Annotated in this window: 44 protein-coding genes (2 of these 44 only partly in view); 26 read left to right on the plus strand and 18 right to left on the minus strand. The window is 62.6% G+C overall.

The genetic code is table 11. From position 1 onward, the window contains the following. The 4 genes from ACZ6WW_RS11225 to ACZ6WW_RS11240 all read left to right on the plus strand — a co-directional run. Positions 1-1466: the 3' portion of a S9 family peptidase gene (locus ACZ6WW_RS11225; protein WP_465274252.1), read on the plus strand. It extends 970 nt beyond the left edge of the window; only the last 1466 of its 2436 coding nucleotides appear in the window; its start codon lies off the left edge, out of view; the stop codon is at positions 1464-1466. A 151-nt stretch (positions 1467-1617) separates the two neighbouring features. Beyond that, positions 1618-2991, plus strand: coding sequence for a serine hydrolase domain-containing protein (locus tag ACZ6WW_RS11230; RefSeq protein WP_465274253.1), 1374 nt, complete (start codon positions 1618-1620; stop codon positions 2989-2991). A 59-nt stretch (positions 2992-3050) separates the two neighbouring features. After that, a complete protein-coding gene (locus ACZ6WW_RS11235; RefSeq protein WP_465274254.1) occupies positions 3051-4259 on the plus strand; it encodes a sensor histidine kinase in 1209 nt (402 codons plus the stop codon). Further along, complete coding sequence (locus ACZ6WW_RS11240) at positions 4256-5017, plus strand: LytR/AlgR family response regulator transcription factor (RefSeq protein WP_465274255.1); 762 nt, start codon at positions 4256-4258, stop codon at positions 5015-5017. The genes ACZ6WW_RS11235 and ACZ6WW_RS11240 overlap by 4 nt, the downstream gene beginning before the upstream one ends. A gap of 21 nt (positions 5018-5038) precedes the next feature. Here the strand turns inward: ACZ6WW_RS11240 and ACZ6WW_RS11245 are convergent, their stop codons facing one another. From ACZ6WW_RS11245 to ACZ6WW_RS11260, 4 genes are all read right to left on the minus strand, one after another. After that, positions 5039-5587, minus strand: a complete 549-nt coding sequence (locus ACZ6WW_RS11245) for a relaxation protein (RefSeq protein WP_465274256.1) — start codon at positions 5585-5587, stop codon at positions 5039-5041. 21 nt (positions 5588-5608) lie between these two features. Further along, positions 5609-7822 carry a hypothetical protein gene (locus tag ACZ6WW_RS11250; protein WP_465274257.1) on the minus strand — a complete coding sequence of 738 codons (2214 nt, stop codon included), beginning with the start codon at positions 7820-7822 and terminating at the stop codon, positions 5609-5611. A gap of 34 nt (positions 7823-7856) precedes the next feature. Continuing rightward, complete coding sequence (locus ACZ6WW_RS11255) at positions 7857-8237, minus strand: hypothetical protein (protein WP_465274258.1); 381 nt, start codon at positions 8235-8237, stop codon at positions 7857-7859. 414 nt (positions 8238-8651) lie between these two features. Then, positions 8652-9455, minus strand: coding sequence for an AraC family transcriptional regulator (locus ACZ6WW_RS11260; protein WP_465274259.1), 804 nt, complete (start codon positions 9453-9455; stop codon positions 8652-8654). A gap of 192 nt (positions 9456-9647) precedes the next feature. Between ACZ6WW_RS11260 and ACZ6WW_RS11265 the strand changes: the two genes are divergently transcribed. The 5 genes from ACZ6WW_RS11265 (at position 9648) to ACZ6WW_RS11285 (ending at position 14757) form a co-directional block, all read left to right on the plus strand. Next, complete coding sequence (locus ACZ6WW_RS11265) at positions 9648-9920, plus strand: hypothetical protein (protein ID WP_281851097.1); 273 nt, start codon at positions 9648-9650, stop codon at positions 9918-9920. Between the two features lie 74 nt (positions 9921-9994). Further along, positions 9995-10471, plus strand: coding sequence for a MarR family winged helix-turn-helix transcriptional regulator (locus ACZ6WW_RS11270; RefSeq protein ID WP_465274260.1), 477 nt, complete (start codon positions 9995-9997; stop codon positions 10469-10471). Between the two features lie 24 nt (positions 10472-10495). After that, positions 10496-11956: an efflux transporter outer membrane subunit gene (locus ACZ6WW_RS11275; protein WP_465274261.1), complete on the plus strand. Its 1461-nt coding sequence runs from the start codon at positions 10496-10498 to the stop codon at positions 11954-11956. An 11-nt stretch (positions 11957-11967) separates the two neighbouring features. Beyond that, positions 11968-13179, plus strand: coding sequence for an EmrA/EmrK family multidrug efflux transporter periplasmic adaptor subunit (locus tag ACZ6WW_RS11280; protein ID WP_465274262.1), 1212 nt, complete (start codon positions 11968-11970; stop codon positions 13177-13179). A 57-nt stretch (positions 13180-13236) separates the two neighbouring features. Next, entirely contained in the window at positions 13237-14757 is a 1521-nt protein-coding gene (locus ACZ6WW_RS11285; RefSeq protein WP_465274263.1) for a DHA2 family efflux MFS transporter permease subunit, read from the plus strand. Between the two features lie 72 nt (positions 14758-14829). Here ACZ6WW_RS11285 and ACZ6WW_RS11290 read toward each other — a convergent pair whose 3' ends face one another. Next, positions 14830-15354, minus strand: a complete 525-nt coding sequence (locus ACZ6WW_RS11290; RefSeq protein ID WP_465274264.1) for an acyloxyacyl hydrolase — start codon at positions 15352-15354, stop codon at positions 14830-14832. Between the two features lie 185 nt (positions 15355-15539). On the opposite strand from ACZ6WW_RS11290, the gene ACZ6WW_RS11295 reads away from it, so the two are divergent. The 3 genes from ACZ6WW_RS11295 (at position 15540) to ACZ6WW_RS11305 (ending at position 18412) form a co-directional block, all read left to right on the plus strand. Next, positions 15540-16112, plus strand: a complete 573-nt coding sequence (locus ACZ6WW_RS11295) for a DUF2239 family protein (protein WP_465274265.1) — start codon at positions 15540-15542, stop codon at positions 16110-16112. Between the two features lie 49 nt (positions 16113-16161). After that, on the plus strand, positions 16162-17604 hold the full coding sequence (locus tag ACZ6WW_RS11300; protein WP_465274266.1) for an MATE family efflux transporter: 1443 nt from the start codon (positions 16162-16164) through the stop codon (positions 17602-17604). 133 nt (positions 17605-17737) lie between these two features. Beyond that, positions 17738-18412 (plus strand): class I SAM-dependent methyltransferase, encoded by a 675-nt coding sequence (locus tag ACZ6WW_RS11305; RefSeq protein ID WP_465274267.1) that lies wholly within the window; start codon positions 17738-17740, stop codon positions 18410-18412. A gap of 144 nt (positions 18413-18556) precedes the next feature. Here the strand turns inward: ACZ6WW_RS11305 and ACZ6WW_RS11310 are convergent, their stop codons facing one another. After that, positions 18557-21715: an efflux RND transporter permease subunit gene (locus tag ACZ6WW_RS11310; RefSeq protein ID WP_465274268.1), complete on the minus strand. Its 3159-nt coding sequence runs from the start codon at positions 21713-21715 to the stop codon at positions 18557-18559. Between the two features lie 244 nt (positions 21716-21959). Beyond that, complete coding sequence (locus ACZ6WW_RS11315) at positions 21960-25121, minus strand: efflux RND transporter permease subunit (protein WP_465274269.1); 3162 nt, start codon at positions 25119-25121, stop codon at positions 21960-21962. Between the two features lie 492 nt (positions 25122-25613). Between ACZ6WW_RS11315 and ACZ6WW_RS11320 the strand changes: the two genes are divergently transcribed. Beyond that, positions 25614-28613: a TonB-dependent receptor gene (locus ACZ6WW_RS11320; RefSeq protein ID WP_465274270.1), complete on the plus strand. Its 3000-nt coding sequence runs from the start codon at positions 25614-25616 to the stop codon at positions 28611-28613. Between the two features lie 375 nt (positions 28614-28988). Continuing rightward, the gene (locus ACZ6WW_RS11325) at positions 28989-29615 is read left to right on the plus strand and encodes a hypothetical protein (RefSeq protein WP_465274271.1); all 627 of its coding nucleotides are present in this window, start codon (positions 28989-28991) and stop codon (positions 29613-29615) included. 106 nt (positions 29616-29721) lie between these two features. Here the strand turns inward: ACZ6WW_RS11325 and ACZ6WW_RS11330 are convergent, their stop codons facing one another. Beyond that, complete coding sequence (locus ACZ6WW_RS11330) at positions 29722-30474, minus strand: GntR family transcriptional regulator (protein WP_281851083.1); 753 nt, start codon at positions 30472-30474, stop codon at positions 29722-29724. A 216-nt stretch (positions 30475-30690) separates the two neighbouring features. Here ACZ6WW_RS11330 and zwf point away from each other — a divergent pair, with 216 nt between their 5' ends. From zwf to eda, 4 genes are all read left to right on the plus strand, one after another. Continuing rightward, complete coding sequence (gene zwf / locus ACZ6WW_RS11335) at positions 30691-32166, plus strand: glucose-6-phosphate dehydrogenase (RefSeq protein WP_465274499.1); 1476 nt, start codon at positions 30691-30693, stop codon at positions 32164-32166. 138 nt (positions 32167-32304) lie between these two features. Next, the gene (gene pgl / locus ACZ6WW_RS11340; RefSeq protein WP_465274272.1) at positions 32305-33018 is read left to right on the plus strand and encodes a 6-phosphogluconolactonase; all 714 of its coding nucleotides are present in this window, start codon (positions 32305-32307) and stop codon (positions 33016-33018) included. 94 nt (positions 33019-33112) lie between these two features. Then, positions 33113-34933: a phosphogluconate dehydratase gene (gene edd, locus ACZ6WW_RS11345; protein ID WP_465274273.1), complete on the plus strand. Its 1821-nt coding sequence runs from the start codon at positions 33113-33115 to the stop codon at positions 34931-34933. Between the two features lie 18 nt (positions 34934-34951). Further along, a complete protein-coding gene (gene eda, locus ACZ6WW_RS11350) occupies positions 34952-35605 on the plus strand; it encodes a bifunctional 4-hydroxy-2-oxoglutarate aldolase/2-dehydro-3-deoxy-phosphogluconate aldolase (protein ID WP_465274274.1) in 654 nt (217 codons plus the stop codon). 222 nt (positions 35606-35827) lie between these two features. On the opposite strand, the gene ACZ6WW_RS11355 is transcribed toward eda, so the two are convergent. Beyond that, positions 35828-36043, minus strand: coding sequence for a DUF3820 family protein (locus tag ACZ6WW_RS11355; protein ID WP_465274275.1), 216 nt, complete (start codon positions 36041-36043; stop codon positions 35828-35830). Positions 36044-36122: 79 nt separating this feature from the next. Between ACZ6WW_RS11355 and ACZ6WW_RS11360 the strand changes: the two genes are divergently transcribed. Further along, entirely contained in the window at positions 36123-37718 is a 1596-nt protein-coding gene (locus ACZ6WW_RS11360; protein ID WP_465274276.1) for an MFS transporter, read from the plus strand. Positions 37719-37933: 215 nt separating this feature from the next. On the opposite strand, the gene ACZ6WW_RS11365 is transcribed toward ACZ6WW_RS11360, so the two are convergent. The 3 genes from ACZ6WW_RS11365 to ACZ6WW_RS11375 are packed head-to-tail and all read right to left on the minus strand — an operon-like array spanning position 37934 to position 39123. After that, positions 37934-38236 (minus strand): DUF1272 domain-containing protein, encoded by a 303-nt coding sequence (locus tag ACZ6WW_RS11365; RefSeq protein ID WP_465274277.1) that lies wholly within the window; start codon positions 38234-38236, stop codon positions 37934-37936. 27 nt (positions 38237-38263) lie between these two features. Next, positions 38264-38728 (minus strand): GNAT family N-acetyltransferase, encoded by a 465-nt coding sequence (locus tag ACZ6WW_RS11370; RefSeq protein WP_465274278.1) that lies wholly within the window; start codon positions 38726-38728, stop codon positions 38264-38266. Further along, a complete protein-coding gene (locus ACZ6WW_RS11375) occupies positions 38725-39123 on the minus strand; it encodes a rhodanese-like domain-containing protein (RefSeq protein WP_281851075.1) in 399 nt (132 codons plus the stop codon). The genes ACZ6WW_RS11370 and ACZ6WW_RS11375 overlap by 4 nt, the downstream gene beginning before the upstream one ends. 78 nt (positions 39124-39201) lie before the next feature. Here ACZ6WW_RS11375 and ftrA point away from each other — a divergent pair, with 78 nt between their 5' ends. The 4 genes from ftrA to ACZ6WW_RS11395 all read left to right on the plus strand — a co-directional run bounded on the left by ftrA (position 39202) and on the right by ACZ6WW_RS11395 (position 43348). Then, on the plus strand, positions 39202-40185 hold the full coding sequence (gene ftrA / locus ACZ6WW_RS11380; protein ID WP_465274279.1) for a transcriptional regulator FtrA: 984 nt from the start codon (positions 39202-39204) through the stop codon (positions 40183-40185). 42 nt (positions 40186-40227) lie between these two features. Then, the gene (locus ACZ6WW_RS11385; protein WP_465274280.1) at positions 40228-41091 is read left to right on the plus strand and encodes an EamA family transporter; all 864 of its coding nucleotides are present in this window, start codon (positions 40228-40230) and stop codon (positions 41089-41091) included. Positions 41092-41165: 74 nt separating this feature from the next. Then, positions 41166-42776, plus strand: coding sequence for a S10 family peptidase (locus ACZ6WW_RS11390; protein WP_465274281.1), 1611 nt, complete (start codon positions 41166-41168; stop codon positions 42774-42776). A 200-nt stretch (positions 42777-42976) separates the two neighbouring features. Further along, positions 42977-43348 (plus strand): nuclear transport factor 2 family protein, encoded by a 372-nt coding sequence (locus ACZ6WW_RS11395; protein ID WP_281851071.1) that lies wholly within the window; start codon positions 42977-42979, stop codon positions 43346-43348. Here the strand turns inward: ACZ6WW_RS11395 and ACZ6WW_RS11400 are convergent. Beyond that, positions 43336-47661, minus strand: coding sequence for a DEAD/DEAH box helicase (locus ACZ6WW_RS11400; protein WP_465274282.1), 4326 nt, complete (start codon positions 47659-47661; stop codon positions 43336-43338). The two genes, ACZ6WW_RS11395 and ACZ6WW_RS11400, sit on opposite strands and share 13 nt — an antisense overlap. Positions 47662-47849: 188 nt before the next feature. On the opposite strand from ACZ6WW_RS11400, the gene ACZ6WW_RS11405 reads away from it, so the two are divergent. Beyond that, positions 47850-50090, plus strand: coding sequence for a TonB-dependent receptor (locus ACZ6WW_RS11405; RefSeq protein WP_465274283.1), 2241 nt, complete (start codon positions 47850-47852; stop codon positions 50088-50090). A gap of 150 nt (positions 50091-50240) precedes the next feature. After that, positions 50241-51044, plus strand: a complete 804-nt coding sequence (locus ACZ6WW_RS11410) for an alpha/beta hydrolase (protein WP_465274500.1) — start codon at positions 50241-50243, stop codon at positions 51042-51044. Between the two features lie 187 nt (positions 51045-51231). Here ACZ6WW_RS11410 and ACZ6WW_RS11415 read toward each other — a convergent pair whose 3' ends face one another. Continuing rightward, positions 51232-52695 (minus strand): HD domain-containing phosphohydrolase, encoded by a 1464-nt coding sequence (locus tag ACZ6WW_RS11415; protein WP_465274284.1) that lies wholly within the window; start codon positions 52693-52695, stop codon positions 51232-51234. A gap of 115 nt (positions 52696-52810) precedes the next feature. Here ACZ6WW_RS11415 and ACZ6WW_RS11420 point away from each other — a divergent pair, with 115 nt between their 5' ends. After that, on the plus strand, positions 52811-53587 hold the full coding sequence (locus ACZ6WW_RS11420) for an alpha/beta fold hydrolase (protein WP_465274285.1): 777 nt from the start codon (positions 52811-52813) through the stop codon (positions 53585-53587). Positions 53588-53640: 53 nt separating this feature from the next. Here the strand turns inward: ACZ6WW_RS11420 and pdxR are convergent, their stop codons facing one another. The 4 genes from pdxR to ACZ6WW_RS11440 all read right to left on the minus strand — a co-directional run. Then, entirely contained in the window at positions 53641-55089 is a 1449-nt protein-coding gene (pdxR, locus tag ACZ6WW_RS11425) for a MocR-like pyridoxine biosynthesis transcription factor PdxR (protein WP_465274286.1), read from the minus strand. A gap of 275 nt (positions 55090-55364) precedes the next feature. After that, positions 55365-56669: a dicarboxylate/amino acid:cation symporter gene (locus tag ACZ6WW_RS11430; RefSeq protein WP_465274287.1), complete on the minus strand. Its 1305-nt coding sequence runs from the start codon at positions 56667-56669 to the stop codon at positions 55365-55367. A gap of 23 nt (positions 56670-56692) precedes the next feature. Continuing rightward, on the minus strand, positions 56693-57562 hold the full coding sequence (locus tag ACZ6WW_RS11435; RefSeq protein WP_465274288.1) for an amidohydrolase family protein: 870 nt from the start codon (positions 57560-57562) through the stop codon (positions 56693-56695). A gap of 7 nt (positions 57563-57569) precedes the next feature. Continuing rightward, a protein-coding gene (locus ACZ6WW_RS11440; RefSeq protein ID WP_465274289.1) for a 4-carboxy-4-hydroxy-2-oxoadipate aldolase/oxaloacetate decarboxylase crosses the window boundary here: on the minus strand, positions 57570-57671 show its end. The gene runs 606 nt beyond the window's last position; the window shows 102 of its 708 coding nt (coding positions 607-708); its start codon lies off the right edge, out of view; it ends in the stop codon at positions 57570-57572.

Here is a 57671-nt window from a genome sequence, read left to right on the forward strand (position 1 = left end):
TCGCGGAGCTGGAGAAGAACGGCAAGAAAGACCAGGCCAAGGCACTCAAGGCGCCGGACGAGCGCGCCCTGCGCATCGTTGCCGATGCGGACGACGGCGGTGGTGGCGGCATCGTGTGGAGCGACGACGGTCATAACCTCGCCATCCAGCTACGCGCGATCGACAACAAGGATCGCTGGATCGCCAGCGTCGACTTCGCCAAGCATGCGCTGGTCAACCAGCATCGCCTGCACGACGACGCCTGGATCAACTGGAACTTCAACGATTTCGGTTGGCTCAAGGACAACCGCACGCTGTGGTACATGAGCGAGGAAACCGGCTACTCGCAGCTCTACACCAAGACGCTTGACGGCAAGGCGCGTGCGCTTACCCAGGGCAAGTTCGAAGTCAGCCATCCGCAGCTGTCCGACGATGGCCAGTGGTTCTACGTGCGCAGCAACAAGGTCGCTCCGTATAGCTACGACGTCTATCGCGTGCCCAGCAACGGCGGCGAGCTGACGCGTCTGACCCAGTATCAGGGCATGGACGATTTTCTGTTGTCGCCGGATGGCAAGCAGCTGGCCGTGCTGCATTCGTCGCCCTATGTGCTGGCGCAGCTTGCCGTGCAGGATGCCGCCGGCGGTACGCCGCGCGAATTGACCAACACCATGAAGCCGGCGTTTACCGCGCATGCATGGATCGCACCGCAGATCGTCGAAGTGGCGTCCTCGCACGGCGCCGGCTCGATCTGGGCCAAGTATTACGGCCCGGCCGATCCGGCCGCGGCCGCCGGCCGGCCCGCGGTGATCTTCGTGCATGGCGCGGGTTATCTGCAGAACGTCACCTTGTCCTGGTCGAACTACTTCCGCGAACAGATGTTCCACAATCTGCTGGTGCAGCAAGGTTATGTCGTGCTCGACATGGACTACCGCGCTTCGGAGGGCTACGGCCGCGCGTGGCGTACCGCGATCTATCGTCAGATGGGTCATCCGGAGCTGGAAGACCTGCTCGACGGCAAGGCGTGGCTGGTCAAGCAGCACGGTATCGACGGCAAGCGCATCGGCATCTATGGCGGCAGCTACGGCGGCTTCATGACCGAGATGGCCTTGCTGCGTGCACCGGGCGAATTCGCCGCGGGCGCGGCCCTGCGTCCGGTCAGCGACTGGCGCCTGTACAACCACGAGTACACCGGGGACATTCTCAACGACCCGCAGCTCGATCCGGAAAGCTATCGCATCAGCTCGCCGATCGAGTTCGCCGACAAGCTGCAGGATCCGCTCTTGATCCAGCACGGCATCATTGACGACAACGTGCTGGCGGAAGATTCGATCCGCCTGTATCAGCGTTTCATCGAGCTGCACAAGAAGAACTTCTGGATTTCGCTGTATCCGATGGAGCGGCACGGTTTCGTGCACCCTGATTCGTGGCATGACGAATATCGGCGGATCGATGAGTTGTTCGAGACGTATGTGAAGCCTGCGAAGTAGTAGAAATGAGCCTTCACGGCGGCGGACGCATCCAGGATTCGTCCGCCGCATGACGGTTTTGTCGCGATGACAGCCGGCTTCGTCGCATGCTCCGGCGGGACATCGGTTGATCGGCCACGCTGCCGGCACCTTCCCAATCCGGTGACCTCAGATGAAACACGTACGGAAAATCCTGTTCGGTGCCTGCGTGGCGTATGCGGGCGCGGCAACCGCGATGACCGACGACCAGGTGCAGCATGTGCTCGAACAGCGCTTTTCGGGCGATCGCACGGGTGTGTGCGTGGAAGCGGCGGTGATCGACCACGATCATGTCGCACGCGGCGCGGTCTGCGCCGATCCCTCGCAACGTGACCGCATCGGCGCCCGCAGCGCCTTTGAGATCGGCTCGGTCAGCAAGACCATGACCGCGGCCTTGCTGGCCGGGCTGATCCTGCAGCACAAGGCATCGCTCGACGATCCGTTGTCCGCGTGGTTGCCGGCAGGCAGCAAGGTGCCCGATTTCGACGGCCAGCCGATCCTCTTGCGGCATGTGGTGACGCATACCTCGGGCTTGCCGGGCCTGCCCTCGCGCATGCATCCGGCCGACCCGGCCAATCCCTATGCCGATCTGGACGACGCGACGCTGCTCGCCTCGCTGGGCGACGTAAAGCTGCAGCAGGCGCCGGGCACGCAGTTCGCTTACTCCAACTACGCGATGATGTTGCTCTCCTCCGCGCTGGCCCGGCGTACCGGTACCGACCTGGAGAGCCTGCTGCGGGAACGCCTGTTCGGCCCACTCGGCATGAAGCATGCCTACATCGCCAAGGCGCCCGAGGGCGTCGTTCCAGCGACGGGGCACTACCCGAACGGCACGGTTGCGCCCGCATGGACGTTCTCGACCAACCTGGCGGGTGTCGGCGGAGTGCGTGCGACCCTGGACGACATGATCCGCTACGTGCAGGGCGAACTGGGCCAGGGCAAGATCGATGCTGCCACGCTGGCGGCGTTGCGACTGACGCAGCAGCCGATAAAGACGGCCTCGGGCCGACCGATGGCCATGAACTGGATGCTGCCCAAGCTTGGTCAGGCCACTATGGTGATGCATGAAGGTGGTACGGGCGGGTTTTCCTCGCTCGTGGCCTTCGACCCGGTCAGCCAACGCGGCGTGGTGCTGTTCGCCGACACGTCGCTTACCAACACGGGCGGTCTGGGCGACGTGGCCCTCCCGCTGCTCGATCCGACCGTGCCATTGCATCATCCACGCCGCAGCGTCCCCGCGCCGCCTGCGTTGCTCGACGCGTTGACCGGCGACTATCGTTTGCAAAACGGCATGATCATGACGCTGCGGCACAAAGGCGATGCGCTGACGGTGCAGGTGCCGGGCCAGCCGGAATTCACCATGGGCTACGACAGCGTTGGCGATTTCTATCCGCTGAAGCTCGATGCCCTGCTGCATCCGGACGGCCATGACGGCTTTCTCTGGAAGCAAGGCGGTGGCGCGATGTCCGCCGAGCGCGTGGCGGTGCCAGCCACGAAGACGCCGTGACGCCTATGCCGCGCAGGCCGCCGCACTCGTCGGCCGAGCGACGCGGTAGGCTTCATGACATGCCGATCCGTCCATCGCTCGACCAGCCCTTGCCGCCTGCCATGCTCGCAAGCGGTAATGGCTGGTGGGTCCGCTATCGCCACTACCCGGTCTTCAGCCGCCGCTGGTGGCTGGGCCGTTGCGTGCGCTTCGGTGCGGTCTGTGCGGTATGGGCATTGATGAGCGCGCTGGGCGTATGGTTCGTTTCGCGCAATATGCAAGCCGGTCTGCAAGGCGCGCTCCCGCTCTTTGTGGCGTGCATCACCATCACCTGTCTTGGGCCGACCCTCGCCACCGTCGTCCGTCATCAAGCGTGGCCGGACGTTTGGGAACGCGTTGCGCTGGTTCTGGCGATCCTTGTCGGCGTCGCCGCCAGCCTTGCCGTCAATCGATGGGCGTCGTGGTCCATCATGGAAGCCTTCCGGTCCGCGCATATGGCGCCGCCTACCCGGCCTTCTGCGGCCGGTACCGGATCGGCCGCACTGGTCGGGGTATTCACGCTGCTCAATGCGGCTATCTACGGCATGCTGGGGGGAGGCATGGCGCTGTATGCCTATCTGGAAGAGCAACGGCGCTGGGATAACTCGGCGCGCGACAGCGAACTCAAAGCAGCGCACGAGCAACGCCAGCAGGCCGAATGGCAGCTCGGACTGCTGCAGGCGCAGGTCGAGCCGCATTTCCTGTTCAACACCTTCGCCTCGATCCGCGCGCTGATCCGCAGTGAACCCGATCGCGCCGAACACGCCATCGACACCTTGGTGGATTACCTGCGCGCCACCATTCCGCGCCTGCGTGAACAGGACGGCAGCATCGCCAGCAGCCTGGGCGAGCAACTGGATCTGTGCGCGGACTATCTCGAATTGATGCACGTGCGTAGCGGTGGACGGCTCGGTTACCAAGTGAACATCGATACTGCGTTGCGCAGCCGTTGCTTTCCGCCACTGTTGCTATTGACGCTGGTGGAGAACGCGATCAAGCACGGTATCGAAGGCCGTCCGGGGCCGGGCATGGTGAGTCTGGATGCGCAACGCACGGAGCATGGCTTGCGTGTCAGCGTTGCCGATGATGGGCTCGGCTTGCGCCTTGGCCCCGGCCAGGGTGTGGGCCTGCATAACCTGCGCAAGCAACTGGTGGCCCGTTATGCGGGCCATGCGACGTTCGAGTTGCGCAATCGCGAAGGCGGCGGCGCGGTGGCGATTCTCGATGTCCCGGATGAGGGCGAGGCATGACCCCTACAGTACGCGGCATGGTGGCCGAGGACGAGGCGCCGCAGCGCCAGGCGTTGTGTGCGCAACTGAAGGCGCACTGGCCGGCGCTGGACTTGCTGGCCATCTGCGAGGACGGCGATACCGCCAGGGTCGCGGTTGCGCAACATCATCCGCAGGTGGCTTTTCTCGATATCCGCATGCCTGGCACCAGCGGACTGGATGTCGCGCTCGATGTCGTCGCGCACGGTGGCCTGGCGGTTTTCATCACCGCCTACGAGGACTACGCGATCCGTGCCTTCGAGGCCGGCGCCATCGACTACCTGCTCAAGCCGATCCAGGATGCGCGGCTGCAACAGACGATATTGCGCGTGCAGGAGCGCCTGAGCCGGCCCGTTGACGGGTTGGCCGCGCAGCTCGAAGCGGTCGTGCGTCGCCTGCAGCCTGCCAGGCCCGCGCCGATGCGCTGGATCACCGCCAGCGTCGGCGACAGCGTGCGCATGTTCGATATCGACGAAGTGCTCTACTTTCAGGCGCAGGACAAATATGTGCGGGTGGTGACCGCGGGCGACGAGGCAATCATCCGTACGCCGCTGAAGGAACTGCTCGACATGCTCGATGAAGACACCTTCTGGCAGATCCATCGCGGCACCATCGTGCGCGTGTCCGCGATCGCGCGCTTGCGCAAGAGCGAACTGGGGCGTGCGGAGCTTGTGCTCAAGCAGCGCGCGGAGGTGCTGGCCGTCGGCGCCAGTTACCTGCATCGTTTTCGGGGAATGTAGTGCGCTAGCGCGGCGTGCCTACTACCGCGCCTTGACGCTCAGATACTCGCCATGCTCGCCGTATCGCTTACCTTTCGGATCGACGTTCGCACAAAGATGGCCGTCGCAAATCGTCACATCGGCATGGTTGTACACGCTTACCAGATCTGCCGACATCTGGTTCTGCTTGATCACGTCGGCATAATGCATCGCCAGCCACGCCCCGCCGCCCAGTAGCAAAAGCAGGCACACGGCCGATACGCCGATCACTTTCCAGATCAGCATGCGATGCAGCTGCTCCATGCGTTTGAGCTGTTGCGCCAATGCGCTCGCTTCCGCGCCGACTTCGCTGCCGGCGGTGCGCAGGCGTTGCTGATAATCCTGTACAGGGCGCTCCAGGCCGTCCCGCACCTGGCCCATGACCTGGTTCGGCAGACTTTGCAACGAACCGTCCGCCGACTGCTTGATGATCGCCGGCAGCTGCTGCCCGAGACTGTGCAGATGCCGTTCGATGTGTTCGCAACGGCGTTCGAACTGCTCCATCAATACCGCGGCATGGCCGATCAGCACTTCCAACTCTTGCTGCTGCATGGTCCCTCGCTCCCCTTTGGGTCAGCCCATCCGTTGCGGGCCGCGGGTGGGGTTGTCCTGTTGCGGCGGTTGCTGCGCTTGCTGCTGTGTGGCGGCATGCTCCTGCTGATTCACGGTCGCTTTTGCGTTGGCCAGCAGCTGCTGTGCAGGCTGCGTCTGAGCCAGTGCCTGCGTGTCGTTGCGTAGCCCCGCCCAGTCGCCGTTTTGGGCCGCGCTCGCCATGCGCTGAAGGCGTTCGGCGAATTCGTTATGGCCGCCGGGCTGGGCTTGCGCGTGTCCCTGACTGCCCCGCGCATCGGCATGCGGCCCGGACTGCGTCCGTGCGTCTTGCAGATGCTTGTACGTGGCATTCAATTCATCCTTGACGTTGCCTTCGGCGGCGAAGTGATGACCGAGAAAGCCGCGACCGGTCCAGTTGCCGTCGTTGCCGCGCGTATAGGTGTAGCCGTCCGATCCCTTCAACATATTTTGTGCCGTAGCCACCGCCTCCGGTTCCCCGCCCAGCTTCGACCAGCCAAATTGCTGGTAAGCCTGGTGATAGCGGTTGGCGATCGCCGGCATGGATTGTTCGCTGTTCTTGGCGATCGTCGCTTCGGCCTGGCGATCCAGCTCCGCTGCACGCTGCGGATTGGCCCTCTCCGTGTGCGACACGAGCATGCCGTGTTCGATGTAGTGATCGGCCACATCGCGCGACCAGGTATGCGTCGTCGGATCGCGCACCCAGTTACGGGTCGCGATGCTGTGTGTATCGGTATTCGCGGCTTTGAGGCTGTAAGGGTCCTGCGGCGTTGGCGCGCCGGCCAAAGCCAGTTCCACGGCTGCACCGCTCGCCTTGTAGTTGAGTTGGTTGGACAACGCGGCATCGGCCGTATGCGTCGTCATCTTCATTCCCATCGACATGCCGTCGTAGCTGGGTGCGGTCGGATCGACCTGCATTTCGTAGCGCTGCCAGCCCGCGGCCGGCTTGTCGGGATCCAGATGCCAGCGATTGCCGTCGCTGTCTTTTTGCGTGTAGACGCGATAGCGGTCGACGGCATCGGCCAGCTTGTTGCCGCCGATAGCGCCGATGATTCCGCCTGCGGCGCCGGTAAGCAGTGCGCCTGGTCCCGTTTCGATGCCGGCCGCCGCGCCCAGCTCCGTGCCGAGCGCCGCGCCGCCGAGCATCGACAGGTTGCGCGCGCCGAAGTGGATGACCTGGGATTGCGCGCCCAGGCTGTTTTTCTGGCCGAGCAATTCGGTGGTGCGATTGGCGGTCTGCGTGGCATCGACAGCCACCGCGACAGCACCCGCGGCACCGACAACCTTGCCCACCTTCGGGCTGATGCCTTCGGGTGTAACGACTTTCTTTGGCGCCAAGCCCTCGCCGGTAACCACCGTTTCGGGTGTGCCTACCTTGGGCGCGGTTTCATGGGGTCGGGGATTTGCGTTTGCCGGCTTGCCCGCCGGAACGCCCGTGGCGACGGCAACATGTGGCGCGGTGTATCCCGTATTCACGCGCGCCAGACCGTAGCCTTCCAACTCGGCGGCCGTGGCGAAGCCCTTCGAGTCGACACCAAGGCGGTGCACGAATTCCTTGGACAAGGTCACGCCCTTGCCCGATGGCGCATTGAAAACGGGTTCCGCCGTCGCGCGAACAAAAGGCTCCTGCACCTTGGCCAGTACCGCTTCGGTGCCGCCGTTGGCCTGGAGATGCCGCAAGTTCGCCACGGACTCGCCGCCCAGCGACCGTACATTGGGGTTGTTCAGTACGGTGGGGACTTCGACTTGACCGAATACCCGCTTGGGACTCGCGGCAGAAGCGACCACATCGATATCGCCACGCAGAGATTGAGCGAACTCCTCGGATGCGCGGCCCCAGACGCAGTTTTTCAGCGAGGTGGGGTTGTTCAGCGGAACATCCGCATTGCCATAGAGAAAGTCATTGGCGAATTTTCCCGCTTCCGCCGGGGCAACGCCTTCGGAGACAGCGATCGACCTGACGCGGTTCTTGATGCTCGCGTCAACGTTCGGGTCGCTCAGGAATTTGGCCCGAGGGGTATTGTCGATAATGTTGAGATGCGCGTTCTCGGAGAGCTCCAGAACGATGTCGTGCGACGTGGTCGCGCCGACTTTTCCGCTATACAGTGCGCCACCTTCGCCGTTCGCGGTGGCAGGGAATTCGCGGGCGATTCGCTGGATATCTTCCAGCGATTTCGCCTTGCTGATCTCTTCAAGCTGCTTCGAATAATCATCCATGGCGCACCTCTTTTAAGTAGACGCGTGAAGGCGATCAGCCTTTGAGAATCCAGCCATCACGGAAATGGATGGTTCCAAGAAAATGTGAGCCTTCCACTTCGTACAGCGGGCTCGGACGATTTTCGTTTTCCAGGGTGTAGATCTTTTCGACCAGCTTGACGGTGGCGGCCATGACCATCTCGATAGCGCGCTCGTCAAACAGCGCCCTTCCCTCGAGGTTCCCCACGTTTTCCCTGGACTCGTAGCCGAAGGACGTCACTTCGAGATTGAAATCATGCTTGTTTTCGGCATAGACCTGCGTGATCTCGCCATACCACGGGGTTTCGGCAATCTCGACCGCAAAGGTTTCATGGCCGAGTTCATCCCATCCACGGATGCCGCCCGAAAATTGTGCTCGTGTCGGTCCAACATCCATCCAGTCAAATCTATTCATTGAATTTCCCTTCAAATGAAACGATCGGGTCGTACATCGGGCATCTCGACGCGGGAGTATGCCCGAGCGACGACGATTTTCCATGCGCATAGCGCACGGTATGGGCATCTTCGCGACTTTTACCAGGAGCGAGAAACAGGCGGGCAACCCATGGCATGCCGTTTGCTCCCACTCGTGGATACGGCTTTACCTATTTTGTAGGAGCGACTTCAGGGATTCTCGAATGCCCTTCCTACTCGTCATTCCGGCGCAGGCCGGAACCCAGTGGGCTTGTGATGGGTTGTCGCGAGAGCATGCAACAGTTCGCCTCATCGCGAAAACTGAAAACCGAGGCCACTGGGTCCCGGCCTGCGCCGGGATGACGAGCAGGAAAAACAGGGGTTATTTGAGACCCCCTCAAGTCGCCTGCGCCGCAAAGTAGCGCCCCGGCGGCAACCCATAGCTGCGGCGGAACATGGCCACGAAGGCGCTGACGCTGGCGTAGCCCAGGGCATCGGCGACATTGGCCACCGGTTCACCCTCGGCCAGCCGTTCCAGTGCGCGCGACAGACGCGCCTGTTGTCGCCACTGCGCAAAACTGCAGCCGGTTTCGCTGCGAAACAATCGGCTGATCGTGCGCGGCGAGACGCCCGCCCAGGTGGCCCATTCTTCCAGGCTGCGCGAGTCGTGCGGGCGTTCGAGCACGGCGTGCGCGATGCGGTTCAAGCGGCGGTCGGTGGGAATGCTCAGGTGCAGGGGTTCGATCGGCGCGCGGCGCATTTCGTCCATGAGCACGGCAAGTACGCGTTCCTGTTCGGGCTTGAGCGTGTCTTCCAGGGTCCAGCCGCTCGCGCGGTAGACCAGGGCGCGCAAGAGTTCGTTGGCGCTCAGTACGCAGGTTTCCTTCGGCATGCCATGAGCGGCATGCGGGGCGACGAACACGCCCCAGCCGCGCATCGCACCGGAGATGCGGATCGTGTGCATTTCGCCCGGTGGCATCCAGCCGACGCGTTGCGGCGGCAGGGTCCAGGAGCCGCTGCGCGTGCGCACGCTGAGCAGGCCGCTTTCGACGTAGAAGAACTGGCCGCGCAGATGGCTGTGCCAGTCCTGTTCCTGCGCATGCATGGGGTCGTGCTTGTCGACCACGTAGGCAATGAGGTCCGGGCCGTCGGCGCATTCGATACGGTGGAAGATTTCTTCGTGAGTGAAGGCGAGCGTCATGGCTGGATCGCGATAGTTTGTGGCTTGTTAACGATATCAGGCCACGGCGATTCGCGCTTAAACTTGCGCTGTCGCCTCGCGTCCGTCCCCACAGCGACCCGTTCGCCAGCCGTTGTCACGGCCCAGCCCATTCGGGCGTCTTTAGTAAATAAGACCACCGGACGCTTCAAGAACATAAGAAAGGAGATCGGCATGTTGATTTCCGACTCACCCTGCGTGCCCACGGATGCCGCCGAAGCGCTGATCCGCTTTGTCGCCCATGCCCAGCTGATGCTCGATCCGGCCACGCCGGAAGCACTGCGCCGCAGCATAGAGCCGCAACTATTGGCTGTGCTCCCGACCCTGCGGGCGCTCGGTTTCTTCGACCTGGTCGAGATCAGGGATCCGGCGATGCGTGCCCTCATCGCCGACGAAATGGCTTTGCGGCGCGGTTTGCCGCGGGCGAAGGAGTTAGCTGAAGTCTGAACAATAGCTACGGCAAAGAGTGCCTAAAATATATTTGCCTTGACAAATATTCTTTTGGCAATATTATGCCTGGCATGGAAAAGAAGAACCCCCAAAGCCTTGCCGCCTCCAACGAGAAGGTCTCCAACGAAAACCTGGGCGTCCTGCTCGGGCTGGTTCGTGGAGAGCTCGTCCGCGATATCGAAGCGGAGATGGCCGAGCTGGGGATGGACCTTCGTTTCAACCAGTTCCTGATCATCAAGCGTCTCGCGCTTATCGGTCCGATGTCGGCGACCGAGCTGGCGCGGGCCGTGGAGCTGGATGGCGGCGCGATGACCCGCCAACTGGACCAGCTCGAAAAGAAGGGATATCTGCGTCGTTGCCCGCACGAACAAGACCGCAGGGCATTGCGCATCGAGTTGACGGAGGCCGGGACGGCCGTCTGGAACCAATTGTCCGACTGCAACGATCGCGTGCTGGCTGCGGCCCAGCGGTCGTTGAACGAGGTCGAGAAGAACCAGCTACACGAATACCTGGCGCGCGTACTGCGTGCGCTCCGCGACAAGACCTGAAATCGACTATTCCGGGATATTCCCATGCGTCTGCACTTACTTGCGGCTGCAACCGCTATCTCTTTGGCCCTCGCCGGCTGCGCGAGCAGCGGCGGCCTGCATCCGGATGGCAGCCTGACCGATCCGGCCACGCTCAAGGCCGATCGCAGCCTGACCCGGCTCGAACTGTCGCCGGCGCAATGGCCGCAACAGGATTGGTGGACCGGCCTGGGCGATGCCCAGCTCAGTGCGCTGATCGAAGAGGCCCTGAAGGACAACCCGAATCTGGCCATGACCGATGCGCGCCTGCGCGAAGCCCAGGCCGAAGCCGGCATCGCCGACGCTGCACGTGGCCCGACGGTCAATGCCGGTGCGTCGGTTGCCGGCGCACGCCTGCCGACCACGATCGAACCGTTCGGCAACGGCCACTTCGCCGCCGCCAAGTACGCCTACGGCAGCTTCAAGTGGGATGCCGACCTGTGGGGCGGCAAGAAGGCAGCGTGGGAAGCGGCCGTCGGTAGCGCCCGTGCCGCCGAGATCGAAACGCGCGCGGTGCGCATCGAGCTTTCGACCAATGTCGCACGCGCCTATGTACAGCTGTCGTACGCCTATGCGCAGCAGGATGTCGCCAAGGCCGAACTCGATCGTGCCAATCACTCGTATCAGTTGACCTCGCAGCGCGTCAGCGCCGGCATCGACAACCAGATGCAGTTGAAGCAGATCGAATCGGAAGTGGCGAGCGCGCAACAGCAGATCGCGGTAACCGATCGCGCGATCGACTCGGCGCGTTCGGCGCTGTCGGTACTGCTCGGCAAGGGTCCGGACCGCGGCCTGGACATCGTGCGTCCGCAAACCTTGCAGCCGAGCGCGCTGGCCGTGCCGGACAATCTGTCGATCGACCTGGTCGGCCATCGCGCCGATCTGGTCGCCGCACGCTGGCGTGTCGAGGCAGCCGATCAGGGCATCAAGGAAGCCAAGACGCGCTTCCTGCCGGACCTGAGCATCAGCGCAATGGCCGGCATTGTTGGCCTCGGCGGCGGCAACATCTTCCAGATGCCGGCGCGTTTCTACGAAGGCGGCCCGGCGATCAGCCTGCCGATCTTCGACGGCGGCCGCCTGCGCAACAATCTCGCCGGAAAGGACGCGCAGTACGACGAGGCCGTCGCGCAGTACAACCAGACCCTGGTCAGCGCGGTGAACGACGTGGCCGACGATCTATCCGGCCTGAAGTCGCTGGGCGACCAGATCACCGCGCAACAGCGCGCGCTCGATGCCGCCAACGATGCATGGAAGCTGGCCGACCAGCGCTACAAGGCCGGTATCGGCAGCTATCTGGAGGCACTGAGCGTGCGCCAGGAGCTACTGGTGGCCGATCAGCGCATGGCCTCGCTGCGTGCGCAGCAGGTCGATCTGTCGGTGCAACTCATTCAGGCGCTCGGCGGCGGTTTCCGTCCGCAGGCCGACGACGCCAATCTCGTTTCCCGTTCTAATCCTTCTCGTTCCTGAGGCTGATTGTCATGTCTAGCCAGAATCCTGTCGCAGCCGAAGCCTCGGCTGTCCCCCCGCAGAAAAGCCGTCGCGGTTTTCTGCTTCGCCTGCTGGCGGTCGTGCTCGTCGTGCTCGCGATCGCCTGGGGCCTTTGGTATTACTTCGATGGCCGCTGGTACGAAGGTACCGACGACGCCTATGTCAACGGCAACGTCGTGCAGATCACGCCGCAGGTGCCGGGCACGGTGGTGACGATCGGCGCCGATGACGGCGACCTGGTTCATGCCGGCGACGTGCTGGTCAAGCTCGATGCGGCCAACACCGAAGTGGCGCTGGCCGAAGCGAAGGCCAACCTCGCCAGCACGGTGCGCAAGGTGCGCGGCCTGTATAGCAACGTGTCGGGTGCGCAGGCCGATGTGGCCGTACGCAAGGTGGCGGTCGACAAGGCACGCGCCGACTACAACCGTCGCCGCGACCTGGCCAAGTCCGGTGCGATCTCCAGCGAAGAACTGTCGCACGCGCTGGATGCCCTGACCTCCGCACAGAGTGCGTTGACCACCGCTGAGCAGCAGTTGCAGACCAACCGGGTGCTGGTCGACGACACCGTCGTCGCATCGCATCCGGACGTGCAGGCCGCTTCGGCGCGTCTGCGCCAGGCGTATCTGGACAATCTGCGCACAACGATCATTGCGCCGGTCGACGGCTACGTCGCCAAGCGCTCGGTGCAGCTGGGCCAGCGTATCGCCGTCGGCGCACCGCTGATGGCGGTGGTGCCGCTGCATCAGGTGTGGATCGATGCCAACTTCAAGGAAACCCAGCTGACCCATATGCGTATCGGCCAGCCGGTGGAAGTCACGGCCGACGTGTATGGCAGCAGCGTGAAGTACAAGGCCACGGTGCAGAGCCTGGGCGTGGGCACGGGTAGCGCGTTCTCGCTGCTGCCGGCGCAGAACGCCACCGGCAACTGGATCAAGATCGTGCAGCGCGTGCCGGTGCGTATCTTCTTCACCGACGCCAAGCAGCTCGACGAGCATCCGCTGCGCATCGGCCTGTCGATGGACGTGTCGGTCGGCCTGCATGACCAGACGGGTGCGATGCTGGCGCAGAAAGCACCGACCGCACCAGCCTTCAACACCGACGTGTACGGCAAGCAGCTGGCCCAGGCCAACAGCGTGATCGACGAGATCATCCACGCCAACATGGCCAGCGCCAGCGCGCAGGCCGACGCGGCGAAGAAGTAAGAACCCTTTGCCCCTCGCCAGCCTGGCGAGGGGCCTCAAGCTTTCGCAAAGAACGCTATGAACACACCATTTCGTCCACCGAGCATCGGGCTGTCCACGATCGGCCTGTCGCTGGCAACCTTCATGCAGGTGCTGGACACGACGATCGCCAACGTGTCGCTGCCCACGATCGCCGGCAACCTGGGCGTGAGCGTCAACCAGAGCACCTGGGTGATTACCTCGTTCGCGGTGAGCATGGCGATCGCGCTGCCGCTCACCGGTTTTCTCACCCGTCGCTTCGGCGAGGTGAAGCTGTTCATCTGGTCGACGCTGCTGTTCTCGCTCGCGTCTTTCCTATGCGGCATTTCGCAAAGCATGGGCATGCTGATCTTTTTTCGCGCGATCCAGGGTGCCGTGGCCGGACCGATGTATCCGATCACGCAGAGCTTGATGATCTCGATCTACCCGCCGGCGAAGCGAAGCATGGCGCTGGCGTTGCTGGCGATGGTGACGGTGGTCGCCCCGATCGCAGGCCCGATCCTGGGCGGCTGGATCACCGACGACTATTCATGGCCGTGGATCTTCTTCATCAACGTGCCGATCGGCATCTTCGCCAGCATGGTGGTGGCCAATCAGATGAAGGGTCGCAACGACGTGCTCTCGCGGCCGAAGATGGACTATGTCGGCCTGATCACGCTGATCGTCGGTGTCGGCGCCTTGCAGATCGTGCTCGACAAGGGCAATGACGAAGACTGGTTCAACTCGACCTTCATTGTGGTCACGGCGCTCATTTCGGCCATCTCGCTGATCGTGTTCCTGATCTGGGAACTGACCGACAAGGAGCCGATCGTCGACCTGAAGCTGTTGCGTCACCACAACTTCCGCATGGGCACGATCGCCCTGGTGCTGGCCTACGCGTCGTTCTTCGCGATTGGCTTGCTGGTGCCGCAGTGGTTACAGCGCAACCTGGGCTACACGGCGACGTGGGCAGGCTTTGCGACCGCGCCGCTGGGCATCCTGCCGGTACTGTTGACCTTCATCGTCGGCAAGTACGCCACGCGCTTCGATCTGCGCCTGCTTACCTCCTGCGCGTTCCTGATCATGGGTACCACCTGTCTGCTGCGTTCGCAGTTCTATCTCGATATCGACTTCTATCATGTCGCGATGGTGCAGTTGCTGCAGGGCCTGGGCGTGGCGCTGTTCTTCATGCCGGTGACGACGATCCTGCTGTCGGATCTGCAGCCGCACGAGATCGCTGCCGGCGGCGGCCTGGCCACCTTCCTGCGCACCGTGGGTGCGAGTTTCGCGGCGTCGTTGACGACCTTCATGTGGGACCGTCGCGCGATCGTGCATCACTCGCAACTGACCGAGCACATCACGCCGTACGACCAGAGCACGCAAGCGACGTTGTCGCAGTTGGGCGACAGCCAGCACACGATGGGCGTGATCGAGCAAATGATCACCCAGCAGGGCTATCAGATTTCCTTCAACGAAGTCTTCCGCGCGCTGGGCTGGATCTTCTTCGCGCTGATCATCGTGATCTGGATGGCGCGTCCGCCGTTCTCGGCAAAGGCGGGTGCGGGCGCGGGCGGGCACTGATGGAACGACTGCTCTGAGGCATAAAAAAAACGGCCCATCAGGGCCGTTTTTTTTGCGCCAGCGGAGCGATGCTTACAGATTGAACGCCAGACCCACCAACGCCATGGTCTCGCCACGGTTCGGATCGTGGATGCCGCCATTGGAAATATGACGCACCTGCAGGCTCCAATGCTTGAACTGGTAACCCACCGTGTTGACGAACTCGCCGGTGCTGCTCAGAGCCACCGTCTTGCCGCTCAAGACCGCAACCTGGGGCGCCCAGAAAAAGCCGTGGTACCAATCGTCGTCGTCACCGTACTGGAAGCGCACGCCGCCGGCCGCCAGCTTCACGTCGTCGGTGGTACCGAACTTCGTGTAGCGGTAGCGGGCGATGTCGCGGCCATTGATATAGCCGAGCGAAAAATCGCCGGCCCAGGTGAAATTGCTGTGGCCGAGCTGGCGGTCGTTGAGGACCAGTTCGGCAAAGCCGACGTTTGTGCCGTAACTGTCCATGTAACTGCGACCGCCCTGAATTTCCAGGCGCGCGGCGGCGGCCGGAACGGCCATGCCAAGGAGAGCGAGCGCAACAGCACTGCGGACAAAAGTCGAGGAACGCATTTTAAAAATCCTTCGCTTGAAGAGCTTTTTGTGTACTTAATAGTTTATTAAAACGGGTTGACGTTAAGTGAAGCTTTCGGCGCTGAATTCAAGGACTCTGTGTTGCATTTCTCGAACGCTCTCCCGGCATTGACTTGCCAAATTACCCGGGTATTATTCGTCAATAATTTTGACCGGGTAAAACGATGGGCGTCCCTGCTACCTGCACCGCGTTCGTCGGTTCTCGACGGATTGCTTCAGGCTCCCTGGCCGAGGTCGTTCTGGCCACCAAGCGCGTCGTCGATGCGCGATCGAACGAGCCCGTGCTGATTTTCGATGACGTCAGCGCACACCAGGTCGAGATCGATTTTCGCGGCAGCACGGACGATGTGCTGGCGCGCCTCGACGAGGGCAAGGCAAACCGTGGCCCGGGGCGCCCCAAGCTCGGCGTTACCGCGCGCGAAGTCACCTTGCTACCGCGTCATTGGGACTGGTTGGCCGAGCAGCCGGGCGGTGCTTCTGCCGTATTGCGACGCCTGGTCGAAGACGCGATGCGTCATGGTGGCGCGAAGCTGCGCGCGCGGCAAGCGGGCGAAGCGGCAGACCGTTTCATGCGCACCATGGCCGGCAATTTTGCCGGGTACGAAGAGGCCTCGCGTGCGTTCTGGCGTGGTGAGATCGAGCGGTTCGATACACTCATTGCCCCATGGCCGGTCGATGTGCGCGATCATCTGCGCAAGCTGGCTGCGATCGCCTGGGACGAAAGCGCCACTTCGTAAGTTCGACGCAAGCCTTATCCATCTTTTCCTTTAGAGCGAAACTGCATTCATGTCGTCCCCTCACGCGCGCCGGCCCTTGCTGACCGAAGGTCCGATCGCCAAGACCCTGCTGCTGTTTGCCTTGCCGATTCTCGGCAGCACGGTGCTGCAATCGCTCAACGCATCGGTCAATGCGATGTGGATCGGCCACTACCTGGGCGAGTCCGCCCTGACCGCCACCAGCAATGCCACGCTGATCCTGTTCCTGCTGCTCAGCGCCGTATTTGGCGTCAGCATGGCCTGCACCATCCTGGTTGGGCAGAGCCTGGGTGCGCGCAATGTGCGCGAAGCCAAGCGCGTGGTCGGTACCAGCGCGGGGTTCTTCCTGGTCATCTCGGTCGTCATCGCCGCATTGAGCTATGTGTTCACGCCGGGCTTGCTGCGCGCGATGGGTACGCCAGCGGATGCCTTGCCCTACGCGGTGCCGTATCTGCGCATTATTTTTCTTGCGCTGCCGTCGATGTATTTCTACAACTTCATGATGATGACGCTGCGCGGCGCCGGTGATTCGCGCACGCCGTTCCTGTTCATGGGTTTGTCGGTGGTGCTCGACGTGGTGTTGAACCCGGTGCTGATCTTCGGCGTGGGTCCGTTTCCGAAGATGGGTATCGCCGGCTCCGCTACCGCGACGCTGATTGCGCAGACGGTGGCGCTGTTTGCCCTGCTCGGCACCTTGTACGCGCGCAAGTATTTTCTGCGCATTACCCGGGCGGAGCTGGGTTTCCTGAAACCCGATCTGACGATTCTGCGCGCCTTGATCTTCAAGGGCCTGCCGATGGGCCTGCAGATGATCGTGATTTCCTCGTCGGCGATCTTGATGATGCGCCTGGTCAACGGCTTCGGCTCGCAGACCACCGCGGCCTACGGTGCCGCCACCCAGCTATGGAACTACGCGCAGATGCCGGCCATGGCGATCGGTGCGGCGGTGTCCTCGATGGCAGCACAGAACGTCGGTGCACGCCTGTGGGATCGTGTCAGCCGCATCGCCATCACCGGCGTGATCTACAACTTTCTGCTCGGCGGGACACTGGTCGGTATCATCTACCTGTTCAACGAGCCGGCCTTGAATCTGTTCCTGCCCGGCGACAGCGTTGCCCTGGGGCTGGCCGAGCATCTCAATGCGATCGTGGTGTGGTCGTTCCTGTTCTTTGGCGTGACCTTCGTGCTGTTCGGCGTGGTGCGCTCGACCGGCGCGGTATGGCCGCCGCTGATCATCCTGACTATCACGATGTGGATGGTGCGTCCGCCATTTGCATTGAGCTTGATGGCGAGCATAGGCGCGGATGCAATCTGGTGGAGTTTTCCGCTCGGCTCGTTGCTGTCGATGCTGCTGGCGATCGGCTACTACCGCTGGGGCGGTTGGCGCCATGCGCATATGCTGGTGGGCCCCGCTAAGCCTGGCAGCTTGCCGCCCGTGCCGACCCAACCCGCACCGGCTCAGATGACCGAATAGACTTGACGTTACAGACAGTAAAAAAGGGCGCCGTTAGCGCCCTTTTTTGTGCGCGCATCCAGGCTTCGCGCATAGGCAATCTGCGAAGATATACGTTCGAACGACTCGTCTTTCTGCTGGATCCCCTCTCCCCATGTCTGCTCCTAATGCACTCGATCCTCAAGCCGGCGCTGCCGTCTATTCCCCATTAGTACTGAAACTCTACGACGCCTGGGTACTGGGCATCTCCAACAGCTACGCCTGGCAGTGCCCTACCCGCCGTGTCCTGTTGCCGTTCTATCGCCAGCATGCCGGCCAGCGCCACCTGGATGTCGGCGTGGGTACCGGGTATTACCTCGCAAACGCCGGTTTCGACGCCGGGCGGCAGATCACCTTGCTCGATCTGAACCCGAACAGCCTGCATGCCGCGGCACGGCGCCTGGGTCGTGCGGATACCAAAGTTGTCGTACAGGACGTACTGCAACCCACGGTCGGTCTAGGCGACAACAAGTACGATTCGATCGCACTGTTCTACCTACTGCATTGCTTGCCCGGCACGATGGTCGAGAAATCACGCGTTTTCGAAAATTTGAAGGTGCACCTGCCCGACGATGGTGTGCTCTACGGTGCGACAATTCTTGGAGATACCGCTGGGCACAACGGCTTGGGTCGCAAGCTGATGGATGTCTATAACAAGAAAGGCATCTTCGGAAATCGTGGGGATACGCTCGAGGCGTTGCGCGATGGTTTGCAAAAGCACTTTGACGATGTGCGGCTCAGCCAGCACGGAAAGGTAGCGTTGTTCGCTGCGCGTGCGCCCAAGCACTAGCTGCTCTGCCGAATTCGTGGGTCGCAACTGAAGTCGCTCCTACAAGATAGCGACGTTTTTCTAGTTTGTGGGAGCGACTTCTGTCGCGACAAGCCGTGACATAACGGATGTCGCTATCGAAGCCGCTCCAGCAAAGCCTCAGGATCAGGCGTTCTGGTTGCTCAGTTTCAATGCCCGCCTGGCGGCACGCCGCTCGCGCCGTGCCTGTTTGCGTTGCTTGCGATCGTAGTTCCAAAGATAAATGGCCGGGGTACTGAGCAGGGTCAACAGCTGCGACACCAGCAAGCCACCGACGATCGCAATACCCAGCGGTTGGCGCATCTCCGAACCGACGCCGAAGCCGATCGCCAACGGAAGCGCGGCGCCCATCGCCACCAACGTAGTCATGGTGATCGGTCGGAAGCGTACGAGGGCCGCCTCGCGGATCGCGTCGGGCGCGGGCAGGCCACGTTCGCGTTGCGCCACCAGAGCAAAGTCCACCATCAGGATGGCGTTCTTCTTGACGATACCGATCAGCATCAGAATGGCGATGATCGCCATGACCGATAGCTGTGTCTGCGTGACCAGCATGGCGAGGAACGCACCGGCGCCAGCCGCCGGTAGCGTGGAAAGAATCGTCAGCGGATGGCCGAGGCTTTCGTAGAGAATGCCGAGCACGATATACATCGCCACGATCGATGCGCCGAGCAGGATCCAGCCGCTGTTTTGTGCTTGCTGCAGGCGTTCGTTCTGGCCGGTGAACTCCACATGGACGCCCACCGGCAGGTTGGCCGCGATCGCCGCCTGGTTCACCAGCGCGATGCCGCGATCCTGCGAGACGCCGGGCGCCAGGTTATACGTGATGGTCGAGGCTTCCAGCTGATTGTGATGGCGGATACCCATCGGGCTGATGTCGGGCGCGATCCTGGCGATGGCTGAGAACGGGATCATCTGCCCGGCCGCATTGCGCACGCGCAAGTTGAGCAGCGTATCGGGGCTGAGCGACTCGGCGTTCGACGAGGTCAGCACCACCCAGTACTGGTTGATGTCCGAATAGATGATCGACACCTGGCGTTGGCCGAACGAGTCGTACAGCGCGGAGTCGAGCATGCCCATGCCCACCTGCAACCGGCCAGCGGCTTCGCGGTCCACCTGGATCATCTGCTGCTTGCCGACCTGATCGAAGTTGCTGCCCACGTCGCGCATGTCCTTGAGCGTGCGCATATAACGCACCATCTTCAGCGTCCACGGTTGCAGATCGTCGCCATTGGTACTGATCAGCTGGAACTCGTACGAGCCGCCGCGATCGCCGCTGCCGCCGCCGCCGAGGAACTGCACCGGGCTCAGCGATACGCGAACGTTGGGCATCCGGTCGTACTGCTTGGACAGGCGGTCCATCACTACCTTGGCGCTGTCCTTGCGGTCGTTCGGACCTTTGCCTAGCGGTTTCAAGTCCACGAACATGGTGCCGGAGTTGCCGACCGCGCTGGTGCCGTCGTTACCGCCGAGACTGGTCAGCACATCGAGCACGGCGGGGTCCTTGCGCATGATCTCGGCCACGGCCTGGGCGCGCTGCGACATCAATGCCGGCGAGATATTGGTGTCGGCACGAATATCGCCCTGCAACATGCCGATGTCTTCCTCGGGCATGAACGTGCCGCCGGCGGTCTTGACCACCGCGACGCCAAGCACGACGGTCAACACCAGCAGCAGTGCCGGCTGCCAACGCATGATGCGCCGGTGACGCATCGCCCAGTCCAGCGCAGTTTCATAGGCACGATGCAGGCCGCGATCGAAGCGCTCCAGCGCTCGCTCGATACGTCCGGGCGGCTTGGCGCGATCCTGTTCGAGCTTCAGGAAGTAACCGCAGAACGCCGGGGTCAAGGTCAGCGACACCAGCGCGGAAATCACCACCGCCGCGGTCAACGTGACCGAGAACTCGCGCAGCAACATGACGATCATATTGTTGCCGAACAGCATCGGCGCGAATACGGCGATCAGCGACAGGGTGATCGAGATCACCGTGAAGCCGATTTCCCGTACGCCGGTCAAGGCGGCCACCAGCGGTGGCTGGCCGTTCTCCATATGGCGCACGATGTTCTCGATCACCACGATGGCATCGTCGACCACGAAGCCGATACACAGCACCAGCGCCACCAGCGACAAGGTGTTGAGCGTGTAGCCCAGAATCCACATTACGACGAAGGCGCCGGCCAGCGACAGCGGTACGCTGATCATGGCGATCATCGTCGGGCGCATCTGGCGCAGGAACACGAACATCACCAGCGCCACCATGCCGATGGAAATCATCAGCGCCGTCTGCACCTCGTGCAGCGCCGACTTGGTGGTCTGGGTCAGGTCGAAGATCGGGGTGACCACGACATCGGCGGGCATCCATTGCTTGAATCCCGGCAGCTTGGCGCGAATTTCTTCCACCGTGGCCACGGCATTGGCCTCCGGACGCTTGCTGATCTGCATGGCCACCGTGCGGCCGTCGTTGAACCATGCGGCCTGGTAGATATCCTGCTGGCCGCTGCTGATCCGCGCGACGTCCGACAGGCGTACCGGTATGTTCTTCTTGGTCGCAATGACGATCTGCGCAAAATCTTCGGGCGAGTGGATCGAGTCGTTGGCCACCAGCGTGGTCTGCGTGCGCCCGTCGGTCAGCGTGCCTTGCGGCGACGTGACGTTGGCGGCGCTCAACGCGTTGGCGACGTCGTTAGCGGTCAGGCCCTTGTTGGCCAGCGCGTTGACGTCGAGCTCGACGCGCACCGCATGCGGCGTACCGCCGAATACCTGCACCTGTGCCACACCGTTGATCTGCGCCACCGCGGGCTTGAGCAGTGTGTCGGTCAGGTCGTAAAGCTTGTCGGGCGGCAAGGACGTGGAGCGCAGCGCCACCAGCAGGATCGGAATCTGCGAGGTATCGAATTTGAAGTACTGCGGAGGACTGGGCATGCCCGAGGGCAGGTCGGCGGCGGCGGCGTTGATCGCCGCCTGCACGTCACGCGCTGCCTTGTCGGCGCTGCGACCCATGGTAAAGCGCACCTGGACGGTGGCCGAGCCTTCCGAGGCGTTGCCGTACATATCCTCGATGCCGGGGATGCGTCCAAGATGGCGTTCGAGCGGTGCAAGCACGGTCGAGGCCATCGTTTGCGCGCTTGCGCCCGGCATTTGCGCCACCACGAACACGCCAGGGAATTCCAGCGTGGGCAATGCGGCCACACCCAGCAAGCGATAGGCCCAGATGCCGGCCAGCAGCAGGCCGATCGCCAGCAGCGAAGTACCAACCGGTCGGCGTATCAGTGGCGCAAAGATATTCAAACGGATCCCCCGCGATGTGTAGATAAAGTGCGTTCCAGCACTTCTCGGTGCACGTGGCGTCGCAACGCCCCACGCTTTGAACGGCCCGATGATGATCGGTTCAATCGTGAATAGAGAAATGTGCCTTAAGTCCGGCCGTGCCGAAAGGCAGGGGCAGGCTGTTGGGAAGGGGATCGGTCAATTTGGCGCAAGTATATGGGCCGTCGACATAGGTGACAGGTGTTCGGGGACATGGGTTACAGGTTCAGGAATGGGCAGCGCCCAGCCCCCCGGCCTTCAGCCGCCGCCGCGCTTCCCGCCGCTGCCTGCGCGCCGTCTTGCGCAGCTTCCGATCGTGATTCCACAGATAAATCGCCGGCGTACTCAACAACGTCAGCAATTGCGACACCAGCAGGCCGCCGACAATCGCGATACCCAGCGGCTGGCGCATCTCAGACCCCACGCCGAAACCGATCGCCAGGGGCAGAGCGGCGCCCATGGCCACCAGTGTTGTCATGGTGATTGGGCGAAAACGCACCAGCGCCGCCTCGCGGATCGCATCGGGTGCGGACAGCCCGCGTTCGCGTTGCGCCACCAGCGCAAAGTCCACCATCAGGATCGCGTTCTTCTTCACCACGCCGATCAACATCAGCAAGGCGATGATCGCCATCAGCGACAACGGTGTACCGGTGACCAGCATGGCCAGAAAGGCGCCGGCGCCGGCGGCGGGCAGGGTGGAAATGATCGTCAATGGGTGCCCGAGGCTCTCATAAAGAATGCCCAGCACGATGTACATGGCCAGGATGGCGCCGATCAGCAGCACCCAGCCGTTCGAACGCGTCTCTTGCAGGTTCTGGGCATCGCCGGTGTAGCCGATCTGTATACCCGCCGGAAGCTGCGCGTTCGCCACCACGCTTTCGATCAGCCGCATGACCTTGTCCTGGGCGAGGCCAGGCGCGGTGTTGTAGTAGACCTGTGCCGCCTCCAGCTGGTTCGTATGGATCACGAACGAGGGCGTGATATTCGGCTCGATATGCGCCACCGCCGAGAGCGGGAACATCTGCCCGGCCGCGTTGCGCACATAGGTATTGAGCAGGGTGTCGGGGCTGAGCGAACGCTCCGCTGCCGACGTCAGCACCACCCAGTACTGGTTGATGTCCGAGTAGATGATCGATACCTGGTTCTGGCCGAACGCGTTGTACAGCGCCGAATCGACCATGCCCATGCCCAGCTGCAGGCGCCCGGCGGCGGCGCGGTCGACCTTGAGCATCTGCTGTTTGTCGATGCTGTCGTAGTCCGTCGTGACATCACGGAACTCCTTCATCGTACGCAACTGCTTGGCTACCTTCAGCACCCACGGTTGCAGGTCGACGTTATTGCTGCTGATCAGCTGGAAACTCTGGCTGCCGCGATTGCTGTCGCCGCCATTGTTGAAAAAACCGATCGAATTGAGCGATACGCGCAGTTCCGGCAGGGCGTCGTATTGCTTGGAAAGGCGAGTCATCACCTCCTTGATCGACTCGCGCCGCTGGCCCGGCTTGCTGCCGCGTGGCTTGAGGTCGATGAACATCGTCGCTTCGTTGCCCACCGCGCCGCCGGCATTGTCGCTACCGAGAAAGGTGGTGACGTCCTGCACGGCCGGATCGGCCTGCATGATGGCGGCGGCACGTTGCGCGCGTTCGGCCATCAGTGTGGGCGAGATATTCGCGTCGGCGCGGATATCGCCCTGGATCATGCCGATGTCTTCCTCGGGCATGAAATTGAAGCCGTAGAGCGTGACGATGCCAAACCCCATGCCCAGCGTCAGCACCAGCAGGATCGCCGGCTGCCAGCGCATCAGGCGGCGGTGGCGCATGGCCCAGTCCAGCGCACGCGCGTAGACGTCGTGCATGCCGCGGTCGAAACGTTCGAAGGCGTGGTCGAGCCGGCCATGCCGCACATCCGCGGCTTCGTGCTTGAGCAAGCGGCCGCACAGTGCCGGTGTCAGGGTCAACGAGACAATCGCGGAAATCACCACCGCCGCGGTCAGCGTGACCGAGAACTCGCGCATCAATTGGGTCAGCTGGTTATTACCGAACAACAGCGGCGCGAAGATCGCGATCAGCGACAGGGTGATCGAAATCACCGTAAAGCCGATCTCGCGGACGCCGTTCAAGGCGGCCGTCAAGGGCGGCTGGCCGTTTTCCAGGTGGCGCACGATGTTCTCGATCACCACGATGGCGTCGTCGACCACGAAACCGATGCATAGCACCAGGGCGATCAGCGAAAGCGTGTTGAGCGTATAGCCCAATGCCCACATCACCGTGAAGGCGCCGGCCAGCGACAGCGGCACGCTGATCATCGCGATCAGGGTGGGGCGCATGCGGCGCAGGAACACCAGCATCACCAGCGCCACCATCGCCACGCTGATCAGCAGCGCCACCTGCACTTCGTGCAGTGCGGACTTGGTGGTCTGGGTGAGATCGAAGATCGGCGTGATGACCAGATCGGCCGGCAGCCAGGAGCGAAACTCCGGCAGCTTGGCGCGGATCGCGTCGGCGGTGGCCACGGCATTGGCTTCCGGGCGTTTGGTAATGCGTACGCTGACCGAGCGATGGCCGTTGAACCAGGCGGCCTGATATTCGTCCTGCTGACCGCTGGTGACCTTGGCCACGTCCGACAGACGTACCGGCCGGCCGTTGCGGGTGGCAACCAGGATATTGGCGAAATCGGCGGGCTCCTTCAGTGCATCGTTCGCGGACAAGGTGAGCTGGGTGCGTCCGTCGGTCAGCGTGCCCTGCGGCGAGATGACATTGGCGGCCATCAAGGCATTGCGCACATCGAGCGACGTCAGGCTCATCGATGCCAGGGCGTTGTTGTCCAGCTCGACGCGCACGGCCTTGGGCCGGCCACCGATCACGCGTACCTGGGCCACGCCGGGAATCTGCGCAATGGCGGGCGTGATCAGGCTGTCGGTCATGTCATAGAGCTTGTCCGGCGGCATGCTGTTGGAGGTCAGCGACAGCAACAGCACCGGGATGTTGGCGGTATCGAATTTGAAATAACGCGGGGGAATCGTGAGGCTCGAGGGCAGATCCGGCGCGGCGGCGTTGATCGCCGCCTGTACATCGCGGGCGAGTACATCGGTGGAGCGGCCGTAGTTGAAAATCAGCCGGACCGAGGTGGAGCCGTCGTTGCTCTCCGAATGCATCTCCTTGATCCCGGGGATGCGGCCCAGGTGGCGCTCCAGCGGGGCGGCCACGGTCGAGGCCATGGTCTGCGCATTGGCGCCGGGCACCTCGGCGTAAACCGACATGCCCGGGAATTCCATCGAGGGCAATGCCGCGACACCCAGTAAGAGATACGCCCAGATGCCAGCGAGCGTCAGCCCGAGGGCAAGCAGGGACGTGCCGACCGGGCGGCGGATAAAGGGCGCAAAGAGATTCATGGGCGCGACTGTATGGCCGCGCGTGATCGAACGAATGTGCTGCTAGTAGGGGGCCGGCACGCCATTCGCTCCCTCATCTGGCCGCTCAGGCTCTCCCTGCGACACGCAGACATTTTTCGCGGCTGTGTGATCGGCGAGGCAGTTTCTGATGAAAGTATTCGGCATTAAATTACGTTAAGGCGGCTATTTCAGCAGGTACTTGCCGTTGCGCGTCTCGCACATAAATATTTGAAATAAAACAAATTATAAGAAAGTGCGTGGCGCGATTGTCGCTTAAAAGTGCGAAATTCATAAAATTTATGTTGACGCCTGCAAGTTCTTGCCCCTATGTTCGGCAAGCAAATCGCGAAAGCTTGCGAACGGGTGTTGGCATGGGGATGTCTCTCCACAGCGATGTGGGCCGCTCGCATACGGGAACAACTCGAAGTCCAGCGATGAGCTCTTGGGCATGTCTGTGCCCGCATCTGAACCGTTTTTGGGGAGAGCACTTGAATGAGTAAGAACCGAATTTTCGGGCGGACGTCTCTGTGGCGTCAGACCGCTTTAGCGGCCGCCCTGACGATGAGCCTGTCCGGCATCGTCCATGCGCAGTCCAATGCTTCTGGCGTGATCTTCGGCCATGCCGATTCCGCTCCGGGCGGCACGGTGCATCTGGAAAACATCGACACCGGTCTGGTCCGCGATATTTCTGTCGACCAGAGTGGCCGTTACCGCGCCTCGTCGCTGCCGATCGGCCGCTACAAGGTCAGCCTGATCAAGGACGGCGCGACCATCGAGTCGCGTAACGACGTGCAGGTCCAGGTCGGTACCGGTACCGATGTGAGCTTCGCCGCCGCCAGCGCGGCTGGTGCGCAGAACCTCGAAGGCATCCAGGTCGTTGCCAACGCCTTGCCGGCCATCGACGTGTCGTCGGTCGACTCGCGTACCGTGCTGACATCCGAAGTGCTGCAGAAGGTGCCGGTGGCTCGTAACGTCACGGCCGCCGCATTGCTGGCGCCGGGTACGGTGCTGGGCGACTCGCGTTACGGCAACGTCGCCTCGTTCGGCGGCGCGTCCGCCGCGGAAAACCAGTACTACGTCAACGGCTTCTCGGTCACCAACGCATTGACCAACGTCGGCCTGGCGCAGCTGCCGTTCGACGCGATCGATCAGCAGCAGGTGTACACCGGTGGTTATGGCGCCGAATATGGCCGTTCGACCGGCGGCGTGGTGAACATCATCACCAAGCGCGGTACGAACGAGTGGAAGGCCGGCGTCATGGCGCTGTGGATTCCCAAGTTCCTGCGCTCCGATCCGCGCAACATCATCCAGCCTTCCGACAACTCCTTGTTCCAGTATCGCAATCAGAACAAGTCGTGGACCACCGAGTACGGCGCCTACATCAGCGGTCCGCTGATCAAGGACAAGCTGTTCATGTACTTGACCGGTGACTTCACCAAGCAGGAAGGCAAGACGATCGGCTCGGCTACCGCACAGCAGGTCTCCTACTACAGCGTGAAATCGCCGCGCTGGTTGGGCAAGATCGACTGGAACATCACCGACAGCCACATCCTGGAATTGACGGGCTTCTCGGATAAGACCAACGAGACCGATCAGATCTACGCCTACAGCTACAGCCCGCTCGGTCAGGGTGTGAAGCGCGGTTCGGTCGACCTGAAGAACTACTCGGTCGGCACCAATACGAACTACCAGCCCGGTGGTGACTTCTACATCGGCAAGTACACCGGTTATCTCACCGATAACCTGACCATCAATGCGTTGTATGGCCGTAGCAAGTCCGAGCACGAGCAGGTGCCGACCTCGGCCGGCGGCGGCGCGTGCCCGATCGTCAGCGGTCAATACAACAACGGCAGCGGCACCCTGGTGCGTCCGCCGGCTTGCTACCTGATCGGCACCTTGCTTGCGCCGGGTGCGCAAGACAAGACCCACGGCTGGCGCTTCGACGTCGAATACCGCCTGGGTAGCCATGACCTGCGCGCCGGTCTGGATAACCAGACGCTCGAGTCGTACTCGGGTACCTCCTACGAGTCGAACGAGCGCTACATCTACACGCTGGCTCCGGCGAGCGGGCAGATTGCCGGTCGTCCGGACATCCAGTTCCCTGCCGGCACGCTGAACTACGTCGACTATCGCGTATTCAAGGCCGCCGCCAACGTCAAGGTGGAACAGGAAGCGCAGTTCGTCGAAGACCACTGGCAGGTCACCGATCGCTGGCTGGCGTACATCGGCCTGCGTAACGAGCAGTTCAACAACTTCAACGGTGGTGGCGATTCCTACGCCAAGCAGCGCCATCAGCTGGCTCCGCGCCTGGGTGTGACCTGGGACGTGTTCGGCGACTCCTCGCTGAAGGTCTACGCCAACGCCGGTCGCTATCACCTGGCCGTGCCGTCCAACGTCGCTATTCGCGGTGCTTCGGCGTCGACCTATAGCAGCCAGTACGGCACCTTCACGGGCGTTGACGCGGAAGGTCGTCCGGTCAATTTCGTCCCGTATGGCCAGGTGCGTTACCTCAACGCTGCCGACGGCACCACGCCTGACCCGCGTACGGTGGCGGCCAAGGGCCTGGGCGCGTACTACCAGGATGAATACATCCTCGGTTTCGACAAGCAGCTGGCGACCAACTGGACCTTCGGTGCGAAAGCGATCTATCGCAACCTGAAGAACATCATCGACGACATGTGCGATTCGCGTCCGTTCCTGGCCTATGCAAAGGCGAACGGTATCAACATGGACAACGCGGTCCTGAACGGCTGCTACCTGTTCAATCCGGGCAAGGGTAACGACTTCCTGGTAGACGTTACCGGCAAGGGTGATTTCCGTGAGTTCAAGTTGTCCAAGAAGGACCTTGGCTTCCCGGATCTGAAGCGCAAGTACCTCGCTTTGGACATGTACCTGGAGCACCAGTTCTCCGACAAGTGGTACGGCAAGGTCGAGTACGTGCTTTCGCATAGCTTCGGTAACTCCGAAGGTCTGCTGAAGTCCGATATCGGTCAGGCCGATCCGTCGGTGACGCAGGACTGGGATGCGCCGGAACTGATGTTCGGCGCCAACGGTCCGCTGCCGAACGACCGTCGTCATCAGTTGAAGGCCTATGGCTGGTACCAGGCGAGTGCGGAATGGCTGGTTGGCGCGAACGTCGCTGTTTTCTCGGGACGTCCGCGTAACTGCATCGGTGTCGCCCCGGGCGATCCGATCAACTACGGCGAGGCTTACTTCTATTGCGAGGGCAAGATCGCAACGCGTGGTTCGCGCGGCCGTACGCCCTGGTCCTATCAGCTGGATCTGAGCGCCCAGTACAAGCCGCATTGGGCAGGTGACAACCTGATGTTGGAAGTCAATGTCTTCAACGTGCTCAACAGCCAGCGCGAGCTGAGCCGCCAGGATCTGGGCGAAACCGACGTCGGCGTGCCCGATCCGGTCTACAACCGTCCGATCAGCTTCCAGGCGCCGCGTTACGTGCAGCTGCAAGCACGTTACGACTTCTCGCTGTAATCAGTACAAAGCGCGCCGGAAGGATTTCCGGCGCGCCTCCCCAAGTTTCGCCGCCGGCCCTCCGGCGGTTTTTTTTGGTTGCAATCTCAAGACTGGAAGTTCACGACCTATCGAATTCAGCGGAAAGGACCGCCGCGGTCTGAAGTCTCTAAACGGTCCTGATGAACTTAAAATCTGAAGGAGTAGAGAATGTCTCGATACACTACGATCGCCTTTTCGTTGGCTCTCATGGTCTGGAGCGGCGCAAGCTTGGCAGGGAAAGGTTGCGACGACGTCTTTCCCTGTACAACGGGTGGCGCGTGGTACTCGGATCCAGGTGGCGTACCTGGGACTCGTGATGGACTCACCCATCCAGGGAGTGGAGATCAAGTACCGATGCTGACCAACGGCCGCTATGTAGGTATTGCCGCCACTGGAGCAACAACCGGTACGACCTACCAAGCAGTGGACGCTTATGGCGCGGCATCGTCGGTGATGCAAAAAAATCTTTCCAATAATTGGCTAAACGGGGCCATGTACGATTTCAGTAGCGTGGCTGTTCCCGTGGTTCCTGCCGGCCAGACGCATCAAGTGGTATTTCCAAGCTATGCCACGACATCGGGAAATGTTGTCTCCAACAGCCTCCTGGAAGGACCCACAAGTCTTGCGGATACCACCACCGTTACTGGGCCGACCCCCTATACCCTGACCGTATCGCTGAACAAGGCGACCCCTCTTTCAGTGCATATGCAACATGTCGCGAGCAACGGCGCTGTAGCGGATTTTGACATTACGGCAGCGAGTAACTTCAGCGGTAATTTCAATCTATCTGCCAACAATGGTCATGTGACCTTAACGGGCATCGCATCGCACCAGGACAATGGTTCTGTGTCATCGACGGTGGTGGCGTTCGATTTTGGTGTTGCCAACACTACGGCTGTGGAGAGCTACATCATCATCCATACCATCGAGTACGCGAGCGGTAAGGATTATTGGCGAGTCAACAAGGCGATACAGTTCTAAAGACTAGCGATTGCCGCCGATTCTCCGGCGGCAATTCTCCGATCAGAAATGAACTGCTAAATGTACCGCTAGTGCATTGAACTTGGATGATGCCGGCGTGCAGTCTCTAATCCGTCTGCAACTCGGCAACAAAGTCATAGATATCGCCCCGATACCACGACGTGGTGAACTCCACCACGCGGCCATCGTCGAGAAAGCCGCGGCGCTCGATATTGAGACCGGCGCTGCCGGTGGCGACATGCAGCAGGCGCGCCTGTTGCGCACCCAGCGATACCGCACGCAGGCGCTGCAGGGCGCGGCGCGGGCGGCTGCCGGATTTCTCCAGCGCTTCGTACAGCGAGTCGTGCACGATCATCGGATCGGGCAGCACGCTGGCCGGCACGACGCTGCGTTCGATCGCCAGCGGCTCGTCCACCGCATAGCGCACGCGGTGCAGGCGCACCACCAGCACGCCGGGTGACAGATTCAACGCCATCGATTCTTCCGGCGTGACTTCGCCGATGCTGCGTTCGAAGAACTCCGAGCGCGGATGCAGGCCGCGTGCGCGCAGGTCTTCGGTAAAACTGGTCAGGCGCGACATCGGCTTGACGATGCGCTCGGCGACAAAGGTGCCGGCGCCGTGCCGCTGGGTCAGCAGGCCTTCTTCGACCAGGCCGGCGATCGCCTTGCGCACGGTCACGCGTGACAGGTTCAGTACGCGCGATAGGTCGCGCTCGCTAGGTAAGGCCTGCCCCGGTTCGATGTCGCGGTGCTCGACGATGTTGCGAATCGCCCGGCGCAGGCGCAGATAGGCCAGCGGCTGGTTGGTTGCCGGGTCGTCGCAAAGACGGCGGTATTCGGTAGCCAGGGCGGTTTCCATGTTGCACACGATACCAATGACCATACCACTAGGGCAACTGGCGCGCTTTCATGCCGTTGACGGCGGATACCAGCTCCGGCTTGGCCAGCGGAGCGGCCTGGGCCGGCGATTTATCGCGTGAAAACGCCTAGCACCATCTGGTATTTCACTGGTACGATCAGCCGTGTCCGGCCGTGGCACCCGGCTACGGCCAAGCATCGCATCGAGGATTTCGAAGTGACGGCTTCCCCTCCGGTCGACCCATTCGACCTGGTGATTTTCGGCGGTACGGGCGACCTGGCCCTGCGCAAGCTCATTCCCGCCATGTTCCACCGCTTTCTGGACGGCCAGATCCCGTCCGAGAGCCGCATCATCGGCATCGCCCGCGAGGCGACCGACGACGCCGGTTACCGCGACACGCTGCAAAAAGCCTTGATCGACGGTGGCGGCGACAAGCAGAAGATCGACACCTTTCTCAAGCAGGTCCACTACCGCTCGCTCGACGCGAAGAAGGACGAGGGCTGGGACGATTTCGCGCAGCTGATCGCCGAACAGGCCGATCACATCCGCGTGTTCTACCTGTCCACCTCGCCCGAACTCTTCACCCATATCTGCAACCGCCTGGGTGCACACGAGCTCAACAAGGGCAAGTCGCGCGTGGTGCTGGAAAAGCCGATCGGTCACGACCTGGCCAGCGCCAACGAGATCAACGAAGACGTCGCGCGCGTGTTCGACGAATCGCAGACCTTCCGCATCGATCATTACCTCGGCAAGGAAACGGTGCAGAACCTGCTCGCATTGCGTTTCGGCAATGCGCTGTTCGAGCCGCTGTGGAACGCCGAGCATATCGATCACGTGCAGATCACCGTGTCCGAGACACTGGGCGTGGGCCGTCGTGGTTCGTACTACGACCACTCCGGCGCGCTGCGCGACATGGTGCAGAACCATATCCTGCAATTGCTTTGCATGGTCGCGATGGAGCCGCCCGGCTCGCTGGCGCCCAATGCCTTGCGCGACGAGAAGCTGAAAGTGCTCAACGCGCTCAAGCACATCGACAGCAGCAACGCAGCGCAGCTCACCGTGCGCGGCCAGTACCGCGCAGGCGCCTCCGAAGGCAAGAGCGTGCCCGGCTATGTCGAAGAGCTCGGCGAGGGCAAGAAGTCCAATACCGAGACCTTTGTCGCCATCAAGGCCGAAATCGCCAACTGGCGCTGGGCCGGCGTGCCGTTCTATCTGCGCACCGGTAAGCGCTTGCCGGCACGTCTGTCGGAAATCGTGGTGGCGTTCAAGCATGTGCCGCATTCGATCTTCGACGCATCCGCCGGCACGCTGGCGCAGAACCGGCTGGTATTGCGTCTGCAGCCCGACGAAGGCGTGAAGCTGTGGCTGACCATCAAGCATCCGGGTCCAGGCGGCCTGCGTCTGCGTCATGTGCCGCTGGACATGAGCTTTGCCGAAGCGTTTGGCGTACAGCAGCCCGATGCCTATGAGCGCTTGCTGCTCGATGTGGTGCGCGGTAACCCGACCTTGTTCATGCGCAGCGACGAAGTGGTCGCGGCATGGCGTTGGGCCGATCCGATCCTCGCGGCCTGGGCGGCCAGTGGCGAAGCGCCGCGAGCCTACCAGGCCGGCACATGGGGACCGAGCGCTGCCGTGGCGCTGATCGAGCGCGATGGCCGCACCTGGAACGAAGACAGCGAAGACGAAGAATAAGGTCGAGGCACGTGCCGGTGGAGTTTCCCTCGGCTTCACCGGCACGTTGCATCGGCCTGCCTACACTGGATGGCACCAACCGTAGAACGTGGTGCCGTCTCTCGCTTTTCCGTAGCTAAACGTTTGAACAGCCGCGTCATGCCCGATACGTTGAACATCACCGACCATAGCTTTACCGACTGCCACGCGTTGGCGAAGGCCTTTTCCGAGCGCGTCGCCGAACAGCTACGCGAAGCCATCTCTACGCGCGGTCAGGCGCTGTTGGCCGTGTCGGGCGGCAGCACGCCCAAGCATTTCTTCGAGCAACTGTCGCGACAGAAGCTGGACTGGGCCAAGGTATCGATTGCCCTGGTGGACGAGCGCTGGGTGCCCGAGTCGAGCGAGCGCTCGAACGCGCGCCTGGTGAAGTCGATGTTGCTGCAACACGAGGCTTCGGCCGCACAGTTCATCCCCTTGTACGCCAACGCGCCGACGCCGGAAGCCGGACTGCCGGCGGTGAAAGCGCGCGTGGCCTCGCTGCCGTTTCCGTTCGACGTGGTCATCCTCGGCATGGGTGGTGACGGCCATACGGCATCGTTCTTTCCCGGTGGCGATCGCTTGAGCGAAGCGCTGGATCTCAAGAGCGGCTTGCTGGTGGTACCGATGCGCGCCAAGGGTGCCGAGGAGCCACGCATCACGTTCAGCCTGCCCGCCTTGCTCGATACGCACGCGCTGTATCTGCATATCGAAGGCGACGCCAAGCGCGAGGTGTTGAACGAGGCTCGCGCTGGTACCGGCAAAGGCGCCGACTATCCGGTGCGTGCCGTGCTTGCCCAGCAGCGCACGCCGATCTCGGTTTACTGGTGCCCGTAAGCCGGGCCTGAACATCGACGGGCGCAGTCGCAACGGGTATCGGTCCGCAAGGCCCGCGTTTCCTACACCTTATTGAATGAATTGGATCGTCAGCATGAGCAGTCTGCATCCCGTAATCGCCGAAGTGACCGAGCGTCTGCGCGAACGCAGCCGCGCCAGTCGCGAACGGTATCTGGCCAAGATAGCGGCGGCCGGCGGCGAAGGCGGCACGCATCGCGAACGGTTGTCCTGCGGCAATCTCGCGCACGGCTTCGCCGCCTGCGAACCACACGACAAGGCGGCGCTGCGCGCGGGCCGCGCGCCGAATCTGGGCATCATCAATGCCTATAACGACATGCTGTCCGCGCATCAGCCGTACGAACGCTATCCGGCATTCATTCGCGAAGTCGCCCGCCAGGCCGGCGTGACCGCGCAGGTAGCCGGCGGCGTGCCGGCGATGTGCGATGGCGTGACGCAAGGCCGTCCCGGCATGGAGATGTCGCTGTTCTCGCGCGACCTCATCGCGATGGCCACGGCGGTCTCGCTGTCGCACGACATGTTCGATGGCACGGTGTACCTGGGTATCTGCGACAAGATCGTGCCGGGCCTGTTGATCGGTGCGTTGAGCTTTGGCCATCTGCCGGGCATCTTCATTCCCTCCGGTCCGATGCCCAGCGGCATTACCAATGAGCAGAAGTCCAAGGTGCGCCAGGCGTTTGCCGAAGGCAAGGCCGGTCGTGCCGAACTGTTGGAGGCGGAAGCGGCGGCCTATCATGCGCCCGGTACCTGTACGTTCTACGGCACCGCCAACTCCAATCAGATGCTGATGGAGATCATGGGCCTGCATCTGCCCGGCTCGAGCTTCGTCGCACCCGATACACCACTGCGCGATGTGCTCACGGCCGAAGCCGTGCGCCGCGTTGCCGCGCTGAGCCAACCGGGTGAGCAGCATCTGCCGATTGGCCATATCGTCGACGAGAAAGCCGTGATCAACGGCGTGATCGGTTTGCACGCCACCGGCGGTTCGACCAATCATTTGCTGCACCTGGTTGCGATTGCGCGCGCCGCGGGTGTGGAACTGCGCTGGGACGATTTCGATGCCTTGTCTTCGGTGATCCCGTTGCTGGCGCGCGTGTATCCGAACGGCTACGCCGACGTCAATCAGTTCCACGACGCCGGCGGCATGGGCTTCCTGATCGATCAGTTGCTCGGTGCCGGCCTGATGCATGCCGATGTGCGTACGGTGTTCGGCACCGGTATGGACGGCTATACGCAGATTCCCGAGCTGGACAACACCGGCAAGTTGCACTGGAAGCCGGTGTCGAAGGAAAGCGGTAATCGCGGCGTGCTGCGTCAGGCGTCCGAACCGTTCCGTGCCGACGGCGGCCTGCGCATGCTCGAAGGCAATATCGGTCGCGCGGTAATCAAGGTGTCGTCCGTGCCGGACGATCGCCAGATCATCGAGGCGCCGGCCGTGGTGTTCGACGACCAGGACGATGTGCGTCGCGCCTTCGAGCGCGGCGAGCTCAATCGCGATTTCATCGCGGTCGTGCGCTTTCAGGGGCCGCAGGCGATCGGCATGCCCGAGCTGCACAAGCTCACACCGACCTTGTCGGTACTGCAGGATCGTGGCCATCGCATCGCCTTGTTGACGGATGGCCGCATGTCGGGCGCGTCCGGGCGTGTGCCCGCGGCGATTCATGTCACTCCCGAAGCGGCGGCTGGCGGCAGCATCGCCAAGATTCGCGATGGCGACATGATCCGACTCGATGCCGTAGCCGGCACGGTCGATGTGTTGATCGAACCGTCCGAATTCGCCGCGCGCATGCCGGCGACGTCCGACCTTTCCAAACATCATGTCGGAATGGGCCGCGAGCTGTTCGCGCTATTCCGCCAGGCGTCTACTACGGCCGATCTCGGCGCGGGCGTTGTCTAAACTTTGATGGAGTCAACTGTGAGCAACGCGATCGAAAACAAGCAGGCCCAGGTCGAAACCACCATGCGCCTTGCCGCAGTGATCCCGGTGGTGATCATCGACGACGCCAAGGCCGCCGTGCCGATGGCGCGCGCGCTGGTTGCCGGCGGCATTCCGGCAATCGAAGTGACGCTGCGCACACCGGCAGCACTCGACGCGATCCGTGCGATTGCCGCCGAGGTCGAAGGCGCGGTGATCGGTGTCGGCACGGTACTGAGCGAGAAAGATCTGAAAGCCGCCGAGCAGGCGGGTGCGCGTTTTGCCGTGTCGCCGGGCGTGTCGCCGCGTCTGCTCGATGCAGCCGATGATTCCGCGCTGCCGTTGCTGCCTGGCGCGGCGACCGCGTCCGAAGCGATGAGCTTGCTCGAGCGCGGCTATCGGTTCCTGAAATTCTTCCCGGCCGTGCCTGCTGGTGGCGCCAAGCTGCTCGGTGCCTGGGCCAGCCCGCTGCCGCAGATTCGTTTCTGTCCCACCGGTGGCATCAGCCTGAGCAATGCGCAGGATTTCCTGACGTTGCCGAACGTGCTTTGCGTGGGCGGCTCGTGGCTGACGCCGGCGGACAAGCTCAAGAGTGGCGACTGGGCGGGTATCGAGTTGCTGGCGCGCGAGGCTGCGGCGTTGCGGAAGGTGTGAGAAAGGAGGGTCTCTAAAACCCCCCTCCTAGTCGTCATCCCGGCGCAGGCCGGGATCCAGTGGCTTCGGCTTCCAGTTTTCGCGAGGGAGCACATGCCTGTTAGCTCTTGCGATAGCCGAACGTAAAGTCACTGGGTCCCGGCCTACGCCGGGATGACGATAATGGAGACTGAGGTTACTGGAGGTTCTCTTCAGGCGCGACCACACATCGCCAAACCTTCCTTACCGCCGTTTCCGCAACGGATCGAGCAGCGACTTCAAGCCGTTGTGATCAAGCTCGAAAGCCAGCGCAAGCAGGGTTCCCAGGTCGCCGGGCGGAAATCCCTTGCGGGAGAACCACGCCAGATACGGGCCCGGCAAGTCGCCAATCAGCCGGCCCTGGTATTTGCCATAAGGCATGGTGACAGTCACCAATCGCTGTAGATCTTCCGCTTTCATTCCCCGATTTTACAGACTTGCTCGCCACACGGTCGCCACGGAGTAATCTCCCACCCGATCGATCACCCGTGGTGCAGTCATGAGCCAGATCGGAAAACCTCCCTGCGACAATGGCGTCATCCTGACTGGCGAAGCGGCAAAGCCGTGTGCCGCACCTTCGCGGCGCTGGACCCTGGTCGCGGCGATTCTCGGCTCCAGCCTGGCCTTTATCGACGGCACCGTGGTCAACGTTGCGCTTCCGTCCATTCAAAGAGAGATGGGCGCGACCGTGTCGGACGCCCAGTGGATCATGGAATCGTATGCGTTGTTCCTGGCATCGTTTCTGTTGGTGGGAGGCGTGCTTGGTGATCGCTTTGGCCGCAAGCGCATCTTCATGATCGGCATCGGCCTGTTCACGCTGGCCTCGATCGGTTGTTCGCTGTCGAGCACGGTTGGATGGCTGATTGCGGCAAGAGCCATCCAGGGCATAGGCGCCGCGCTCCTCGTGCCGGGGAGCCTTGCCTTGATCAGCGCGACGTTTCCGCAGTCGGAGCGTGGCGCGGCGATCGGTACATGGTCTGCCTTTAGCGGGATCACCGCTGCGATCGGGCCGGTGATTGGCGGTTTCCTGGTCGATCACTACTCGTGGACCTGGGCTTTTCTGGTGAATGTTCCTGTTGGCGTCGTGCTGCTTTTGATCTGCATGACGAAAGTCCCCGAGAGCCACGGCGCTGCCAGTCGCAGCCGCATCGATGTGATGGGCGCCAGTCTGGCCACGATTGGACTGGCGGGTATCGTGTTTGCGCTTATCGAGGCGCCGTCTCGAGGCTGGTCGGCGACGCCGATCTGGGCGTCAACGGCGATCGGTATCGTCGCGCTGCTGTTGTTCGTTCGCGTGGAAGCGCGTGGCGCTGCACCGATGTTGCCGCTGGGGTTGTTTCGCGACCGCAACTTCACCGGTGCGAACGTACTCACTCTCCTCCTCTATGCCGCGCTCGGCGGCAGCCTGTTTTTTCTTCCGCTCGACCTGATCCAGGTGCAAGGCTATAGCGCGACAGCGGCGGGAGCGGCGTTTCTACCTTTCATTGCCATCATGTTTACCTTGTCCCGCTGGGCAGGAACGCTCGTCGATGTATTCGGCGCCAAGCTGCCGCTGGTCACCGGCCCGGTCATAGCCGCGATCGGGTTTGCGCTGTTTACCCGGCCGACGATCGACAGCAACTACTGGACGATGTTCTTTCCCGCCATCTGCGTGCTTGGGCTGGGCATGAGCATTACGGTGGCGCCCTTGACCACGACGGTGATGAACGCGTTCGGCACCGAGCTGGCCGGTACCGCTTCGGGCATCAATAACGCGGTATCGCGTGTCGCTGCGCTGTTGGCCATTGCGTTGTTTGGCGTAGTCCTGACTCAGACGTTCAACGCAAGCTTGAGCACCGGCCTTGCCTCGCTGCAAGCGCCGACGGATCTGGTGTCTTCGGTCATGGCGCAGCAGCAGAAGCTGGCAGGGATCGTGGTGCCTGAGGGTTATCCGGCCGCCACGGTGGACGAGGTGAGGCGCGTCATAAGCCGGTCCTTTGTTGTCGGGTTTCGCTGGGTGATGCTGATTTGTGCCGCGCTTGCTTTGTTGAGTGCTTTCAGTGCCTGGATGTTTATCCAGGGGGAGATGCGGTGGCGTCCAAAGAGTCTTACCTGAAGACAGTCTCGAAACATCCCTAGCCGTCATCCCGGCGCAGGCCGGGATCCAGTGGCTTCGGTTTCCGATTTTCGCGATAGAGCAGATGCTTGTTAACTCTCGCGATAACCGACCACAAAGTCACTGGATCCCGGCCTACGCCGGGATGACGAGAGGAAAGATTGAGGTTCTCGACATCCACTGACGTCGCGCCACAAAAAAGGACAGCTTTTCGGCTACCGCCTCTCCGGCGGAATATCCTCCACTTCCGCCACTAGCTGCGCATGCGCCACCAGATCCACCGGCTGGTGCGTGACCTTTCGGGTGGCCGGATACTTCCCCAGATACGGTCCATGCCAATCGTGCGCCGGCCGCACCGGTCGGGGTGTAAATCCGCCGCCGCAATTCGGGCAGACGTTGTGCAGCAGCTCCACGCAGCTATGGCAGAACGTGCATTCGAACGAACAGATCATCGCGTCGGACGACTCTGGCGGCAGGGCTTTGTTGCAGTGTTCGCAGGTGGGACGAAGTTCGAGCACGACGCGCCTCCGGTGGCGACGCGCGGCTCACTGACCGGCGTCGAGCCTTAGTGTATAGCGTCGCTTGAGTAATTCGTTCGCGCCCAGTCTGCGATAGAAGCGCGCTGCGTCTTCGTTCCAGTCCGGCGTCTGCCACTGCATGCTCAGGCAGCCACGGGCATGCGCGAAATCCCTGAGTCGATGCCACAGCTCACGACCGATACCATGACCACGCCAACCTGTCCGTACGAACAGGCAGTCCATGTGCAGGTAGGTGGCGCGGTCGAGCGTGGAAAAATCCAGCGTGGCGCTGGCGTATCCGACGATCGCGTCATCGACCTGGGCGAGCCATAGGTACAGTCGTGGCGGTGTCGTCACAAGCGCCGCCGGCAGCATGTCCAGTCGCGCTTGTTGCGCATGATCCAGGCGCTCGAACGCGGCGTGTTCTGCCATCAGCGGCAGCACAGCGGCGACGTCCTCTGGCGCGGCGGGCCGAATTGTGAACTCGATCATGCGCCGCGCGCCAGGCCAAAACCCTCGTCGATCCAGCCGGTCAGCCCTCCGATCATTTCCTTCACCGGCCGGCCAAGCTGCGCCAGCTTTATCGCCGCCTTGTTGGCGCCGTTACAGTGAGGTCCGGCGCAATACACCACGAACAAGGTGTCGGCCGGGTACTCGGCCAATCGTTGCTCACTGATCGTGCGCGTCGGCACATTCAGCGCACCGGGCACATGCCCGGCGGCGTACAGGGTGGGTGTGCGCACGTCGAGCAGAATGAAGTCCTTCTGCTCATGGTGGGTCGCGTAGTACACATCCGCACAATCGGTTTCGAACGTAAGGCGAGCCTCGAAATGGGCCAGCGCCTGCTGGCTGGGTGCGGCGGAAACACGTTGAACGACGGTTGGCATGATGCAACTCCTGGTGGCGGTGCGTTGCAGTCTGGGCACTGGCGCCGCTGGCGGACATTGGCAAGAATGCCAGTCACCATGAAGAAACCGCCAAAACGTCCCCGCCCCGCCAACGGGCCTGCCAACCGCCACGTCGCCGCGTTGGTGTACGACGGTCTGTGCAGCTTCGAGTACGGCATTGCCGTGGAAATGTTCGGGCTGGCCCGACCGGAGTTCGATCACTGGTATAGCTTCGGCTCTTATGCGGTCGATCGCGGCAGCATGCGCGCTGCCGGTGGCCTGCAATTGCGCGCCGAGGCCACCCTGGATGGATTGGCGCAGGCCGGCACGATCATCGTGCCGGGTTGGCGCGGCGCCGACGCGGTGCCACCGGAGCGTCTGCTCGACGCGCTCCGTGCTGCGCATGCGCGTGGCGCGCGGTTGGTGTCGTTCTGTTCCGGCGTGTTTGTGCTGGCCGCCACCGGGTTGCTCGATGGCCGCCGTGCCAGCACGCATTGGCGTTACGCCGACGCCCTGGCTGCACGTTATCCGCATGTGCGGATCGAGCCGGACGTGCTGTATGTCGATGAGGGCCAACTGCTCACGTCGGCAGGTAGCGCGGCGGCGATCGATCTCTCCTTGCACTTGATCCGGCGGGACTACGGCCCGCGCATCGCCAACCAGGTAGCGCGTCGAGCGGTGGTGCCGACGCATCGCGATGGCGGACAAGCCCAGTTCATTCCGTCGCCGCTACCCGAACAGGGCGCGGCACTGGGCAAGTTACTGGAATGGATGCGCAAGCATCTGGACCAGCCTCTCGCATTACCTGAGCTTGCCGAACGCGCGCGCATGAGCGAACGCACGCTGCTGCGTCGCTTCGAGGAAGCGACCGGGCATTCGCCCAAGCAGTGGCTGACGCAAGAGCGCCTGGCGCGTGCGCGGGAGATGCTCGAAGGTAGTGACCTGGCAGTCGAGCAAATTGCCGATGCCTGCGGCTTCGGCAGTGCCGATACGTTACGGCATCACTTTCGTCGGTCACTGCAATTGAGCCCCGCCCGCTATCGCGAACGCTTCGCGCACTGAGCATCGTCGTATCCTTAGGCATCTTTTTTTGGCGCGCGATTCATGATCTACGTTTTATTGAGCGTTCTATGCAGCGTCTGGGTATCGGTGATGCTCAAGCTGGCACGGCGACGCGGGTTCGACGTCGGGCAGGCAATTGCCTGGAACTATGTCGCTACCAGCGTGCTGACGGTCTGGATCTTTCGGCCATCGCTTGACGCCTTGAAGGGCCCGCACGTCCCCTGGGTTGGCATGGTCGGGCTGGGTATCCTGCTGCCGACGATCTTCATGGCGCTGGCCGCCTCGGTGCGCAACGCCGGCATCGTGCGTACCGATACCGCGCAACGCCTGTCCCTGCTTATCTCCCTGCTGGCGGCGTTCTTGCTGTTCGGCGAGCAGCCGACCGCGATCAAGCTGGCTGGGCTGGCGTTGGGCTTCATCGCCCTGCTGTGCATGCTGTGGCGCGGGGAACAGTCCACGGCGCAGGCTGGTAACGGCTGGTACTGGCCGTTGGTGGTGTTCGCGGGCTTCGGTGCGATCGACATTCTGCTGAAGCTGGTGGCGCAGGCAGGTGTACCGTTTGCGGCCTCGCTGCTGACGGCCTTTGTGCTGTCTTTTCTGGTCGCCATGGCGATCTTCCTGTGGCGCTGCGTACGCGGGCAGACGCGCCCAAGCCTGCGCGACGCGGTCGGCGGCTTGATCCTGGGCCTGGTCAACTTCGGCAATATCGTTTTCTACGTGCGTGCCCATCAGGCGCTGGCGCAACATCCTGCGCTGGTGTTCGCCAGCATGAACCTGGGCGTGGTGCTGCTCGGTGCCCTGGTCGGCAGCCTGGGCTTCGGCGAACGGCTACGCCCCATCAATGTCCTGGGTCTCCTGCTCGCGTTCGCCGCCATCGGTGTGCTGGGCTATGCCGCACAGGCATGACTTCTGGGGTGGGAAAGCGGGCTTGCGGTGTCCGTACTCTGGACTATCCCCGCCGTCATCCAGGAACGCCCACGATGCGCAAGCTGCCTCTCGCCGCCGCTCTTACCGCTCTCATGCTGTGCTCGGCCATCCACGCCAAAGAGCATGACGACAAGGACAAGAAGGACAAGCCTGACGACAAGGCCGAGGCCGCGCTGATCAAGCCGCAGTCCTCTGAAAGCGAGGGCTCGGTCAGCGTCGAAGGCAAACGCGTCGACTACAAGGCTGTTGCCGGCACGCTGGTATTGCATGGCAGCGGCGACAAGGAAGACGAGCCGCAGATCAGCATGTTCTACACCGCCTATTTCAAGAAAGGCGTCGAGGCGGGCAAGCGACCGATCACCTTCATCTATAACGGCGGGCCCGGTTCGGCGACGGTGTGGCTGCATATGGGCGCCTTTGGCCCCAAGCGTGTCGTCACCAGCGATGATAGCCATACGCCTGCAGCGCCCTATGGTCTGGTCAACAACGACTACAGCCTGCTCGACGCATCGGATCTGGTGTTTATCGATGCACCGGGTGCGGGCTTCAGTCGTCTCATTGCCAACGACGACGACAAAGGCAAGCGCGACGAGCAAATGAAGGATCGACGCAAGAGCACCTACAGCGTCGACGGCGACGGTCATGCCTTCGCCCAGTTCATTACCCAGTTCCTGTCCCGGTATGGCCGCTGGAACTCCCCGAAATATCTGTTCGGCGAGAGTTATGGCACCACGCGTTCGGCGGTGGTTTCCAACATTCTGGAAAACGAAGACAGCGTCGACCTCAACGGGGTGATCCTGCTTTCGCAGATCCTGAGCTTCGACAACAGCATCGACGGCCCGCAGTTCAATCCGGGCGTGGACGCGCCGTACATCACGGCGCTGCCGACCTTCGCTGCGACGGCGTTTTATCATCATAAGCTGCCGCAACAGCCGGCACAGCTCGAGCCGTTCCTGCGCGAGGTCGAACAGTTCGCGATCGGCGACTATGCCCAGGCATTGATGGCCGGCTCGCGTCTGGATGCCGGTCGCAAGCAAGCCGTCGCGGAGAAGCTGCATCAGTACACCGGCCTGCCGACCGATTATCTCTTGCGCGCCAATCTGCGCGTAACCGGTGGCATGTTCGAGCACCAGTTGCAGAACGATGGCGGCCTCACCACCGGTCGTCTCGACAGCCGTTTCTCGGGACCGTCGCTCGACCCGATGGCCAAGGATTCGGAATACGATCCGCAGTCTTCGGCGATCAGCTCGGCGTACGTCGCTGCATTCAACGACTATGTGCGTAAGCAGCTCAAGTTCGGCGAGAACATGAACTATCGTCTATTCGCCGACGTCGACCACTGGGATTTTGCGCACAAGGCACCCGGTGTCGAAGGCGAGGCCTTGCAGCAGTCGACCAATGTGATGCCGGACCTGGCCACGGCGATGAAGACCAATCCGAACTTGAAGGTACTGTTGAACGGCGGTTATTACGACCTGGCGACGCCGTACTTCGCCGCCGATTATGAAATGCACCATCTGCCGATTCCCGATGCATTGCAGGCCAATATCACCTATGCGTGGTATCCGTCCGGGCATATGGTTTACGCGAACCAGGATTCGCTGAAGATGTTGCATGACAATGTGGCGAAGTTTATTGGTGAGACGGATAACGTAAAGCGGTGAGCGCTTCGTGAGCGCCCGGCCCCCTCACCCCAGCCCTCTCCCCCCGCAGAGCCAGGGGAGAGGGGGCACACTGAGGCAAGTTTGAATCCTGCGCGCTTTTAGCTCCCTCTCCCCTGGCTCTGCCCGGGGGACAGGGTTGGGGTGAGGGGGCTCTGGACTCTCAAGCTACTATTAGCACCAGCCCCCCAAAGACATCCCTCATGCGCCAGCTCATCGACCGCTACCTCGACGCCTACAACCGCAAGGACGTCGAGGCCATGCTCACCACCATGCACCGCGAAGTCGTCTTCGAAAACTACACCGCCAACACGCTGAGCGTGCGCACCCTGGGCATCGACGAACTGCGCCACCTCGCCGAGAGCTCCCGCCATCTGTTCTCGGCGCGACATCAGACGATCACCGAGTACCGCGAATTCGAAGGCACGGCTTACGTAAAGGTCTTCTTCGAAGGCACCTTCGGCATCGACCTGCCCAACGGCATCCGCGCCGGCCAGAGCATGGCCTTAAATGGCCGCAGCGAGTTTCGCGAACGCGATGGCCTGTTGATCTATATCGCCGATCACAGCGAGTGACCGGCAGCCAGACTCTCGAAGGTCGCCGTCTCGTAGCCGGGGCGGCGCAATAAGGCATTGCGCCATAGCTGTTGCTGACGGGACCCGCTCTCCACCAGCCATTGCGGCTTGTTCGCCACCAGCGCCGCCACCGCTACGCCATCCTCGTAAAGCACGCGCGTGCCGATCACGGCGGGCAGCTTGTCGCCGCTGAGTACGGTGCCGACCAGGTTGAGCGGATCGCAACCGCTCAGGACGACCAGTTCGCCGTCGTTCTCGCGCTTGCTGGCGGCACGCAATTGCGGGATGGCTTCAGGCAGCGCGAATTGTTCGCCGACCAGTCCCTCGACGAAACGTCCGCCACGGATTTCGCCGCGCGCCTCAAGTCGGTGATACACGCGCAGCAGTTCGCGCCATGTCGGCAACCATGAGGCCTCGCGTTCGAGCAGCTTCCAGAACACCACGCCATAGCGACGCAGCAGGGAGCGCGCGATGTGCTCGATGGTGTCCGGATCGTGTTTTCCGGTAGCGACGGGCTGTCGCACCAACGACCAGCGGCCCGCATCTTCGATGCCGCTCAGCATATGGCGGCGCGCGCGCCGGTGACGCGGCGCTTCGCGTTTGGCCGCGGGCAGCAACAATGCGCGCAGACCGGCGAAACTGTCGGCACTGACACGACCGGCAGACACCAGCTCGCCCAGTGCATCTTCCAGTTCGGTACGCAGCAGATGCGTGGAATCCATGAGCTCGTCGAAGAACAACGCACCCTGAGCGGCCAGCGCGTCGGCAACAGCTTGCGCACGCGAGGACAACAATGTCTCCTGCGACTGTGTGTTCGCGGCGATGGCGCTCCATGTGGCCACGCTCCGACGCGGCAACAGCACGATCGGTGTGGCACGGACGGGCCCGTTGCTGCCGCCGCCGGTGCGCAGGCGATTCCAGGCGACACGGCCTGCGCGGCATTGTTCGTCGAGCCATTGAATGGCGTAGTCGTCGATGCGTGTGGGCAGTAACTCGGTTTCCCACGCACCGGCCGCGGCTTCGAATCCTTCGAGCTGGTTGATGATGGCCGGCAGCGCGTCGGGGCCGTTCAGGCGTGCATCGGGCGCCACGTGCTGCCACTGGAACAGGAAGCGCATTAGCTGGCGACGACTGACCGGTTCGATTTCGCGGCGCAATCGGCCGATGGTGTAGCGATGAATGCGCGCCAGCAGATGGCGTTCGCACCATTGCACATCCTGGACGCCGGGACTGAAATGTCCCTGGATCACGTAGCCTTCCGATTGCAGGCGGATCAAGGCGTGCTCGACATCGCTGCGTTCAACTTGCAGTGATTCGGCGAGGCTGGCGGCATCGACGGGGCCCAGGCCGACCAGACGACCGCGTACCAGTTCGAGCAGCGCATCTTCACGCGTCCACGCTTGCGCCGCGTATTCGGCAGGCGCTTCGATGGGTGGGTCGATGCTGGCATCGCCATGCACGGCCTGCCACATCGGCAGCTTTTCAGCGGCGATCCACAGCGATGCGCGTGCCTGCTTTGGTGTCAGCGCGGTGGCGCGATGGTGTTTCGCCAACGCCTGCAGATAGTTATCCCAACCTTGGTTTTCCTGTGCCTCGGTATCGCTGACGAAACCCAGCACGCTCAAGGCTTCATGCATTTCGTCCGCACTGCGTACCTGCGGCCATGCTTCGCCGCGGACTGCAGCAATCGCCTCGGGATCGAGCTTGGCCAGATCGCCGGCATCCTCGATCTCGCCGCCGCGGCGCGATTGCACGGCAAGCGTACGGCGTTCCTCCAGCGGTGCATCGTCGAGATAGGCATACGGTGCGGCGGTGAGCACCTCGCTGGCGAGCGGGCTGGGTGCCGTAAGGTCGCGGGCGACCACCCGAATCGCGCCGCCTTCGAGACCGCGCAGGATATGCAACAGGCCGTCGACATCCATTGCCTCGCGCAGGCAGTCGTACATGGTCTGGTTGACCAGCGGGTGATCGGGAATCTGTCGTTCGCCAACGATGTTTTCCAGGCAGGCGACCTGATCGGGAAACACCGTCGCCAGCAGATCCTCGCTCTTCATGCGCTGCAACTGCGGCGGCACTTTGCGGCCACCCTGGAAACGCGGAAGCGCCAGCGACGTGGTGGCATTCCAGCGCCAGCGTACGGGAAACAGCGGCGCGTCGAGCAGCGCCTGAACCAGCACGTGCTCGGCGGTGTTGGAATGCAGATAGCGCGCGACCTCTTCGAGCGGAAAACTGTGGCTGGTCGACAACGACAGTACGATCGCATCTTCGGTCGCCGCCGCCTGCAATTCGAAATTGAACTGCCGGCAGAATCGCTTGCGCAGCGCCAGACCCCAGGCACGATTGATGCGGCTGCCGTACGGTGTGTGGATCACCAGCTGGGTGCCACCCGATTCGTCGAAGAATCGCTCGAACACAAGCGTGTGCTGTGTCGGCAGCACGCCAAGGGCGAGCTGGGCCTTGGCCAGGTAATCGGCAAGCTGTTGGGCGGCCGCTGCGTTCATGCCCAGCGTTTCGGTCAGCCATTTCAGCGCCTGCGGGACACCGCCTTCGTCGAGCTGCGTGCCTATCTCTTCGCGTAGACGCGATACGCCGAGGGATAACTCGTCGCTACGCCCAGGGGCCTCGCCCAGCCAGAAAGGAATGCTTGGCGGCACGCCATGCGCGTCTTCTACGCGCAGGCGGTCGCGTTCGACGCGCAGGATGCGATAGCTGGTGTTGCCGAGCTGGAAGATATCGCCGGCAAGGCTTTCCACGGCAAAGTCTTCGTGCACGCTGCCGATCACCGTCGCCTGCGGTTCGAGTACCACCAGGTAATCGGCGGTATCGGGAATGGCGCCGCCGGAAGTAATGGCGGTAAGGCGTGCGCCTCGCCGTGCGCGCAGCTGGCGGTGCACGGCATCACGGTGGATATATGCCGCACGCGCACCGCGTCGCGTGGTGAAACCATCGGCCAGCATACGGATGGTTTCGTCGAACTGCGCGCGCGTCAGCTCACGATAGGGGTGAGCGCGGCGCACCAGGTCGAACAGCGCGTCTTCGTTCCATTCCTGCGCGGCGACTTCGGCAACGATCTGCTGTGCCAGCACGTCCAGCGGTGCGGGCGGCACGAACAGCGCATCGAGCTCGCCCCGCCGTACGCAATCGAGCAGGGCCGTGCATTCGACCAGGTCGTCGCGACTGGTGGGAAACAGGCGAGCCTTGGGCGTGCCATTGACCGCGTGACCGGAACGTCCCGCGCGTTGCAAGAACGCCGCGATGGAGCGCGGTGATTGCAATTGGCAGACCAGGTCGACATCGCCGATATCGATACCCAACTCCAGCGATGCGGTGGCCACCAGCACTTTCAGATCGCCACGTTTCAACCGTTGTTCGGCATCGAGGCGTTGTTCCTTGGCCAGACTGCCGTGATGCGCGGCGACGAATTCTTTACCCAATCGTTCGGACAGATGCCGCGCTACGCGCTCGGCCATGCGTCGCGTATTGACGAAGACCAGCGTGGTGCGATGTTCTTCGACCAGGTTGGCGACCTGGTTGTAGATCAGTTCCCAGGCATCGTTGGACATCACTGCTTCGAGCGGCACCGGTGGCACGGCAATCGCCAGGTCGCGCTCGCGCGTATGGCCGACATCGACGATATGGCATTCATCGTGCGAGGCGCCGGTCAGGAATCGCGCGACTTCCTCGATCGGCTTCTGCGTGGCGGACAAGCCGATGCGCAACAATGGCCGTTGGCAGAGTGATTCGAGCCGCTCCAATGACAGGGCGAGATGTGAGCCGCGCTTGCTGCCGGCCAGCGCATGAATTTCGTCCACGATCACGGTGCGCGTGTCGCTCAGCATGCTGCGGCCCGATTCGGAGCCGAGCAGGATGTACAGCGACTCGGGCGTGGTCACCAGGATATGCGGCGATTGCTTGCGCATCAGTGTGCGCTCGGCCTGCGGCGTATCGCCGGTACGTACGGCCGTGCGGATGACGACATCGGGCAGACCGAGTTTCTCCAGCTCCGCGCGGATCCCTTCCAGCGGCGCCTCCAGATTGATGCGAATGTCGTTGGACAGCGCTTTCAGCGGCGAGACGTAGACCACGGTCGTGGCGTCGGCCAGCGTGCCACCGTTAGCCACGCCCTCGCGCACCAGGCCGTCGATCGCGGCCAGGAAGGCGGTCAGGGTCTTGCCCGAGCCGGTCGGCGCCGCCACCAGGGTGTCGCGGCCCTGTCGGATCGCAGGCCACGCAGCCGTCTGCGCGGCCGTGGGGGCCGGGAACACGCTGCTGAACCAGCTGGCGACGGCGGGATGAAATTCGAGTAAAGGCATGGACTTAGGTCCGCCGGACGGGGTGGCGGGTGGTCCGATCATAAATGGGGGCGGCAACGCATAAGCAAAGCCTTCGTGAAAGGTTGCGCTGCACCGCCGCAGGAACATGTGACAATAGCGTGTCACCGCGGCGCCATCGGAGTAAGCCGCGGGTCGCCAATCCACACTTTTTCGGGGAACTACAAGCCATGTCCGTCGCCCGCTCGCCGCGTTATGCCGTGCTCGCGCTGTCCATTGCCACCGCCTTCGCGGCATCGGCCGTTGTCGCGCAAGATGCTGCCCCCACGCAGCCTTCGACCAAAGCCACCGAACTGCAGACGATCAACGTCACCGCCGAAAAGCGCGTGGAAAACCTGCAGAAGGTGCCGATCTCGCTCACGGTGCTCACCCCCGACAAGCTCGAGGCATTCGGCGAAGCCGGCGACGGCGTGCTCCAGCTCGCGTCGCGTGCGCCCAGCGTCTATGCAGAAACCTCGTATGGCCGTATTTTCCCGCGCTTCTACATCCGCGGCCTGGGCAATAGCGACTTCGACCTCAACGGTTCGCAACCCGTGTCGATGGTGTACGACGACATCGTGCAGGAAAACCCGATCCTCAAAGGCTTCCCGCTGTTCGATCTGGAGCAGGTCGAAGTGCTGCGCGGTCCGCAGGGTTCGCTGTTCGGCCGCAACTCGCCGGCCGGCGTGATCAAGTTCGATTCGAAAAAGCCGAGCCAGGAAACCACCGGCTATGCCAAGGCCTCGTACGGTTCGCTCGGTACGGCGAATGTCGAAGCGGCTCTCGGTGGCGCGTTGAGCTCGCACTGGTCCGGCCGCGTGTCGGCGCTGGCGCAGCACCGCGATGGCTGGATCGACAACAACTACACCGGCAAGAAGGACGCGTTGGGCGGTTATAACGACCGCGCCGTGCGCGCGCAGGCGCTGTACGAAGACGGCGACTTCAGTGCGCTGATCAACGTGCACGCACGCTGGCTCGACGGTTCGGCCACGGTCAATCGTGGCAATGCGATCGAGCTGGGCAGCGACACCTTCGTGCCCGGCTTCAATCGCGACCAGGTCACCCAGGACGGCCGCAACCGCCAGCACCTGTTCACCTGGGGCAGCAACCTGCATCTGAACTGGAATATCGGCGATTACACCTTCACCTCGATCACCGGTCTGGAACGCGCCACGATGTATAGCCTGGGCGACGTCGACGGCGGCATCGCCGTGGCCAAGACGCCGGCGCAGCAGCAGTGGGTGACGGCGTTCCCGTCCGAGACCGCCGACGCGCTGCCGCACGATCGCCAGATCACGCAGGAATTCCGCCTGGCCAGCAATCCGCAGGACCAGTGGAACTGGCAGGTCGGCACGTATTACTTCAACGAAGACATCGCGATCGCCAACTACGACTACAACACGTTGAACAATCACGCGTTGGATGGCTTCGCCGTGCAGAAGCAGCGCACCACCGCCTGGGCGCTGTTCGGTTCGACCGATTACAAGATCAACGACGACTTCGATATCCGGGCCGGTGCGCGCTGGTCGCATGATTCGCGCGATTATCACGTCGATCGTTTCCTCTCGCCGATCGGCGGTGGCCCGCTGAGCCTGGCCGCTTCGCCGCACGACGCACGCTGGAGCGGTGACGTCACCGGTACCTGGACGCTGAGCCCCAACGTCAACGTCTACGCGCGCATCGCCAACGGCTTCCGCGCACCGAGCGTGCAGGGCCGCGTGCTGTTTGCCGATACCATCTCGCAGGCCAAGCCCGAGACGATCACCAGCTACGAGCTGGGCCTGAAGAGCACCAGCTGGAACAACCGCATCCGTCTGAATGCGGACGTGTACTCGTACACCATGCACAACGAGCAGCTCACCGCGGTGGGCGGCGACATCAACACCACGCGCCTGATCAACGCGCGCAAGACCGAAGGCTACGGCGCCGAGTTCGACCTGGAGGGCTACCTCACGCCCAACTTCATCGTTACCGCCGGCGGCAGCTACAACCACACCGAGCTCAAGGACAAGGACCTGTCGGTGGCGATCTGCGGTGCAGGTTGTACCGTGCTCGATCCGCTCAATGCCCAGGGCAATGCGTTGATCGACGGCAACTCGCTGCCCAATGCCCCCAAGTGGATCGGTACGGTGACCGCGCGCTATGGCATCCCGTACGGGAACAGCGGCGAGTTCTTCATCTACACCGACTGGAACTACCGCAGCGAAGTCAATTTCTTCCTGTACGACTCGGCCGAGTTCCGCGGCAAGCCGCTGCTCGAGGGTGGCCTGCGTCTGGGCTACAACTGGAACTACGGCAAGCAGGAAGTGGCGCTGTACGGCCGCAACATCACCAACCGCCGCCAGATCATCGGTGCGATCGACTTCGACAACCGCACTGCCTTCGTCAACGACCCGCGCGTGATCGGCGTGGAGTTCAAGACCGAGCTGTAAGCCCCGCGCATCGGTCCACGAGCCCTTGGCCGTGGACCGATGCAGTAGGCGCCACCTCACGTTAAACTCGCCCGGACGCATGGACCCAAGGCGAGAGGCGCAGTGAATCATCCCGGCGAGTTCGTCAGCGAAACCCAAACCACACTGACGATGGCCGACGGACAGGTTCTGTACGTGCGCGACTGGCCACACGCCAGCCCGCGCGGCTCGATCCTGCTGGTACACGGCCTGGGCGAACATAGCGGCCGCTATGCCAGGCTGGCGCAATGGCTGCATCTTCGTGGCTACGCCGTGCGCTGCTACGACCAGCGCGGTCATGGCCAGACAGCCGGCCCACGCGGTGCGATCAAGCATGGCGACGATCTGCTGCAGGATCTGGCCGCGGTCTATGACGACTACGCCTCGACCCAGCCGAGCAAGCCGTTCCTGCTGGGTCACAGCATGGGTGGCCTGGTCGCCGTGCGTACCGTACTGGACGGCCGCATCAGGCCACCGGCGCTGATGCTTTCATCGCCCGCGCTACGCACCCATGAATCCCGTTTCATGCAGCACGTGGCACATCTTCTGACCCGCGCCCTGCCCAACCTGCCGCTGCCGAATGGCCTGCCGTTCGACAAGCTGTCGCATGAGCCCCAGACCGTAACGGCCTATCGTGAAGACCCGCTGCGACACGGCTGGATCACGCCGAGACTCGCGGATTTTATTTTCCGCGCCGGCGCCGCATCGATTGCCGATGCCTCGCAGCTGAAGACACCTACCTTGCTGTTAGTAGCCGGCAGCGACGAACTGGTCGACCCCGCAGGCAGCCGCGATTTCGCCAGCGGCGCGTGGGCCACGCGGCAACTGACCACACGCTTCTTCGATACGCTCTATCACGAGCTGTTTAATGAGGCGGAGCCGGCGCGAAGCCAGGTGCTGAAGCAGCTGGGGGATTGGCTGCAGAAGTTGCATTGATTCCCTGGGGTGAGGAACGAGTAGAAGCTATAGCTCCATACTTCGCCTCGCCCTCACCCACTCGTCATTCCGGCGCAGGCCGGAATCCATTCCTCAGTCTCCCGCTCGTCAGGCAACGTTTCGCAAGCGGAAACGCCGACGAGTAGATTCCGGCCTGCGCCGGAATGACGAACTAGGCGAGACCGAGTCACAAAAACCCAAGCGACGCCCCCTTCAACGTAGCCGCCGCTCGCGTAGAACACCGCAACTTCCGAAAAATACTCTCCACATGCGTCCCAACAGTACTGGGACTAAGCGCCAGCTCCCGCGCCGCCTCCTTGTTACTCGCCCCACGACTGATCGACCGCAACACATCCATCTCACGCGAAGACAACCGTACATCGCTCACCCGATAACGTTGCCCCTGTTGAGGACTCGACGACACCAGCGCCTCGACAACATCGACATCGAAGCGCCCTTGCCCTGCCTCTTCGCGTAACAACGCCGTTGCCGCCGCAGCGGAAAATGCCGCCCTCCAGGGACGAGCCGAACGCAATGCCACCCACGCCAACGATGCGGCGATCACGCGCGCCTCCAACCCGATGGCATGGCTCCCGAGACCACGAAAGTAACCCGAGCCATCCAGCCGCTCATAGGCGTATGACGCCAGCTCCGAAGCGCGCTCCAGCGCACCGGACTGCTTGCCGGCACGAGACGCCCAGTACGGCACCAGGCGCAGCTTTTCCCAGGACGAAGAAGACAGCGACCCAGGCGTATTCCAGATAACGTTGGGCACGGCGGCGCGGCCCAGGCCGTGGATCAACGCAGCGAGATAGACACGATGGCGGACCTCCGTGCCCACACTCAAGCGTTCGCAACAGGCGGCAGCGGTGGCGGCGCAACTGCGCGAATAACCGGTCATCCATGGAAGCTTGAGGTCGATGACGTCGGCGATCAGTTCGGGCGCGGCGGTCTCACGCATGGCCGGGGTCAGCAAGGCGTCGTCCAGTTGCGCGGGCGATAGTCGACCCAGTTGCGACAGCCATGTTTCCGCCATTGGAAACAACAGCTCGGCCAGTGCTTTGGGATAACGCACATCCGCACGCTGAGCGATCAAACTCTGTGCGCGCTCCAGGCCGTAGGTGCGATGGAAGATTTCCAGGTCCCCGGCCAGTGCGATTACGGGAACAGGCGCCGGGATCGCGTCGCGGTCGAGGTGATCGGGCAGCCCGTGGCCATCGAAGGTTTCGAAGATATGGCGCAACGCCAGTTCGGTGCCGGGTGCAAGCCTGAGCATGCTCGCGACCTCGCCGGACACTTCACAATGGATCTGCACCAGCGGGGTGACGGCGACCTCCATGCCGCCATGCGCATCCAATGGCGCGGCCCAGCCAGGCTGGGCGGCCAGCATCGCTTCGCGGCCGCCGACATCGTCGCCAAGCACGTGCGCAAAGCCGCTCGCGTTGGCGGTGCAGCCGGACCAGCGCAGCAGCGATGCCTCGGCGACGGCATGGCGGCTGCCGTCATCAAAGCCGGCTGCGTGTGCCAGCTGCAGCGCAAGCCATGCCGTGCGCAGCGAGTGATCGGTCGGCTGGCCCATGCTCAGGTCGCCGATAAAGGCCAATGCCTTGACGGCGTCGAAGCAGCGGATGTCGGGAGCGGGATGATCCATAGTCGCGCACTATAGGTGCGTGGTGGGCGGAGCGGGGGTCGGTTGATCACCCGATACCGCGTGACAGGGTCGACGGCCAAGCTGTGGCTCCCAACCCTGCTACGAGGCCGTACCGATGAACGCACTGAAGAAAACCGGCTTGACCGTCACGCTGGCGCTGGCCGCGCTGTTTACCCAGGCCCATGCCGCCGAAGCCAAGGGCGACCTGGCCGGCAAGAATGTCGTGCTGGTCCATGGCGCGTTTGCCGACGGGTCCAGCTGGCAGAAGGTGATCCCGCTGCTCGAAAAGCGTGGGCTGCATGTCGTGGCCGTGCAGAATCCGCTCAGTTCGCTGGGTGACGATGTGGCGGCGACCAGGCGTGTGATCGAAAAGCTCGATGGGCCGGTGATCCTGGTCGGCCATTCCTGGGGCGGCGTGGTGATCTCGCAGGCTGGCAATGACGATAAGGTGAAGGGACTGGTGTATGTCGCCGCCTTTGCGCCCGATAGCGGCCAGTCGATCGCCGACATGCTCAAGGACAAGCCGGCACCCGCGTGGGCCAGCGTGTTGCAAAAAGATTCGGCCGGCTTCATGACCTTGCCCACGGCCACCGTATTGCAGGATTTCGCGCAGGATCTGCCGCCGCAAGAAGCGCGTGTGGTCGCAGCCACTCAGGGACCGTGGGCCGGTAGCGCTATCGCTGACAAGGTGACCACGGCTGCCTGGCACAACAAGCCGTCGTGGTACATCGTGGCCGACCAGGATCACATGATCGATCCGCGCTTCGAAGCAGCCATGGGCAAACAGATCGGCGCCCAGGTGACGCACGTCAATACCAGCCACGTGGCCATGCTCAAGCAGCCGGCCGCGGTCGCGAATGTGATCATCGCAGCGGCCAGCAAGATCGACTGATCGGTTTTGCGAATGACAAAGCGCCATGCCTTGTCGGCATGGCGCTTTGCGCTCTAGGCGTTACGACGCGATTCGAACGCATCCAGGCAACGCCCGAACAACTGCATCGCCTCTTCCAGCGCGTTTACCGGCAGACCGCAGAAACCAATCAACAGCCCCGGCCGCGGTGGTGCCTTGAAATAATGCGGCGCGATCGGATAAAGCCCCAGCCCGCGGTCATGCGCGTAGTCGACCAGCTCGGCCGCCAGTTCATGACTATAGCCACGCAGCCACACGACGGTATGAATACCGGCCGGTGAATCGACGATGTCCACACGATCGCCCGCATGCTGGCGCAGCCCTTCTAACACTGCATCGCGTCGCGCACGCAGTTCCTTGGTCGCGCGACGCAGATGACGCTCGAAGCCCCCGCTTTCCATGAAATGCGCCAGCGCTGCCTGTTCGATGGCTGCGCAGGAGAAATCGTCCATGTATTTCGCGTTGATGAAGTCTTCGCGCAGCGCTTGCGGCAACACCATGTACGCCAGGCGCAGGCCGCCGAACATCACCTTGGAAAAAGTGCCGACATAGATCACCCGATCGTGCTGGTCGAGCGAACGCATCGCCGCGAGCGGATGGGTGTCGTAGCGGAACTCGCCGTCGTAGTCGTCTTCCAGCACCCAGCAACGTTTGGTGGCGGCGTAATGCAGTAGATCCAGGCGACGCTGCAGCGACATCACCGAGCCCCCCGGAAACTGATGCGAGGGCGTCACGCAGATCAGCTCCGGCGCCTGCTTGGGCAGCTCCGCGCAGACCAGGCCTTCGTCGTCGGTGCGTACCGGATGCAATTTGGCACCGTAGGTGCCGAACACATGACGCGCGCCAAAATAAGTGGGCTCCTCCAGCACGACGCTGTCGCCTTCGTCGACCAGTACCCGCGCGGTGAGCGAAAACGCCTGCTGGCTGCCGCTGACGATCAGCACATCGTCGGGCGAAACGTTGAGGCCGCGACGGCGCCCCAGGTAGTCGGCAACCTGAACGCGCAAGGGCTCGTAGCCCTGCGAACGGGCGACGTCGAGCGAGGTGTAGGTAGCCGCACGGGCCAGTTCGCGAGCCCAGATGTCGTTGAGCAGCGGGTTGATCTGCGGATTGCCGAATTGCAGGTTGTAGCGCAGGCCGCGGTGCTGCACGGCGATCATGCGGTCGAGTACCGTGCGTGCGCGCCGGGCAAAGCGTGAAGGCGCCGCTATCTCGGTTGCGCTCGCTGCAGGCCTGGCAGGAGCCTTGGTCTGCAGATGCGCGACATAGCTGCCCGAGCCGACCCGGCCTTCGATAAAGCCTTCGGCGCGCAGTTGCTCATAGGCGGCCAGGACCGTAATGCGCGAGAGCTCCAGCTCGCGCGCCAGCACGCGCGTGGGCGGCAAACGCGATCCGGCGCCTAGGCGCCCATTGAGAATCGCGCCCTTCATGGCACGGGTGAGTTGTGCGTACTGTGGACCCTGACCGTCGAGTTCTAGATACACCTGGCGCCTTCCCCATCGCATTGGCCCTATGGACTATAGAAAAAGTGGCTATGGATGGAACCCAACGAGATGCCTAGCCTGTGCGCCAGGCCTCGAAATATCGACAGGCGCGCAGCTTCCAGCACCCCCGCGGATGCCCTATCCCCACATCCCCATGCTCACCTTCCAGAGCATTCCATCCGCGGGGGATTTTTCTTCATATGGCGCAAAAAGGCCCGCACTTTCGTGCGGGCCTGTGCCACTCGATGGCGCCGCCCGGATCGGGCGGGGCTTTGTCAGTCGTTGTGGTGATCGAGCACGTGCCTGAGCTGGTCGCGGTCGAGCTCGCGTTCCCATGCCGATACCAGCACGGCCGCCACACCGTTGCCGACCAGGTTGGTCATCGCCAGGCCGGTACCGAGAAAGCGGTGGATGCCCAGGATCAGCACCATGCCGGCGACTGGAACCACAGGCACCACCGTCAGTGTGGATGCCAACATCACCAGCGCCGCGCCGGCGACGCCACTGGCGCCCTTGGAGGTAAGCATGCCGACGATGGCAACGGTGATCATCTGCGACAGCGTCAGGTGCACGTTCAAGGCCTGGGCGATAAACAGGATCGCCATGGTCAGGTACATATTGGTGCCGTCCAGGTTGAACGAATAACCCGTCGGAACAACCAGACCAACCGTTTGTTTCGGACAGCCGGCGAGCTCCATCTTGCGCATCAGCGGCGCCAGCACGGCCTCGGATGAGCTCGTTCCGAGCACGATCAGCAGCTCGTCCTTGATGTAGGAGACGAACTTGATGATGCTGAAACCGGCCAGCCGCGCCACCAGCCCCAACACGATCACCACGAACAGCACGCACATCAGGTAGAAACTGCCGATCAGTTTCAGCAGCGGTACCAGCGACACCACGCCGTACTTGCCGATGGTGAAGGCGATCGCGCCGAACGCGCCGATCGAGGACACCGCGGTGATGTAGTGCACGATCTTGAAGAACACCTGCGCGGCGCTTTCGATAAAGTCGAATACCGGCTTGCCGCGGTCGCCGATCGACGCCAGCGCGCAACCGAACAACACCGAGACCAGCAGGATCGACAGCACGTCACCCTTGGCGAACGCGTTGACGAAGGTGGTCGGGATGATGCTGAGCAGGAAATCGATCGACTCGATGTTATGGCCCTGCGCCGTCAGCGAGGCGATCTCGCCGGCCTTCAACGTCGACGGATCGACATTAAAGCCCACGCCCGGCTGAAAGACGATGCCGCCAATCAGCCCGATGACGAGGGCAACCGACGAGATAGCCTCGAAATACAGCAAGGCCTTGCCGCCGACGCGGCCGACCTTGCGCATATCGCGCATGCCGGCAATACCGGTCACCACCGTGCAGAAGATGATCGGCCCGATCACCATCTTGATCAGCGCGATGAACGCGTCGCCCAGCGGTTTCATGGCGACCGCGTAGCTTGGCGAGAGATAACCCAGGATCACGCCGATAACTACCGCGATCAGCACCTGCACATACAACTTGCGGTAGAACGGCTGACGCGGTTTGACGAGTTTGTCTCGAACGGTGGTGACAGGTGCTTGTGTCATGCAGAAGCCTCCGATTCCGGCGCTTAGCCGAAATCGTAGAGTCGGGCGGGATTGTCGACCAGCAGCTTCTGTCTCAGGCCCTCGTCGGGGCAGAAACGGAACATCAGGTCGACCAGGCCGCCATCGTTGGGCATATCCTTGGAAATGTTCGGATGCGGGAAGTCCGTGCCCCACAAGACGCGGTCGGGCGCCGTTTCGATCAGGGTCTGCGCATAGGGGATCGCATCCTCGAAGGGCCGCTTGCCGGCGGAGACGCGCTCCGCACCGCAAACCTTGACCCAGGCCAGCGGATTGTCGCGCATTAACTGCACCAGCAGGCGAAACGGCTCCTGCTCCAGGCCGTCCTGGGCGCGTACGCGGCCCATATGGTCGATCACGAACGGCACGCGGATGCTTTTGAGGACATCCTGCAGCTCCACGATATCGGTGGCATCCAGGTGCAGCACGACGTGCCAGCCCATGGTCTCGATGCGTTCGAGCACACGGTTGAACACGCCCATGTCGGGCGCGCCGCCCAGATGCTTGACGAAATTGAAGCGTACGCCGCGCACGCCGCCTTCATGCAGTGCATCGAGGCCCTTGCCGTCGATATGGTCATCGACGATGGCGATGCCGCGATAACGGCCATTGCCGCGACCGATCGCATCGATCATGGCGGTGTTATCGGTGCCATGGCAGCTTGCCTGCACGATCACGCCGCGCTGGAAACCGAGAAAGTCGTGCAGGGCAACCAGGTGCTCGAAGGGCGCATCGGGCGGCGTATAACTGCGGTCGTCGGCATAAGGGAAGCGATCGGCGGGCCCGAACACATGGCAATGCGCGTCGCACGCCAGCGCCGGCATCGCGTGCTGTGGCTTGGTGGGGTTCGGGTCCGGTGGCAGACAGGATTTCATCGGGAGCTTAGGCCTTGGGAAGTTCGTCGAGATAGCGCAAGCCGAGCTTTTCCAGCTCCGGGCGCATGGTGTAGATATCGAGGCCGAGTTCGCCGGCGGCGAGACGCTC

It is taken from the genome of Dyella sp. NPDC103356, from assembly GCF_055584465.1.

Coding starts and splice junctions, on each gene's coding strand:
- ACZ6WW_RS11230 (WP_465274253.1), top strand. CDS start 1,618: ATGAAACACGTACGGAAAATCCTGTTCGGTGCCTGCGTGGCGTATGCG.
- ACZ6WW_RS11235 (WP_465274254.1), top strand. CDS start 3,051: ATGCCGATCCGTCCATCGCTCGACCAGCCCTTGCCGCCTGCCATGCTC.
- ACZ6WW_RS11240 (WP_465274255.1), top strand. CDS start 4,256: ATGACCCCTACAGTACGCGGCATGGTGGCCGAGGACGAGGCGCCGCAG.
- ACZ6WW_RS11245 (WP_465274256.1), bottom strand. CDS start 5,587: ATGCAGCAGCAAGAGTTGGAAGTGCTGATCGGCCATGCCGCGGTATTG.
- ACZ6WW_RS11250 (WP_465274257.1), bottom strand. CDS start 7,822: ATGGATGATTATTCGAAGCAGCTTGAAGAGATCAGCAAGGCGAAATCG.
- ACZ6WW_RS11255 (WP_465274258.1), bottom strand. CDS start 8,237: ATGGATGTTGGACCGACACGAGCACAATTTTCGGGCGGCATCCGTGGA.
- ACZ6WW_RS11260 (WP_465274259.1), bottom strand. CDS start 9,455: ATGACGCTCGCCTTCACTCACGAAGAAATCTTCCACCGTATCGAATGC.
- ACZ6WW_RS11265 (WP_281851097.1), top strand. CDS start 9,648: ATGTTGATTTCCGACTCACCCTGCGTGCCCACGGATGCCGCCGAAGCG.
- ACZ6WW_RS11270 (WP_465274260.1), top strand. CDS start 9,995: ATGGAAAAGAAGAACCCCCAAAGCCTTGCCGCCTCCAACGAGAAGGTC.
- ACZ6WW_RS11275 (WP_465274261.1), top strand. CDS start 10,496: ATGCGTCTGCACTTACTTGCGGCTGCAACCGCTATCTCTTTGGCCCTC.
- ACZ6WW_RS11280 (WP_465274262.1), top strand. CDS start 11,968: ATGTCTAGCCAGAATCCTGTCGCAGCCGAAGCCTCGGCTGTCCCCCCG.
- ACZ6WW_RS11285 (WP_465274263.1), top strand. CDS start 13,237: ATGAACACACCATTTCGTCCACCGAGCATCGGGCTGTCCACGATCGGC.
- ACZ6WW_RS11290 (WP_465274264.1), bottom strand. CDS start 15,354: ATGCGTTCCTCGACTTTTGTCCGCAGTGCTGTTGCGCTCGCTCTCCTT.
- ACZ6WW_RS11295 (WP_465274265.1), top strand. CDS start 15,540: ATGGGCGTCCCTGCTACCTGCACCGCGTTCGTCGGTTCTCGACGGATT.
- ACZ6WW_RS11300 (WP_465274266.1), top strand. CDS start 16,162: ATGTCGTCCCCTCACGCGCGCCGGCCCTTGCTGACCGAAGGTCCGATC.
- ACZ6WW_RS11305 (WP_465274267.1), top strand. CDS start 17,738: ATGTCTGCTCCTAATGCACTCGATCCTCAAGCCGGCGCTGCCGTCTAT.
- ACZ6WW_RS11315 (WP_465274269.1), bottom strand. CDS start 25,121: ATGAATCTCTTTGCGCCCTTTATCCGCCGCCCGGTCGGCACGTCCCTG.
- ACZ6WW_RS11320 (WP_465274270.1), top strand. CDS start 25,614: ATGAGTAAGAACCGAATTTTCGGGCGGACGTCTCTGTGGCGTCAGACC.
- ACZ6WW_RS11325 (WP_465274271.1), top strand. CDS start 28,989: ATGCTGACCAACGGCCGCTATGTAGGTATTGCCGCCACTGGAGCAACA.
- ACZ6WW_RS11330 (WP_281851083.1), bottom strand. CDS start 30,474: ATGGAAACCGCCCTGGCTACCGAATACCGCCGTCTTTGCGACGACCCG.
- pgl (WP_465274272.1), top strand. CDS start 32,305: ATGCCCGATACGTTGAACATCACCGACCATAGCTTTACCGACTGCCAC.
- edd (WP_465274273.1), top strand. CDS start 33,113: ATGAGCAGTCTGCATCCCGTAATCGCCGAAGTGACCGAGCGTCTGCGC.
- ACZ6WW_RS11355 (WP_465274275.1), bottom strand. CDS start 36,043: ATGAAAGCGGAAGATCTACAGCGATTGGTGACTGTCACCATGCCTTAT.
- ACZ6WW_RS11360 (WP_465274276.1), top strand. CDS start 36,123: ATGAGCCAGATCGGAAAACCTCCCTGCGACAATGGCGTCATCCTGACT.
- ACZ6WW_RS11370 (WP_465274278.1), bottom strand. CDS start 38,728: ATGATCGAGTTCACAATTCGGCCCGCCGCGCCAGAGGACGTCGCCGCT.
- ACZ6WW_RS11375 (WP_281851075.1), bottom strand. CDS start 39,123: ATGCCAACCGTCGTTCAACGTGTTTCCGCCGCACCCAGCCAGCAGGCG.
- ftrA (WP_465274279.1), top strand. CDS start 39,202: ATGAAGAAACCGCCAAAACGTCCCCGCCCCGCCAACGGGCCTGCCAAC.
- ACZ6WW_RS11385 (WP_465274280.1), top strand. CDS start 40,228: ATGATCTACGTTTTATTGAGCGTTCTATGCAGCGTCTGGGTATCGGTG.
- ACZ6WW_RS11390 (WP_465274281.1), top strand. CDS start 41,166: ATGCGCAAGCTGCCTCTCGCCGCCGCTCTTACCGCTCTCATGCTGTGC.
- ACZ6WW_RS11395 (WP_281851071.1), top strand. CDS start 42,977: ATGCGCCAGCTCATCGACCGCTACCTCGACGCCTACAACCGCAAGGAC.
- ACZ6WW_RS11400 (WP_465274282.1), bottom strand. CDS start 47,661: ATGCCTTTACTCGAATTTCATCCCGCCGTCGCCAGCTGGTTCAGCAGC.
- ACZ6WW_RS11405 (WP_465274283.1), top strand. CDS start 47,850: ATGTCCGTCGCCCGCTCGCCGCGTTATGCCGTGCTCGCGCTGTCCATT.
- ACZ6WW_RS11410 (WP_465274500.1), top strand. CDS start 50,241: ATGGCCGACGGACAGGTTCTGTACGTGCGCGACTGGCCACACGCCAGC.
- ACZ6WW_RS11415 (WP_465274284.1), bottom strand. CDS start 52,695: ATGGATCATCCCGCTCCCGACATCCGCTGCTTCGACGCCGTCAAGGCA.
- ACZ6WW_RS11420 (WP_465274285.1), top strand. CDS start 52,811: ATGAACGCACTGAAGAAAACCGGCTTGACCGTCACGCTGGCGCTGGCC.
- ACZ6WW_RS11430 (WP_465274287.1), bottom strand. CDS start 56,669: ATGACACAAGCACCTGTCACCACCGTTCGAGACAAACTCGTCAAACCG.
- ACZ6WW_RS11435 (WP_465274288.1), bottom strand. CDS start 57,562: ATGAAATCCTGTCTGCCACCGGACCCGAACCCCACCAAGCCACAGCAC.